Source organism: Duganella violaceipulchra (genome assembly GCF_019166075.1).
GTDB lineage: Bacteria > Pseudomonadota > Gammaproteobacteria > Burkholderiales > Burkholderiaceae_D > Rugamonas > Rugamonas violaceipulchra.
In genome coordinates this window covers 1-57,671 of the sequence record NZ_JAHTGR010000002.1, presented here as the reverse complement: position 1 = coordinate 57,671, position 57,671 = coordinate 1, and the positions used below count along the sequence as shown (strand labels likewise).

The following is a 57,671-nucleotide window of genomic DNA, read 5'->3' as shown; positions in this document are numbered from 1 at the left end:
GAATATAAGCGTATGGCAACCAAGCATGACACCGAAACCCTCTTGGAGCGGCAAACGCTGAAGCCGCCACCTCTGTACCAGGTGGCGCTGCTCAATGATGACTACACACCGATGGAGTTTGTGGTCGCCATCATCCAGGAGTATTTCAACAAAGACCGTGAAACGGCCACGCAGATAATGCTCAGTGTTCATCGCTACGGCAAAGGAGTGTGCGGCGTGTTCTCAAAAGATATAGCCTGTACCAAAGTGGAGTTCGTTTTAACGCATGCACGCAAGGCGGGGCATCCCCTGCAATGCGTGATGGAGGAAGTATGATTGCGCAGGAATTAGAAGTAAGTTTGCACATGGCGTTTGTCGAAGCTCGGCAGGCACGGCACGAATTCATCACGGTGGAGCACTTGCTGCTGGCCTTGCTTGACAATCCTTCGGCAGCCGAAGTGTTGCGTGCTTGCGCCGTCAACATTGAAGACCTGCGTAAAACGCTGACCAACTTCATCGGCGACAACACGCCGACCGTGCCCGGCACGGGCGAAGTCGACACCCAGCCGACGCTCGGTTTCCAGCGCGTGATCCAGCGCGCCATCATGCACGTGCAGTCCGCTTCTAACGGCAAGAAGGAAGTCACCGGCGCCAACGTGCTGGTGGCCATCTTCGGCGAGAAGGATTCGCACGCGGTCTACTACCTGCACCAGCAGGGCGTGACCCGCCTGGACGTGGTCAACTTCATTTCGCACGGCGTGCGCAAGGACCAGCAGACCGATGCCGCCAAGGCCTCGGAAGGCGTGGAAGAGGGCGCACCGGGCGGCGAAGGCCAGACCAAGGAGAGCCCGCTCGACCAGTTCACGCAAAACCTGAACAAGGCCGCCGCCGAAGGCAAGATCGATCCGCTGATCGGCCGCGAGGACGAAGTTGATCGCGTGATCCAGATCCTGTGCCGCCGCCGCAAGAACAATCCGCTGCTGGTGGGCGAGGCCGGCGTCGGCAAGACCGCCATCGCCGAAGGCCTGGCCTACCGCATCACCCAGAACGACGTGCCGGAAATCCTGTCGAGTGCCGTCGTGTATTCGCTGGACATGGGCGCGCTGCTGGCCGGCACCAAGTACCGCGGCGATTTCGAGCAGCGCCTCAAGGCCGTCCTCAAGCAGTTGAAGGACAACCCGAACGGCATCCTGTTCATCGACGAGATCCACACCATCATCGGCGCCGGTTCGGCCTCGGGCGGCACGCTGGACGCGTCCAACCTGTTGAAACCAGCCCTGGCCAACGGCCAGCTGAAGTGCATCGGCGCGACCACCTACACCGAGTTCCGCGGCGTGTTTGAAAAAGACCACGCGCTGAGCCGCCGCTTCCAGAAAGTGGACGTCAACGAGCCTACCGTCGAGCAGACCGTGCAGATCCTGCGCGGCCTGAAGTCGCGCTTCGAAGAGCACCACGGCGTCAAGTATTCGGCGTCGGCGCTGTCGACCGCGGCGGAACTGGCGGCCCGCTTCATCAATGACCGCCACCTGCCGGACAAGGCCATCGACGTCATCGACGAAGCCGGTGCAGCCCAGCGCATCCTGCCGAAATCGAAGCAGAAGAAAACCATCGGCAAGACCGAGATCGAGGACATCATCGCCAAGATCGCGCGCATCCCGCCGCAGACCGTCAACCAGGACGACCGCAGCAAGCTGCAGACCATCGACCGCGACCTGCGCAACGTGGTGTTCGGCCAGGACCCGGCGATCGAAGCGCTGGCCTCGGCGATCAAGATGGCGCGCGCCGGCCTGGGCAAGACCGACAAGCCCATCGGCTCCTTCCTGTTCTCCGGTCCGACCGGCGTCGGCAAGACCGAGGTGGCGAAGCAGCTGGCCTTCATCCTGGGCATCGAGCTGATTCGTTTCGACATGTCCGAGTACATGGAGCGTCACGCCGTGTCGCGCCTGATCGGCGCGCCGCCGGGCTACGTTGGTTTCGACCAGGGCGGCCTGCTGACCGAAGCCATCACCAAGAAGCCGCACGCGGTGCTGCTGCTGGACGAGATTGAAAAAGCCCATCCGGACATTTTCAACATCCTGCTGCAGGTGATGGACCACGGCACGCTGACCGACAACAACGGACGCAAGGCCGACTTCCGCAACGTGATCATCATCATGACCACCAACGCGGGCGCCGAGAGCTTACAGAAGACCTCGATCGGCTTCACGAATTCCAAGCAGGCAGGCGACGAGATGGCCGACATCAAGCGCATGTTCACGCCGGAGTTCCGCAACCGTATCGACGCCACCATCAGCTTCCGCGCGCTGGACGAGGACATCATCCTGCGTGTGGTCGACAAGTTCCTGATGCAGCTGGAAGAGCAGCTGCACGAGAAGAAGGTCGAATCGATCTTCAGCGAGAGACTGCGCAAGTTCCTGGCGAAGAAAGGTTTCGATCCGCTGATGGGCGCACGTCCGATGGCGCGCCTGATCCAGGACATGATCCGCAAGGCGCTGGCCGACGAGCTGCTGTTCGGCCGCCTGGTCACCGGTGGCCGCGTGACGGTCGACTTGGACGAGAAAGACCAGGTCAAGCTGGAGTTCCCGGAACCGCCGGACGCCGCGCCGACCACGCCACCGGAAACCGTCGAAGTCGAATAAGCTGTTTTAGCCTTCAAAGAAGCCCGCCCACGCAAGTGGAGCGGGTTTTTTTTCTTTTAAGCCTAAAGCTGTGCCAGAATTGTCGTTCCATTTGACAAACATTGAAACTGTCCCATGACCCTGCCACGTCCTCTCGTCCTGATGTTCCTGTCCGCCGGCCTGCTGTCCGGCACCGCCTCCGCCGCCGACGCCTACTACCGATATCCCGCCATCCGTGGCGACGCCGTGGTCTTCACCGCCGAGGGCGACCTGTGGAAGACCGGCGTCCACGGCGGCGCAGCGCAGCGCCTGACCACCCACCCTGGCGCCGAAACCAACGCCGCCATTTCGCGCGACGGCAAATGGATCGCCTTCTCGGCCTCCTACGAAGGCGGGCAGGAAGCCTACGTGATGCCGGTGGCCGGCGGCCTGCCCAAGCGCATCACCTTTGAAAACAGCGCGGTCAATGTGCTGGGCTGGACCGCGCAGGGCGAGGTGCTGGTCACCACGCTCGACACCAAAGGCCCGTCGCGCAACAACGTCATCGCGGCGGTCAAGCCGGGCGACCTGCAACGCCGCGTGTTCGCCGTGGCCGATGCCAACGACGCCGTCCTCGACGACGCCGGCAAGACGCTGTACTTCACCCGCAACGGCCTGGCCCTGACCAACGACAACGTCAAGCGCTATCGCGGCGGCGCGCACGCGCAGCTGTGGCGCTATGACCTGAGCGGCGCCTCGGAGGCCGCGCCGTTGCTGGCCTCCGACGCCGGCAACAACAAGCGGCCCATGTGGTGGCAGGGCCGCCTGTTCTTCATCAGCGACCGTGGCGGCTCCGACAACCTGTGGTCGATGGCGGCCGACGGCAGCGATCCGCGCCAGCTGACCAAGCACACCGACTGGGACGTGCGCAACGCCGCGCTGGGCGACGGCCGCATCGTCTACCAGCTGGGCGCCGACCTGCATGTGCTGGACCTGGCCGCGGCCAGGGATGAACAGCTGGCCATCGGCCTGGTCTCCGACTTCGACCAGCAGCGCGCGCGCCAGATCCGTTCGCCGCTGGAGAACCTGACCAATGTGCAAATCTCCGGCAAGGACGAACGCCTGGTGCTGACCGCGCGCGGCCGCGTCAGCGTGGCCGGCACCGGCTCGCAGCGCCGGGTCGAGATCGCCGTGCCGGAAGGCGCCCGCGCCCGCGAGGCGGTGTTCAGCCACGACGACAAATGGGTCTACGCCATCGTCGACAGCACCGGCGAAAACGAAATCTGGAAGTTCGCCGCCGACGGTTCCGGCAAGGGCGAGCAGCTGACCAAGGATGGCAACAACCACCGCTGGCAGCTGTACCCGTCGCCGGACGGCCGCTGGCTGGCCCACACCGACAAGAAGGGCCGCCTGTGGATGCTGGACCTGGCCACCAGGGCCAACACCGTCATCGACGACGGCAGCAAGGTCGGCTCGGACCGGCATGACGAAATCCTGTGGTCCGGCGACAGCAAGAACCTGGTGCTGGTACGCGCCGCCAGCACCGAGCAGCGCAACCAGATCGGCCTGTACAACCTCGATTCGAAGCAGCTGGGTTTCGTCACCGGCGACCGCTACAACTCGCGCTCGCCGGCGTTTTCGCCGGACGGAAAATGGCTGTACTTCCTTTCGGCCCGCAACTTCCAGCTGGCCAATGGCTCGCCTTGGGGCGATCGCAATATGGGGCCGGTGTTCGACAAGCGCACCGGCGTGTATGCGCTGGCGCTCCAGCCGGGCAACCGCTTCCCCTTCAAGCCGGACGATGAGCTGAACAAGCCGGGCGACAAGCCGGCCGAAGGCGCGGCCGAAAAAGCCGTCGAGCAGGCCGCCGAGAGGGCGGTGGAAAAAGCCGTGGCCAAGGCGGTGCCGGAGAAAAAATCCGGCAAGGCGCTGCCGGCCATCGTCTACGCCGGCCTGGCGGAGCGCCTGTTCGAAGTGCCGCTGGCGGCCGGTAACTACCGCAACCTGCAAATCGACGACAAGCGCCTGTACTTCCTCGACGCCGACGGCAGCGACGGCAAGGCCAACCTGAAAACGCTGGCGATCGCCGCCAACGGCCCGCAGCCGGAAGTCTTCGCCAGCGGCGTGCGCGAATACGACCTGGCGTTCGACAAGAAGCACCTGTACTACCGCAGCTTCGCCGCCAGCGGTCCTGGCGACATGCTGGTGGTGGAGGCGGGCGCCAAGGCGCCGACCGACGTCTCCAAGGCCAAGGTCAAGGTGGACGACTGGACCTTCACCTCCAATCCGCGCCTTGAATGGACGCAGATGTTCAACGACGCCTGGCGCATGCACCGCGACTTCCTGTATGACGCCAAGATGCGCGGCGTGAACTGGACCGGCGTGCGCGCCAAGTACGCGCCGCTGGTCGAGCGCGTGACCGACCGCGCGGAGCTGAACGACGTGCTGGGCATGATGATCAGCGAAGTGGGCGCGCTGCACTCGCAGATCGCACCGGGCGAGTTGCGCCGTCCCGCGCCGGAAGGTTCGCCGGCCGGCCTGGGCGCGCTGCTCACGCGCGCCGCCGACGGCTATCGCGTCGACCACATCTACCGCAGCGAACCGGAGCTGCCGTCCGAACGCGGCCCGCTGCTGCAACCGGACGTGGACGTGAAGGAGGGCGATGTCATCACCGCCGTCAACGGCAAGCCGGTGCTGGAGGCGCGCGACATCGCGGACCTGCTGCTGAACCAGGCCGACAAGCAGATGCTGCTGCAGGTGAAGCGCAAAGAGGGGGGCGTGCGCTCGGTGATCGTCACGCCGGTCAACATGGCCAAGCAGGCCGGCCTGCGCTACAGCGACTGGGAACAGAGCCGCGCGCGCCAGGTGGAGGACGCATCCAAGGGCCGCATCGGCTACCTGCACCTGCGCGCCATGGGCCCGCGCGACATCGCCTCGTTCGCGCGCGACTTCTACGCCAACGTCAACCGCGAAGGCCTGATCATCGACGTGCGCCGCAACAACGGCGGCAACATCGACAGCTGGGTGATCGAGAAGCTGCTGCGCAAGGCCTGGGCGTTCTGGTCGTCGCCGGGCGCGCTGCCTGCGCCGAACATGCAGAACACCTTCCGCGGCCATCTGGTGGTGCTGGTGGACGAATACACCTACTCGGACGGCGAGACCTTCGCGGCCGGCGTCAAGGCGCTGGGACTGGCGCCGCTGGTCGGCAAGCGCACGGCGGGCGCCGGCGTCTGGCTCAGCGATAACAACCGCCTGAGCGACAACGGCATGGCGCGCGTGGCGGAGAACGGCCAGTTCAACACGGCCGACGGCCAGTGGCTGATCGAAGGCGTGGGCGTGTCGCCGGATGTGGAAGTGGACAATCCGCCGCATGCCACGTATCAAGTGCAGGACCGTCAGCTGGAAGTGGCGCTGGACCTGCTGGACAAAAAGCTGAAGGCGCAGCCGATCAAGGCCTATCAGCCGCAAGCCATCCCCTCGCTCAAATAAGGATAGACGATGAAACAGATGTTTTCCGCGGCCGTTGCTGCCGCCTTGCTGACGATGAGCCACGGCGCGCTGGCGCTGCCGAGCACCAGCGACACGCGCATGCTGACCGAGCCGGCATTGTCGGCGCAGCACCTGGCCTTTATCTACGCCGGCGACGTCTGGCTGGCGAACCGCGACGGCTCGTCGCCGCGCCGCCTCACTTCCGATCCGGGCGAGAAATCGAACCCGGTGTTTTCGCCGGACGGCAAATCGATCGCCTACAGCGCCCAGGTCGACGGCAATACCGATGTCTACCTGCTGCCGGTTGAAGGCGGCGTGCCGAAGCGGCTGACCTACCATCCCGGCGCGGACGTGGCGCAAGGCTTCACGCCCGACGGCAAGGCGGTGATGTTCACGTCGCCGCGCGCGGCGTTCAACAACCGTTATCGCAAGTTGTTCACGGTGCCGGTGACCGGCGGCGTGGAGACCGAGCTGGAAGTGCCCAACGCCGCGCGCGCGAGCTGGTCGCCGGACGGCAAGCAGATCGCCTACAACCCGTTCTCGCCGGCCTTCATGCAGTGGAAGCACTATCGTGGCGGCACCCACTCCATCCTGTGGCTGTTCAACCGCGCGGACAAATCCGTGCAGCAGATCCCGCAGCCGGCCACGCACTCGAACGACGTCGATCCAGTGTGGATAGGCGACACCGTCTACTTCCGCTCCGACCGCGACGGCGAATTCAATCTGTACGCCTACGACGTCAAGACCAGGGCGGTGCGCGCATTGACCCGGCATGCCGACTTCCCGGTGCTGAACATCGCGGCCAATGGCGGCGGCATCGTCTACGAGCAGGCCGGCTACCTGCATGCGCTGGACCTGGCCAGTGGACAGTCGCGCAAGCTGACCATTGGCGTCAACAGCGACCTGGGTGCGTCGCGCCCGCGCTGGGTCAGCGGCGCCAAGTACATCCGCAATGCGTCGATCTCGCCGTCCGGCGCGCGCGTGGCGTATGAGTTCCGCGGCGAGATCGTCACCATCCCGGCCGACAAGGGCGACGTGCGCAACCTGACGCAAACGCCTGCCGCGCATGAACGCTCGCCGGCGTGGTCGCCGGACGGCCGCTCCGTCGCCTACTTCTCGGACGAATCGGGCGAGTACGCGCTGCACATCCGCGCGCAGGACGGCAAGGGCGAGCCGCGTAAATTCAAACTCACCGGTGCCGGCTTCTACGACAACCCGGTCTGGTCGCCCGACAGCAAAAAGATCGCCTACACCGACAACGCGTGGACGCTGTATGTGCTGGATATTGCCTCGGGCACGACCAGGAAAATCGCCAGCGAACCTCTGTACGGCGTGAACAAGACGTTGCGCGCCGCGTGGGCGCCCGATTCGCGCTGGATCGCCTACGCGCTCAATTCGATGACCTACACCCGCAGCGCCTACATCTATTCGCTGGAGCAGAACAAATCGTGGCCGGTGACGGATGGCTTGTCCGACGTCGTCGATCCGGTGTTCGACAAGAGCGGCAAGTATCTGTACTTCTTCGCCTCGACCAACGCCGGGCCTAGCAACAACTGGTTCTCGCAGCAGAACGAAGACAACCGCGTGACCCGCACGGTCTGGATGGCCGTGCTGCGGCGCGACCTGCCGTCGCCGTTGATCAAGGAGAGCGACGAGGAAAAGAGCGCGGCGGCCTCCGCGCCGGCCACCGCCAAGGAAGCGGCCAAGCCGGAACCGGCCAAGGTCGATCCGAAGACGGGCCGCGACGATCCGAAAGTGACGGTCGCGCCGGTGACGCCGATCTCGATCGACTTCGACGGCATCGAAACCCGCATCGTCGACCTGCCCATTCCTGCTGCCGCCTTGTCCGATCTGGGAACCGGCGAAGCAGGGCAGATCTTCTTCCTGCGCGAGAACGACGGCAAGAAAGCCATCCAGCGCTTCGACCTGAAGGACCGCAAGGCCGAAACCCTGCTGGCCGAAGCCGACGATTTCGAAGTCTCCGCCGACGGCAAGAAGATCTTGTACCGCGCCAAGGAAGCCTGGGCCATGGGCAGCGCCACCGCCAAGACGCTGACGCCGGGCGAGGGCAAGGTCAAGGTCGAAGCGATCGAGGTGCACGCCGAACCGCGTGCCGAGTGGACGCAGATCTTCAACGAAGCCTGGCGCATCAACCGCGACTTCTTCTACGACCCCGGCATGCACGGCGCCGACTGGAACAAGATGCGCGCCAAGTACGCGCAGTTCCTGCCCGAGCTGTCGAGCCGCGGCGACCTGAATCGCCTGATCCAGTGGTTGTGCAGCGAGATAGGCGTGGGCCACCATCGCGGTGGAGGAGGCGACTTCTTCACCGACGCCAAGGCGGTGCCGGGCGGCCTGCTGGGCGCGGACTACGAGGTCAGCGACGGCCACTATCGCTTCAAGAAAGTGTACGGCGGCTTGAACTGGAACCCGGCGCTGCGCGCGCCGTTGACCGAGCCTGGCCTGAACGTCAAGGCCGGCGAGTACCTGCTGGCGGTGGAAGGCCGTCCGCTGCTGGCGCCGACGAACCTGTACAGCGCCTTCGAGAATACCGCCAACAAGGCCATCGACATCACCGTCGGCCCGAACGCGGACGGCAGCAAATCGCGCACCATCACCGTGGTGCCGGTAGCGACCGAGGACGCACTGCGCAACCGCGACTGGATCGAAGGGAACATCCGCAAGGTGAACGCGGCCACCGGCGGCAAGGTCGCCTATGTGTACGTGCCGAACACCGCGACCCTGGGCCACACCTACTTCAAGCGCTACTTCTTCCCGCAGGCCGACAAGGACGCCGTCATCATCGACGAACGCTTCAACGGCGGCGGCAGCGTGGCCGACTACTACCTGGAGATTTTGCAGAAGAAGGAAATCGCCTGGTGGACCATGCGCTACGGCGCCGACATGAAAACCCCGTCGGCCTCGATCCAGGGGCCGCGCGCGATGCTGATCGACGAAACCGCCGGTTCGGGCGGCGACCTGCTGCCGTGGATGTTCCGCAAAAACCAAATGGGACCGTTGATCGGCAAGCGCACCTGGGGCGGCCTGGTGGGCATCCTCGGCTTCCCGGTGCTGATGGACGGCGGCGGCATCACCGCGCCCAACCTGGCCTTCTGGACCCGCGACGGCGGCTGGGGCGTGGAGAACGAAGGCGTCGCGCCGGATATCGAGATCGACCAGAATCCGGCCGACGTCATCGCCGGCCGCGATCCCCAGCTGGAAAAGGCGATTGAGGTCATCAAGGCCGAACTGGCGAAGAACCCGCCGGTGCGGCCGGTGCACCCGGCCTTCCCGATCAAGGCCAAGTAAGGCAAAGTGTTCGGAAGTGAACAGCCATAACGTTCACTTCCGAACATCGGCCGCTGGAATGCGGCCGCGGAAGCGCCTGAACTACCGTGGCATGGATGTTGCAAACGTTATGGGCTTTCCCACCACGGATTTTCAATCACATGAAGCTAAGAGACTTTCGCATCGGCTGGCGCGCGCTGGTTCAGGAGCCGGCCTACACGCTGGCGGTGGTGCTGGGCCTGGGCGTTGGCCTGGCCGCGTGCCTGCTGCTGCTTGGCTTTGTGCGCTACTCGATGGAGTACGACGCCCATTTCCCCGATGTGGACAGGGTCTACGTCGTCAAGCAGCACTTCAACGTCGATCCGGCGTCGCCCCTGCAAGAGGTGGTGCCGATGTTCCTGCGCGAGCCTGCGCTGAAGACGCCGGGCGTGGCAGGCGCCGTGGTCTACATCCCAGCGCGGCCGGAGATCACGCCGCTGACGGTACGGATCAATCGCAATATCTTCGCGGTGCGCGGCCTGACCGTCATGCCAGGTTTTGCCGAGATGCTGGGGCTGCGCGCGCTGCGGGGCAACCTGGCCGATGCGCTGGATAAACCTGACCGCTTTGTCGTCACCGAGGCCGGCGCGTTGCGTTTGTTCGGCACGATCAACGCGGTGGGCCGCACCATGCTGGCGGAAGGGAACACCGTGCAGGTGGGCGCCGTGGTGCCGACGCCGCCGGCCAATACGACGATCCCGTTCGAGCTGCTTTTCGGCGTCAACTCGTTGGTGGCCGGGCCGGATATCCGGCATGAGATGCTGACCGGCGAGCATGGCTGGATGGGCAAGATGCTGCTGCGCCTGCGGCCCGGCGCCTCGCTGCCGGCGATCATCGACCGTTTGCAGCAAGTGGTCGACAGCGCGCCGAGCATGCAGAATTTTTCGCCGGAGACGCGCGCACGCCTCGGCAAGCGCAAGGCGATTGAGCTCACCATGTCGCCGCTGCGCGATGCCTATTTTGACTACAAGATGGAGAACAGCTTTGTATCGGCGCCCGGCGACAGGGCCAACCCTGTGCTGGTCGTCGGCCTGGCTGCGCTGGCGGTGGTGATCCTGACCATGGCGGCGATCAATTACGTCAACCTGAGCATGGTCCGCGTGCTGCGGCGCCAGCGCGAAGTGGCGATGCGCAAGGTGCTCGGCGCCGGCGTGGCTCAGCTGATGATGCTGTTCCTGCTCGAATCATTGGTGGTGGCGCTGACGGCCACCGCGCTCGGATTGATGCTGGCCTGGCTGGCGTTGCCAGTCTTTTCGCAATTGGTCAACCGCCAGCTCGATGGCCTGCTGTCGTTGCAGAACGTGGTCGCCGCGTTCGGCCTTGGCAGTTTGCTGGGCGTGCTGACGGCGATCTATCCGGCCTGGGTGGCGCTGCGGGTGCATCCGACCCAGGTGCTGGCCGGCCGTCCCGACACGGAATCGCGCGCGAGCATGCAATGCCGGCGCGCCTTGACGGTGCTGCAGGTGTCGGTCGCGATGGGTCTTGCCAGCGTAACGATCGCCGTCGCGTGGCAAACCCATTATGCGATGCACGCCTCGCCCGGTTTTGATCCGACGCCGTTCGTGATTGTCGATATGCCGGAACGGGTCAAGGACAGCGAGAAGGCGCGGCGCTTTTACTCGGCACTGGCGGCGCAGCCTGGCGTTGCCGGCGTGGCGATATCGGAAGATCCGGTGGGCCGGCTCGATTGGGCCTGGACCCATGACATGACGCGTCCCGGCGGGCAGAGTGCTGGCATGGAAATGAAATCGGTCAGCGCGAACTTCTTCGAGCTTTACGGCGTCGCGCCGCTGGCCGGACGCTTGTTCCAGGCGTCTATGGACCAGGAGGATGACCGGGTGCCGGTGGTGCTGAACGCGGTCGCTGCGCGCGAGCTGGGTTTCGCCAGCGCCGAGGAGGCAATTGGCCAGACCTTGCTGTTCAAGGGTTTCGAAAACAGGGTGATCTCCAAGCGCATCGTCGGCATCGCTCCGGAGTTGAGATTCCATTCGCTGCGCGACAAGCCGACCGCGACCGCCTATGAACTGTGGACGGCGGGGACGGTGTTGAGCGTGCGTGCAGCGGCTGATCCGGCGGCCGTCGAGCGCAGCGCGCGGGCGTTGTGGCCCAGCTTTTTCCCGGATGCGATCCCCAAGATCATCCGCGCCGGCGATGTACTGGCCGCCAATTATGCGGATGACGCGCGCCTGGCCAAGTTGATGTCGGTCGCCACCGGCATCGCGCTGGCGATCGCCGCTTTTGGCACGTATGTGCTGTCGGCGAACACGGTGCAGCGGCGCGCCAGGGAGATCGTCATGCGCAAGCTGCACGGCGCGCGCGGTGCCGACATCGGCCTGCTGGTGGTACGGGAAATTGGCATGCTGGTGCTGGCGGCGGCGGTGATCGCGTTGCCGATCGCGGTGACTGCGATTCGCCGCTACCTGTCGCGCTATGTCGAACACGCGCCGATCGGTTATTGGACCTTGCTGTTCGCGCTGTCGCTGACGCTGGTCATCGCCCTGATCGCCATCGCCCGCCACACCTGGATCGCCATGCGCATGGTACCGGCCGAGGCGTTGCGAACGTAGTCACAACGGGGTCAAGTCTGACATTCGGACACGAACTCAACTCACAACAGTCACAACGGGGTCAAGTCTGACATTCGGACACGAACTCAACTCACAACGGGAAATAATAAATAATTACGTGGTCATATTTTTTTACAGTACTCTTCAATAATATTTATTATTTTTCGTAAGTGATTGATTTATATGGAATAAAATACTGGATCGATTCCTGCTTATTCTCTTTTTGAAGGAAGGGTTTCTGTTTGCCTTGTTCTTCATTATAAATTTTTACTTCGGAAATTTTAAATAAGAGAGACCATCATGAATGCGAAAATACTGAAGAAAAAAACGCTAGCAGCCGCCATCTGTTTGACGGTTGCGGGATTCGGGGCTGCCGGCAGTGCGCAAGCGACCGCCATAGCGTTTGCTGAAAACAGGCTGACCAATTTTGCGATAACGTCGAGCCCGGGTTCCAACATTAGCGTGACAGGTACGCCGCAACGCAATACCAGCAACTTTGCGACGTTCACCGGATTCCCCGGGGCGGTCTTTCAAGACCCTGTGCCGCTGGGGAACGCTTCGGATGCGCTGGAAGCTTTTTCGGGTACGGGGCCCGTGCCCGGCCAGAACAACTACGTTTTTTTGGCGGGTTCCAGTGGCGGTATGGTTGGCTCCCGCGGCGATAGCGATACAGCGGCCGGCAACCCGTTCGCTCCCGGCGGAGTTCCCCAAGTAAATAATGTCGCCGAGGCGCGGGTCACCACCGGCGCCGGTAAAGCGGGATCGTCGGGAGGGATGAATACCGCGAACGCCGCCATCGCGTTTTCTTTTGTGCTGGCGGGCCCGGGCACCATCACCTTCAATTTCAGTGATGTATACCGGTATTACGCGTCCACCACCACCAACGGCGAAGGCGCGCAGGGCACTATTGCGAACATCTTCACGATTAACGATGCTGCCGGCAATACGGTCTTCAACGACAGCCAGGCAGTGCTCAACGTGAATTGCGCATCCAACAGCGGTGTGCCCAGCGTTTGCGACTCGGGTCTGCTCAGCGGAACGTTCTCGGATACGTCGGGACTGCTGAGCGCCGGGAATTACACCGTCAGCCTGCTGACCAGCAGCGCGGCAACTGTCACATCGCTGGCAGCCGTGCCGGAACCGGCCACCCTGCTCTTGCTCGGCGGCGGCTTGGGCGCGATGGCGTTTGTGCGGCGCCGTAGCGCGGCTCATTGCTAGCCGCATTGCTTGTCTTACTACTGGCATATCCGGCAAATAATCCAGGATTTCCCGGATTTTTTTGCCGGTGTGGAATGTCGCGGCGTTTCCGCGCTTACCGTATCTGTCGTTCGTCCTGCCCGAGGGCGAACTTCATCGCTCGCAGCTTGAGTTCTGTTTCCGCGAATTCGCTTTCCGGTTCCGAATCGCCAACGATGCCGCAGCCAGCGAATAAGGATGCTTCATTATTTTTCACCAGCACGGAACGTAGCGCCACAGCAAATTCTCCTTGTCCTTGCGCGTCCATCCATCCGACCGGCGCCGCAAACCAGCCGCGATCGAGCTGCTCGTGGCTGCGCAAATACGCCAGCGCCGTCGCGCGTGGAAGTCCGCCGACGGCAGGAGTGGGATGCAGCGCCGCGACCAGGTCGAGCACATGGGCGTCGCTACGCAAGCGCCCGGCGATCGGCGTATACAAATGCTGTACGTTTTGGAGTTTAAGCAGGACCGGTTGCGAGGGGATGTCCAGATTCTCGCAGTAGGCATCCAGCGCGTTGCGCAGCATTTCCACCACCAGCGCGTGCTCGTGCCTGTCCTTGTTACTGTTCAGAAGTTGCTCGCCCAGCAGTTGATCTTCCGGGACAGAACGGCCCCGGCGGCAAGTACCGGCGAGCGCGGTGACGTCCACCGTTTTCGCATGCAGCCGCACCAGCCTTTCTGGCGTGGCGCCCAGGAAGCAGCTGTCTCCCCGCGAAATAGCGAACAGGTAGGCCTGAGGGTAAATGTCTTGCAGCCTTTGCAAGGCGTGCCGGACGGCGAATGGCCGCGTGCCGACCGCTTGTACTTCCCGCGCCAGTACCACTTTCTGGATGGCGCCGCCGCGTATGGTGGCCGCCGCATCCCGCACCAGCTGTTTCCATTGCGTGGCCGGCAGGATGTTGCGGTAATGTAGCTGATCCGGTGTGCTTGTCACTTCCGCATCCGGTTCAGTGCGGCCAAGTAGTTGCAGCCAGAGCTGCTCCAACCGCGCGGCTTCCGGCGCCGGCTGTTGGTCCGCCTCGACGATGATATTCACCGTCAGATAGCTGGCGTCCATCGCTTTCGTTAATTGCAATTTCGGAAGTATCAACGAGGCATCCGCGAACCCGTGCCAACGAGGCGTCCTGGTCTGTTCTGGATCGAAAGAAAATCCGCCGCAGAGCATGGGGCCGGCGTTCAGCTCGCCTGCCGGCTTGTCGATCAAGGCTCCGTCCAGCAAGGTGCGCCAGGCGGCAAGGACTTGCGCAAACCTGTCCTGGCCCTGGCCTTCGAGCACCCGGGCGGCATCGACACCGATCAGCGCGAAGTTGGCTGTTCCCTGCGTCCATAAAAACGTCGGGCTTGTTGAAGTGTGGGCGGCGTCGAACACCTTGATCGGATCGAAAGCGTCGATGCGCTGGGTTACGCTGACCAACACGGGGCGGCCTGCCGCTTTTGCCCGCTCATGCCCCGCGTCCAGCGCCTGTCTTAAGTTGCCGCGATCAAGGGACAAGCCGCGCGCTGTCGATCGATAATAGAGTATCTGTTCATTGATAAACCAGGTTATCAGTTCGCGAAATATTCTTTCGATAAAGTCCGGCTCAAGTCCGGCTTTCACGGCCCACATGCGTCTTGGCGGTATCATCGCCGCCACCCGCTCAGGCGCAGGTATACTTTTTTCATCGGCCTTGAATGCCGATGCGGCTTTGACGTAATCGAGGCGGCTGCCAAGCGCGGCAATAATCTGCGCATCGAGCCGGTCAATCTCCGTGCGTACATCGTCCAAACTCAGACATTCTTTTGGAAGTTTCATGTTGACTATTCCAAATCAAGATGAGTTGACATACTCAGTACCGCATGCACTGTTCCCGAGAGGTTAGACGGGCCCGATCGTAGAAAGTTCCGATCGAAAGTCCTGATTTTTTAGTTGTCAGTGTGTACTCAGTGTTGCCCTACAAGCTGGCCAGATTTTTGAATTGCGCGGCGCGGCGGCGCGAGACTTCCACCATCAAGGCGTCGCGCAGGGTCAGGTCCAGGCCGCCGGCCTCGTTGGGGGCGGCGCGTTCTACGTAGTCCAGGTTGACGATATGGCGCCGGCTGGCGCGGAAGAAGCGTTGCGGGTCCAGCCGCTCCTCCAGGTGGTTCAGTGAGCGCAGCATCAGCGGCTTGTGGTGGTCAAAGTAGACGCGCGTGTAATTGCCGTCCGATTCGAACAACCGCACATCCTGCAGACCGACAAACCAGCATCGCTCGCCGTCCTTGATGAACAGCTTCTTGGCCGCCGTCGGCGCCACGGCCGATACGCCAGCCGCCGCATAGGCCAGCGCGCGGCTGTGGCGCAATGAACAGCGTTGCAAGGCCGCCGCCATGCGCGTCGCCTGGATCGGCTTTTGCAGATAGTCCAGCGCATTGACTTCGAAGGCCTGCAACGCATACTGGTCGAACGCCGTGGTGAAGATCACCTCCGGCGCCTCCTCCAGCGCGGCCAGCATATCGAAGCCGCTACCGCCTGGCATCTGCACGTCGAGGAACACCAGGTCCGGCTTGAGCGCGGTGATCTGCTGGATGCCATCGGCCGCGTTGACGGCCTCGCCGACGATTTCCACTTCAGGGTGCGCCGCCAGCAAACGGCGCAGTTCCGCGCGCGCCAGGCGTTCGTCGTCGATCAGCAATGCGCGCATCAAGCGGCCTCCGGCAAGGTCATCGTGGCGCGTACCCAGCCACTGTTTTCAGTCAGATCCAGGCTGGCGTTGGCGCCCAGTGCCAGCGCCAGGCGCTTGCGGGTGTTGACCAGGCCAACCTTGGTGGAATTCGCGAACGGCAGGATCGCGCCCAGATTGGCGATCTCGATATGGATCTTGCCGTCGTCCATGCGCTGCGCGCGGATGCGGATCTCGCTGCCGGTGGGGCTGGTCTCGACGCCGTACTTGACGGCGTTTTCCACCAGCGTCTGCAAGGCCATCGGCGGAATGCGCACCTGGTCCAGCCCCAGTCCGATGTCCACGCTGACCCGCATGCGTTCTTCGAAGCGGATTTTTTCAATCGCCAGATAGGCCTGCACGGCTTCGATTTCAGCCGCCAGCGGCACCGTGTCGTGCTGGCCCGATTGCAGCGCGTAGCGCATCACGCTGGCCAACTGGTCGATCATCTGCGCGGCGGCGTTCTGGTCTTCGTAAATCAGCGCACGTACGCTATTCATGCTGTTGAAGAAAAAATGCGGATTGACCTGCGCCTGCAAGGCGCGCAGCTCGGCATCCTTGGCGCTGATCTCCAGCCGCAGCGCCTCCTGTTCGAAGCGGTTGGCGCGGCGCAGCGATAGCACCGCCATGTAGAAGGTGTTCCACACCAGATAAACGCCCCACCAGAACATCAACACGCCCGGCACCCAGGCCAGGCCGTGCACTTCGCCCATCGGTTTGATGACCAGGTAGCCTATCGTCTGCACGCCAGCGTGAAGGGCGCCCAGTATCAGGATGGCGACCGCCATCATCTTCCAGCTGATTCGCACGCCATGGCGGATCTGGCGCTTGAGCAGCCGGTGCCAGAGATCGGAAATCAGCAGCCCGGCCACCACGCCCCAAGCAGCTATGGCATATAGGCGGGGTGTGTGGTTGGCGCCCGGACTCATGGTCAGCATCAGCAGCGGCAGAAAGTTCCAGCCGGCCAGCTGGAACAGCCAGTACCAGTTCAGGCGCGCGAGCAGTGGGCGGTCGTTGGTCATGATGGGTTTATTTCAAAAAGTTATCGATGCGATCATACATCCAAGCCGGATCGTCGTACATGATGAAGTGGCGGGCGTTGTCGGCCAGCTCCACCTTCACGTTGGGCAGCTGCTGGTACTGGGTTTTGTACAACTGCTCGAACATCGGCTTGGTGCCGTAGTCCTTGTAGGCGATCCAGGAGCCCAGCACCAGCGTCGGCGCCTTGATGCGGCTGACTTCAGGGCGCAGGTCTTCGCTCATCATCTCGACCATGGCGTTGGTGACGGTGGCCGGGTCGGACTGCTTGCCCCAGCCGGCGGCGCGGTCGATATCTTCCTGCTTGGTGATCATGGCGTGCAGGGTTTTCATCTGGTTGCTGCGTTTTGCTTCGGCGTCCATGGATTCCATGCGAGCCCGCATGCCTGCCGCCATTTCCTTCATCTGCGCGCCGGTAATGCTGGGCATCTGGATGGCCGCCAGTGCCGGCAGCGTATCGACGATGACCAGGCGGCCTACTTGGTCGGGATGGTCCACGGCCAGCTTCATGCCCAGGAAGCCGCCCAGGCTATGGCCGATGACGATGGGATGGTCGAATTTATTGGCGGCGATGTAGTCGCTCAGTTGCTGCTCCACGGCCGGCAGCAGCGGGCCTTCGATGGCGGGCACGCCGGCGAATCCGGCCAGCGTGACGACGTGGCACTGGCGGCTGCCGCAGTAGTGGGCGACCGTGCCGTTCCACACTTCGCCGGACGAGGCCAGGCCGGGGATCAGGATCACGGGTTCGCCCTTGCCGGTCACTTCGACCTTGAAGGCTGGATGGGCTGTGGCTGCGGCAGTGCCGGCTGCGACGGCCGGTGCTGCGGCGTAGGCCAGCGCCAGGCTGGCGGCGATGGTGGCGATACGTTGGATGAGCGGGCGTTGCATGGTGACCTCCTTGGTTGTGACGTTGTGTCAAATAAGTGAGGTCATGCTATCGAACCGGCATCGCGCCGGCGACGGCTACTGGATGAGCGGTTTTTTTGAAAGGATGAGCGGTAGTTGGACAGTACCGCTGGTCCTAGTCTGCTTCGGCGCGAAGTTTGCGCCACAGCGTGGTGCGGCTGATGCCGAGGTAATCGGCGGCGGCGTCGCGGCGGCCGCCAAAGCGGGCGAGGACGGCGGTCGCGCTTTCGGCGGATGCGCGGGGCGCAGGAAGTGGTGGTGGCGCGCCGGTAGTGTCGGGCAGGGAGGCTGTGCGCGTCGCCAGTTCCGGCGCCACGCTGAGGACGAAGGCCGGCGTCAACGCCTGCAGTGGTTCTGCGGCCAGGAACAGCGCCAGGCGCTCGGTCAGGTTGCGCAGCTCGCGCACGTTGCCGGGCCAGTCGTAGCGTTGCAGCAGCGGCGCGCAGGTCGCCATCTCGGCGTGCAGGTTGGGATGCGGACGCGCGCCCAGCGAGGCCAGCGCGTTCTTCAGCGACCATTCGGCCAGCGTCATCACGTCTTCCTGCCGCGCGCGCAATGGCGGCAGCGACAGGCGCAGCACCGCCAGCCGATAGAACAGGTCGGCGCGGAAGCGGCCTTCGCGGACGCGCTGCTCCAGGTCGCAGTGGGTGGCGCTGATGATGCGCACGGTGACGGCGATTGGCCGCGTGCCGCCCACCCGCACCACCTCGCGTTCCTCCAGCACGCGCAGCAAGCGGGTTTGCAGCGTCAACGGCATTTCGCCTATCTCGTCGAGGAACAGCGTGCCGCGATTGGCCGCTTCGAACAGGCCCGCGTGGCCGCCGCGCCGCGCGCCGGTGAAGGCGCCTTCCTCGTGGCCGAACAGCTCGGACTCCAGCAGCGATTCCGCAATCGCGCCGCAATTGACGGCGACGAAGGGCCGGTTCTGGCCCAGCGTGCGCGGGCTCTCGCGGTGGATGGCCTGCGCCACCAGTTCCTTGCCGCAGCCGGTTTCGCCTTGTATCAGCACGGTCGCCGGCGATTTCGCATACAGCACCACGGACTGGCGCAGCGCCTCCATCGCCTCGGAGTCGCCGCGCAGGTCGTTGATGCCGTGCTTGGCGCGCAGCGTGTCGGCCACCACGGCGCCGCGCGTGCGGCTGCGGTTCGATTCGAGCTGCGTCAGCCGCGCCATCTCCAGCGCATCGTCGAAGGCGTGGCGGATCGAGGCGGCCGAGTAGACGAATACGCCGGTCAGTCCCGCTTCCTCGGCCAGGTCGGTAATCAGGCCGGCGCCGACGATGGCCTTGATGCCGGCCGCTTTCAGGTCGTTGATCTGGGCGCGCGCGTCTTCCTCCGTGGCGTAGGTGCGCTGTTCGACATCGAAGCCGAAGGTGTTGGCGAATTCGGCCAGTTCCGGCAGGCGCTCCTGGTAGGTGACGATGCCGATGCGGTCCGATATGCGGCGCGCCCGCGCCAGCGCCTGCATCACGTCGAAGCCACTGAACTTGGCGATCACCACCGGCACCGACAGCCGGCCTTTCAAGTAGGCCGCGTTGGAACCGGCGGCGATGACGGCGTCGCAACGCTCGGTGGCCATGCGTTCGCGGATATGGCGCGCGGCTTCGTCGAAGCCGAGGTTGATCGGTTCGATGGTGGCCAGGTCGTCGTATTCCAGCGTGATATCGCGGAACAGGTCGTACAGGCGCGAGACGGACACCGTCCAGATCACCGGTTTGTCGTTGACGTCGAAGGGCAGGGGAGTGGAATGGCGCATGTTTCAATTGTAGTTCATCTGTTTCGTTGTTTCAAATTGAAACGGTAATGAAACGTGAGAAATACGTAAGTTGTTGATTTATATGGGGGGGGAGGTCTGGCACGCCCCTTGCACTAGATACCCCAACTTCACTGCAACATTGAAAGGTCATAACATGAGTCAATACTCCGCAGGCGCCGCGTTCCGCAAAGCCGTCCAAGAAGAATCCCCATTGCAGGTGGTCGGCGCGATCAACGCCAATCACGCCCTGCTGGCCAAGCGCGCCGGCTTCAAGGCGATCTACCTGTCGGGTGGCGGTGTGGCGGCGGGTTCGCTTGGCCTGCCGGACTTGGGCATCTCCAGCCTGGACGACGTGCTGACCGACGTGCGCCGCATCACCGACGTGTGCGACCTGCCGCTGCTGGTCGACGTCGATACCGGCTTCGGCGCCTCCGCCTTCAACGTGGCGCGCACCGTCAAGTCGATGATCAAGTTCGGCGCCGCCGCGATGCACATCGAAGACCAGGTCGGCGCCAAGCGCTGCGGCCATCGTCCGGGCAAGGAGATCGTCTCCAAGCAGGAAATGGTCGACCGCATCGCCGCCGCCGTCGATGCGCGCACCGATGAGAACTTCGTCATCATGGCCCGCACCGATGCGCTGGCCGTCGAAGGCCTGGACGCCGCGATCGAACGCGCCGTGGCCTGCGTGGAAGCCGGCGCCGACATGATCTTCCCGGAGGCGATGATCAGCCTCGATATGTACAAAAAATTCGCCGCCGCCGTCAAAGTGCCGGTGCTGGCCAACATCACCGAATTCGGCGCGACGCCGCTGTTCACCGTGGACGAACTGCGCAGCGCCGATGTGGGCCTGGTGTTGTATCCACTGTCCGCCTTCCGCGCGATGAACAAGGCGGCGGAAAACGTCTACGGCGCGATCCGCCGCGACGGCACGCAGCAGAACGTGGTCGACACCATGCAAACCCGCGCCGAACTGTATGAACGCATCAACTACCACAGCTTCGAGCAGAAGCTCGACGCACTGTTCGCCGCGCAGAAAAAATAATCAGGAGACTTATAAAATGACCGAAGCTACTTTCAAACCAAAAAAATCCGTCGCCCTGTCCGGCGTCACCGCTGGTAATACCGCACTGTGCTCCGTCGGCAAAACCGGCAACGACCTGCACTACCGCGGCTACGACATCCTGGACGTGGCCAGCACCTGCGAGTTCGAAGAAATCGCCTACCTGCTGGTACACGGCAAGCTGCCGACCGCCGCCGAGTTGAAAGGCTACAAAACCAAACTGCGCTCGCTGCGCGGCCTGCCGCAAGCGCTGAAGTCCGCGCTGGAAGCACTGCCTGCATCGGCGCATCCGATGGACGTGATGCGCACCGGCGTCTCGGTCCTCGGCTGCACGCTGCCGGAAAAGGACGACCACAACGTGCCAGGCGCGCGCGATATCGCCGACCGCCTGATGGCTTCCTTCGGTTCGATGCTGCTGTACTGGTACCACTTCAGCCACAATGGCAAACGCATCGACGTGGAAACCGACGACGACTCCATCGGCGGCCACTTCCTGCACCTGCTGCACGGCGAGAAGCCATCCGAGAGCTGGGTCCAGGCGATGCACACCTCGCTGATCCTGTACGCGGAACACGAGTTCAACGCCTCCACCTTCACCAGCCGCGTCATCGCCGGCACGGGATCGGACATCCACTCCGCCATCACCGGCGCGATCGGCGCGCTGCGCGGCCCTAAACACGGCGGCGCCAACGAATTCGCCTTCGAGATCCAGAAGCGCTACGAAAACGCCGACGAAGCCGAAGCGGACATCCGCAACCGCGTCGCCAACAAGGAAGTCGTGATCGGCTTCGGCCATCCGGTGTACACCATCTCCGATCCACGCAACGTCGTCATCAAGGAAGTGGCGCGCAAGCTGTCGCAGGAAGCCGGCTCGATGAAGATGTTCGACATCGCCGAACGCCTGGAAACTGTGATGTGGGACATCAAGAAGATGTTCCCGAACCTGGACTGGTTCTCGGCGGTGTCGTACCACATGATGGGCGTGCCGACCGCGATGTTCACGCCGCTGTTCGTCATCTCGCGCACGTCCGGCTGGGCCGCGCACATCATCGAGCAGCGCATCGACAACAAGATCATTCGTCCAAGCGCGAACTACGTCGGTCCTGAAGACCTGAAGTTCGTCCCGATCAAGGACCGCAAATAATGAACCCCCAATTCCGCAAACCACTGCCGGGCACCAAGCTCGATTACTTCGACGCGCGCGCCGCTGTCGACGCGATCCAGGCTGGCGCCTGGGCCAAGCTGCCGTACACCTCGCGCGTACTGGCTGAAAACCTGGTGCGCCGTTGCGATCCGGCGACGCTCAACGCCTCGCTGTCGCAGCTGATCGAGCGCAAGCGCGACCTGGACTTCCCATGGTTCCCTGCGCGCGTGGTGTGCCACGACATTCTCGGCCAGACCGCGCTGGTCGACCTGGCCGGCCTGCGCGACGCGATCGCGCTGCAAGGCGGCGATCCTGCGCTGGTCAACCCGGTGGTGCCGACCCAGCTGGTGGTCGACCACTCACTGGCGGTCGAATGCGGCGGCTTCGATCCCGACGCCTTCGACAAGAACCGCGCCATCGAAGACCGTCGCAACGAAGACCGCTTCGACTTCATCAACTGGACCAAGAAGGCGTTCAAGAACGTCGACGTGATCCCGCCGGGTAACGGCATCCTGCACCAGATCAATCTGGAACGCATGTCGCCGGTGATCCAGGCGGTGGATGGCGTGGCCTTCCCGGATACGCTGGTCGGCACCGACTCGCATACCCCGATGGTCGATGCGCTGGGCGTGATCGCCATCGGCGTCGGCGGCCTGGAAGCGGAGAGCGTGATGCTGGGCCGCGCATCGTGGATGCGCCTGCCGGACATCATCGGCGTCGAGCTGACCGGCAAGCCGCAAGCCGGCATCACCGCCACCGACACCGTGCTGGCGCTGACCGAATTCCTGCGCAAGCAGAAGGTCGTATCGTCCTACCTGGAGTTCTTCGGCGAAGGCGCATCGCACCTGACGCTGGGCGACCGCGCGACCATCTCCAACATGGCGCCGGAATACGGCTCCACCGCAGCGATGTTCTACATCGATGAGCAAACCATCAAGTATCTCAAGTTGACCGGCCGCGATGATGAACTGGTCAAGCTGGTGGAGACCTACGCGAAGGAAACCGGCCTGTGGGGCGAAGCCCTGAAGACCGCCGAATACGAGCGCGTGTTGAAGTTCGACCTTTCTTCGGTGGTCCGCACCATCGCCGGTCCGTCGAACCCGCACAACCGCGTTCCGACCTCCGAGCTGGCCGCGCGTGGTATCAGCGGCGTGGTGGAAAACGAACCTGGCGTGATGCCTGACGGCGCGGTCATCATCGCCGCCATCACCAGCTGCACCAACACCAACAACCCCCGCAACATGATCGCCGCCGGCCTGCTGGCCCGCAACGCCAACGCGCGCGGCCTGACCCGCAAGCCATGGGTGAAAAGCTCGCTGGCGCCCGGCTCCAAGACCGTGACGCTGTACCTGGAAGAAGCTGGCCTGATGCCTGAGCTGGAGCAGTTGGGCTTTGGCGTGGTCGCTTACGCCTGCACCACCTGCAACGGCATGTCCGGCGCGCTCGATCCGGTGATCCAGAAGGAAGTCATCGACCGTGACCTGTATGCCACCGCCGTATTGTCGGGTAACCGCAACTTCGATGGCCGCATTCACCCATACGCCAAGCAGGCCTTCCTGGCCTCGCCGCCGCTGGTGGTGGCCTACGCCATCGCCGGCACGATCCGCTTCGATATCGAAAAAGATGTGCTGGGCATCGACAGCAAAGGCCAGCCGGTCACGCTGAAGGACATCTGGCCGACCGACGAAGAGATCGACGCGCTGGTCGCTTCCAGCGTCAAGCCGGCTCAGTTCAACAAGGTCTACATCCCGATGTTCGCCAAGCAGGAAGACGACGGCATCAAAGTGAAGCCGCTGTACGACTGGCGTCCGCAGACCACCTACATCCGCCGTCCGCCGTATTGGGAAGGCGCGCTGGCTGGCGCTCGTCCGCTGAAAGGCATGCTGCCGCTGGCGGTCCTGGGCGATAACATCACCACCGACCACCTGTCGCCGTCGAACGCCATCATGCTCAATAGCGCAGCCGGCGAGTACCTGGCGAAAATGGGCCTGCCGGAAGAAGACTTCAACTCCTACGCCACCCACCGCGGCGACCACCTGACCGCGCAACGCGCCACCTTCGCCAATCCAACGCTGAAGAACGAAATGGTGCGCGATGCCGACGGCAAGGTCAAAGCCGGTTCGCTGGCGCGCGTGGAGCCGGAAGGCAAAGTCACCCGCATGTGGGAAGCCATCGAGACCTACATGGAGCGCAAGCAGTCGCTGATCGTTATCGCCGGCGCCGACTACGGCCAGGGCTCGTCGCGTGACTGGGCGGCCAAGGGCGTGCGCCTGGCGGGCGTGGAGGCGATCGTGGCCGAAGGCTTCGAGCGCATCCACCGCACCAACCTGGTGGGCATGGGCGTGCTGCCGCTGGAGTTCCTGCCGGGCGTGAACCGCCTGACGCTGGCGCTGGACGGCACCGAGAGCTACGACGTGATCGGCGAGCGCACCCCGCGTTCGACGTTGACGCTGGTGGTCAACCGTCGCAACGGCGAGCGTCTCGAAGTGCCGGTGATCTGCCGCCTCGATACGGCGGAAGAAGTGTCGATCTACGAGGCTGGCGGCGTGCTGCAGCGCTTCGCCCAGGACTTCCTTGAATCCGTGAAGGCTGCCTGATCATGGCTCATACACCGCAAATCAAGATCCCCGCCACGTATATGCGTGGCGGCACCAGCAAGGGCGTGTTCTTCCGCTTGCAGGATCTGCCGGCAGCCGCGCAACAGCCGGGCGCCGCGCGCGACGCCTTGCTGCTGCGCGTGATCGGCAGTCCGGACCCATACGGCAAGCAGATCGACGGCATGGGCGGCGCCACCTCCAGCACCAGCAAGTCGGTGATCCTGTCCAAGAGCAGCAAGCCGGATCACGATGTCGACTACCTGTTCGGCCAGGTTTCCATCGACAAGGCCTTCGTCGACTGGAGCGGCAACTGCGGCAACCTGTCCGCTGCGGTTGGCGCCTTCGCCATCAGCGGCGGCCTGGTGGACGCGGACCGCATTCCACGCGACGGCATGGCCGTGGTGCGCGTATGGCAGGCCAATATCGGCAAGACCATCATTGCCCACGTGCCGATCACCAACGGCGAAGTGCAGGAGACCGGCGACTTTGAACTCGACGGCGTCACCTTCCCCGCAGCCGAAGTCCAATTGGAATTCATGGACCCGGCGGCGGAAGAAGAGGGGGACGGTGGCTCCATGTTCCCGACCGGCCAACTGGTCGACGAGCTGGAAGTGCCCGGCGTCGGCACCATGAAGGCGACCATGATCAACGCCGGCATCCCGACCATCTTCGTCAACGCGGAGGATATCGGCTACCTCGGCACCGAGCTCCAGGACGCGATCAACAGCGATCCGAAAGCGCTGGCGCGCTTCGAACTGATACGCGCCCACGGTGCGCTGCGCATGGGCCTCATCAAGCATATCGACGACGCGGCCACGCGCCAGCATACGCCCAAGGTGGCCTTCGTCGCCAAGCCGGCACCGTACACCTCGTCCAGCGGGAAGCAGGTCGCCGCCACCGACGTCGATCTGCTGGTACGCGCCATGTCGATGGGTAAGCTGCACCACGCGATGATGGGCACGGCGGCCGTGGCCATCGGCACCGCTGCGGCGATACCGGGCACGCTGGTGAACCTGGCGGCGGGCGGCGGCGTGCGCGATGCGGTGCGCTTCGGCCACCCATCCGGCACGCTGCGGGTCGGCGCGGAAGCGACGCAGCAGAACGGCGAGTGGAGCGTGACCAAGGCGGTCATGAGCCGCAGCGCCCGCGTGTTGATGGAAGGTTGGGTACGCATCCCCGGCGACACGTTCTAAGCTGAACACACCATAAAGGAGGAGACATGAATTACGCTGATTTTTATCAGCGCTCTATCGTCACGCCTGAACAATTCTGGCAGGACGAATCAGCGCTCATCGACTGGAACGCCCCATGCACGAAAGTGCTGGATTACTCCCACCCTCCGTTCGCCAAGTGGTTCGTCGGCGGACAGACCAACCTGTGTCACAACGCCGTGGACCGATGGTGCGTCAGGCAGGGCGACCAGCCAGCGCTGATCGCCATCTCCACCGAAACCAATACGGAGCGCAGCTACTCGTTCAACGAACTGCGCACCGAAGTCGAACGCTGCGCCGCGATGATGCTGGCGCTGGGCGTCGGCCGTGGCGACCGCGTGTTGATCTACATGCCGATGATCGCCGAAGCGGCGTTCGCGATGCTGGCCTGCGCCCGCATCGGCGCGATTCACTCAGTGGTGTTCGGCGGCTTTGCCGCCAACAGCCTGGCCAGCCGCATCGACGATGCGCGGCCGGTGCTGATCATCTCCGCCGATGCCGGTTCGCGCAACGGCAAGGCCATCCCCTACAAGCATTTGCTGGACGAGGCGATCGAACTGTCATCCGCCAAGCCGGCCAAGGTGCTGCTGGTGGACCGCAACCTGGCGGCTATGGAACTGGTGGCAGGCCGCGACGAGGACTGGGCCACTCTGCGCGCCGCACACATGGATGCGCACGTGCCGGTGACCTGGCTGGAGTCGAACGAGCCTTCCTACATCCTCTACACCTCCGGCACCACCGGCAAGCCGAAAGGCGTGCAGCGTGACGTCGGTGGCTACGCGGTGGCGCTGGCGTCGTCGATGAGGTACAACTTCTGCGGCAAGGCCGGCGAGACCTTCTTCGCGACCTCCGACATCGGCTGGGTGGTCGGCCACTCCTACATCGTCTACGGCCCGCTGATCGCCGGCATGGCGACCATCATGTACGAAGGCTTGCCGGTCTGTCCGGACGCCGGCATCTGGTGGAGCATCGTCGAGAAGTACAAGGTCACGCGCATGTTCTCGGCGCCGACGGCGATCCGCGTGCTGCGCAAACAGCCGCCGGAGTTCATGCGCAAGTACGACCTGTCGTCGCTGTGCGCGCTGTACCTGGCCGGCGAACCGCTGGACGAAACCACCTCGCAATGGATACACGATGAACTGGGCGTGCCCATCATCGACAATTACTGGCAGACTGAAACCGGCTGGCCCATCCTGTCGATCGCCAAGGGCGTCGAGGACAAGCCGACGCGCCTGGGCAGCCCCGGCGTGGCGATGTACGGCTACAAGGTCAAACTGCTCAACGAATCGACCGGCGAGGAATGCGCCGCCAACGAGAAGGGCGTGGTGGTGATCGACGGCCCGCTGCCGCCGGGCTGCATGCAGACCGTGTACGGCGACGACCAGCGATTTGTCGATACCTACTGGTCCACCTTCGATGGCCAGCAGGTGTATTCGACCTTCGACTGGGGTGTGCGCGACGAAGACGGCTACTACTTCATCCTCGGCCGCACCGACGATGTGATCAACGTCACCGGTCATCGCCTGGGCACGCGCGAGATCGAGGAATCCATCTCCAGTCACGCCAACGTTTCCGAGGTGGCGGTGGTGGGCGTGGAGGACAAGCTCAAAGGCCAGGTGGCGGTTGCCTTCGTCATCGTCAAGGATGCAACGCGTGTCGCCAGTGATGAGGGGCGCGCGGCGCAGGAGCGGGAAATTCTCGGCGTGGTCGATCATCAGCTGGGCGCCGTCGCGCGGCCGTCGCGCGTGTACTTCGTACCGCAGTTGCCCAAGACCCGCTCCGGAAAACTGCTGCGTCGTTCGATCCAGGCCATCTGCGAAGGCCGCAACCCCGGCGACCTGACGGCGATCGAAGATCCTGCTTCGCTCCAGCAGATACAACGTGTTCTGCAAGCGGGTGTGGTGAAATAGCCTGCGCGTAAGGGGGCGGTAAGTCTCGCGGTTTATTGTGGTCACAAGCTCGAAAAGAAAAGAGTACTGGCCACATATCAAATCACAGGAGACGCGCCATGCATGACGATCTGGTTCAAAAAATAAAGCGGGACCCCAACTACCATCAGCTGGTCAGGGTCCGCTCCCGTTTCGGCTGGGGGCTGACGGCGGTAATGATGTTCGTTTATTACGGCTACATCCTGCTGATCGCCTTCGACAAGGAACTGCTGGCGTCGAAAACCGGCGCCGGCGTGATGACCTGGGGCATGCCGCTTGGCCTGTTCGTGATCGCGTTCACGGTGCTCGTCACCGGCGTGTATGTCCGCCGCGCCAACAAGCAATTCGACGACCTGACCCACGCCATTCAAGAACGGGTGCGGGCATGAGCGCCGCCAAACGCATGCTGCGCGGGCTCGCCGCGTTGACGCTGCTGGGCGTCTGCGGTGCGGCGCTGGCGGCCGGAGTAGATCTGGGCCAGGCGGTCAAGCAGCCAACCAACTGGACGGCGATCTCCATGTTCGGCGCCTTTGTCATCTTCACGCTGTTCATCACCAAGTGGGCGGCTGCCAAGACTAAATCGGCATCCGACTTCTACACCGCCGGCGGCGGCATCACCGGCTTCCAGAACGGCCTGGCCATCGCCGGCGACTACATGTCGGCGGCGTCCTTCCTAGGCATCTCCGCCGCGGTCTTCCTGAACGGTTACGATGGCCTGATCTACGCCATCGGCTTCCTGGTCGGCTGGCCGGTGATCACCTTCCTGATGGCGGAGCGCCTGCGCAACCTGGGCCGCTTTACCTTTGCCGACGTCGCCGCCTACCGCTTCAAGCAGGCGCCGATCCGCATCTTCTCCGCCTCCGGCACGCTGGTGGTGGTGGCCTTCTACCTGATCGCGCAGATGGTCGGCGCGGGGCAGCTGATCAAACTGCTGTTCGGTCTTGAATACTGGATCGCGGTGGTGCTGGTCGGTTCGCTGATGATGATCTACGTGCTGTTCGGCGGCATGACCGCCACCACCTGGGTGCAGATCATCAAGGCGGTGATGCTGCTCGGCGGCGCCACCTTCATGGCCTTCGTGGTGATGGCGCAGTTTAACTTCAGCCCTGAGGCGCTGTTCGCCAAATCGGTCGAGATCCACGCCAAGAAGGACGCCATCATGGGCCCCGGCACCTTCATCAAGGACCCTGTGTCGGCGATCTCGTTCGGCATGGCGCTGATGTTCGGCACCGCCGGCCTGCCACACATCCTGATGCGCTTCTTCACCGTGCCTAGCGCGAAGGAAGCACGCAAGTCGGTGTTCTGGGCCACCAGCTGGATCGCTTACTTCTACGTGCTGACCTTCATCATCGGCTTCGGCGCCATCGTTTTGGTGAGCACCAATCCGGAGTTCAAGGACGCCGCCGGCAAACTGCTGGGCGGGAACAACATGGCGGCGATCCACCTGGCCAAGGCGGTGGGCGGCAATGTCTTCCTCGGCTTTATCTCGGCCGTGGCTTTCGCCACCATCCTGGCGGTGGTGGCCGGCCTGACGCTGTCCGGCGCCTCGGCGGTGTCGCACGACTTGTACGCCACCGTGATCATGAAGGGCAAGGCCAGCAGCGCCAAGGAGCTGCATGTGTCGCGCCTGACCACCGTTGCGCTGGGCGTGGTCGCCGTCGTGCTGGGCATCGTGTTCGAGAAGCAGAACATCGCGTTCATGGTGTCGCTGGCCTTCGCCATCGCCGCTTCGGCCAACTTCCCGGTGCTGTTCATGTCGGTGTTGTGGAAGAACTGCACCACTCGCGGCGCCACCGTGGGCGGCTTCATCGGCCTGACCACTGCCGTGGTGCTGACTGTGGTGTCGAAATCGGTGTGGGTCGATGTGCTGGGACATACCGACGCGCTGTTCCCTTATGCCTCGCCGGCTATCTTCTCGATACCTGCGGCCTTCGCCAGCATCTGGCTGTTCTCGGTGCTCGACAAGAGCCCGCGTGCACGCATCGACCGCGCCGGCTACGAGGCGCAGGAAATGCGTTCCGAGACCGGCATCGGCGCCGCCGGAGCCGCCGCCCACTGATGTAATTGACAAGTGATCGGATGACGACAATGCCCGGCTCTCCGGGCATTGTCGTTTTTAGGGGCGCCGCTCGGTGCGCGCGATGGCTAATGCGCCCAATGTGGTTTATGATCTGCCAACTATGCTGCCGGAAAGTAACGGGCGAGGCGGCATTTTTTTTGGGTGCCATTGGTGTACATGAATCGAGTTTCGACCAATCCTGATTTTGTAGCAGACGCGCTGGCGCTGATCGGCGTTCCCGCGTGCGCCTACGGCACTGATGGCGTGGTGCTGGCTGCCAATCCGGAGCTGGTGGATTTGCTGGGTTTCGATCCCGCCGGGCGGCCGATGGTCGACCTGTTCGCGCGCCACGTGCGCGGCGCCGGCGTCAAGGCGCTCGACGCGGCACTCGATCCGTCCAATGCCGGCCAGCGCTGGGATAGCTGCCTGACCTGCGCCAACGGCCAATACCTGTCGGTGCAAGCCTGGAGCAAGCCGCTGCCGGCCAGTTCGGCGGTGCAGGGCGCCACCATCGTCTTCCACGACATCAGCGCGGTGGAGCGCGACCAGCGCGCCTTGCGCAAGACGCTGCTGGAGCAGCAGGCCATCCTGGAGAATGCCGCCGTCGGCATCCTGTTCACCAGGGACAGGGTTATCCAGGAGTGCAATATCCGCTGCGCCGAAATGCTGGGCTACAGCCGCCAGGAGCTGGAGGGCATGGCCAGCGTGACCGTTTATCCGAGCGAAGCGGACTTTGTCGACTTGGGGCGCAAGGCCGCGCCGCCGCTGTCGCAGGGCTTGTCCTTCATGCAGGAGGCGCAGTTGCGCCGCAAGGACGGCTCGCTGTTCTGGGCCCGCCTGTTCGGTCGCGCCATCGATCCTATCCATACCGCCGAAGGCACGGTGTGGATCATGGAAGACATCAACGAGCACCGCATCGACGAAGAGAAGCTGCGCCGCGCGCTGCTGGAGATGCAGGCCATCATGGACAGCGCGCCGCTGGCGATTGGCTTCCAGCGCGATAACCGCATCCTGCGCTACAACCACCGCTTCGCCGAATTCTTCGGCTTCAACGACGATGGCGGCGTCGGCCAGCTGACGTCGACGCTGTATCCGTCGCAGGAAGCGTACGACGCGGTGGTGCGCAAGGCGCGCCCGCTGCTGGCGCGCGGCAAACCGTACCAGGCCGAGATGGAGATGCGGCGCCAGGACGGCTCGACCTTCTGGGCGCACGCCTTCGGCTACGTGATCAATCCGGGCCGCACGCAGCAGGACACCATCTGGATCTTCGACGACCGCAGCGCGCAAAAGCGGCATGAAGAGGCGACCCGCCAGCTGCTGCTGGAGCAGAAGGCGATCCTGGACAACGCCTCGGTCGGCATCCTGTTCAGCAAGGCGCAGGTCATGTTGAGCTGTAATCCGCGCATGGCGGAGATGTTCGGCTACGACATCGACGAAATGGTGGGACATCCATCGGCGATGGTATTCCCGTCGCAGGAACGCTACGAGGAATTCGGTCGCGAAGCCGCGCCCTTGCTGGGTACCGGCCAGCCGTTCGAGAAAAGAGAATACGAGTTCAAACGCAAGGACGGCAGCGTGTTCTGGTGCCGCGTGCGCGCCAAGGCGGTGGACGACGCGCACAGCGAAGGCGGCACCATCTGGATACTGGAGGACGTGACCAGCACGCGCCAGACGCAGATGGAGGTCGAGGCCATCATGACCAATGCCTCGATGAGCATCCTGTTCACCAAGAACCGCGTCATCACGCGCTACAACCGCGGCTTCGCCGAGATGTTCCGCTACGAGGGCGACGCCGGCTTGGGCCTGCCCGGCCGCGCACTGTATCCGTCGCAGGAGTCCTACGACAAGCTGGGCGCGCAAGCCTATCCCTTCTTGTCGATCGGCAAGCCGTTCCAGATCGAGATGGAGATGCGCCGCTCCGACGATACCTTGATGTGGGCGCAGCTGATCGGCTACGTGGTCAATCCCGACGATCCGACCCAAGGCACGATCTGGGTGATCGAGGACCGCACCGAGCAAAAGAACGCCGAGGAATCGCTGCGCAACGCGCTGCTGGAAAACCAGGCCATCCTGGACAGCGCGGTGCTGGGTATCTCGGTGGTGGAGCAGGGCCGCAACCTGCGCTGCAACACCAAGATGGAAGAGCTGTTCGGCTATGCGCCAGGCGAGATGAACCAGCTGAGCGTGCAGGCCTTCTACGCCGACAAGGATGCGTGGGAAGCGGCGCGCGCCGCCACCGCCGACGACTTCCACGCCGGCCGCGTGCACGCCTCCGAATACCAGCTGGTGCGCAAGGACGGCAGCACATTCTGGGGCCGCTTGTCCGGCCGTCCGTTCGATCTGGCGCAGGCCACCGGGCGTTCGGTGTGGCTGGTGGACGACATCACCGAGCGGCGCGAGGCGGCCGAAGCGGTCAGCCGCGCACGCGACGACCTGGAAGTGCGGGTGCTGGAGCGCACCGCCGAACTGGCCGGCGCCAACGCGCTGCTGCAAGGCGAGATCGTCGAACGCCGCCAGGCCGAGGCGCGCGTGCACCACATGGCCTACCACGACAGCCTGACCGGCCTGCCGAACCGCGCGCTGCTGTCGGACCGGCTGGACCGCGCCATGCTGGCGGCGCAGCGTTCCGAGCGCCGGCTGGCGGTGATGTTCATCGACCTGGATCGCTTCAAGACCATCAACGATTCGCTGGGCCACATGACCGGCGACCAGCTGCTGAAGGAGGTGGCGAGCCGGCTGTGCCGCGCGGTGCGCGCCAGCGACACCGTGGCCCGCCTGGGCGGCGACGAGTTCGTGGTGCTGGTGCCGGGCATCCGTTCGTCCGAGGAGGCCAGCCATGTGGCGGAGAAAATCATCGAGGCGCTGTCGGACAGCTTCCCGCTCGAAGGCCGCAACCTGCACATCACGCCGTCGATCGGCATCTGCGTCTATCCGGACGACGGCGGCGACGTCGAGACCCTGATGCGCCACGCCGACGCCGCCATGTACCACGCCAAGGCCAGCGGCAGGAACAATTACCAGTACTTCAAGGAGGCGATGAACCAGACGGCGGCGGCGCACTTCGAGCTGGAGTCCAGCCTGCGTGGCGCGCTGGCGCAGGACGAGTTCGAGCTGTACTTCCAGCCCATCATGGACATTGGCACGCGCCGCCTGCATACGATGGAGGTGCTGCTGCGCTGGCGTCGCGGGGACGGCGAACTGGTGCTGCCGGACCACTTCATCCCCATCATCGAGGAGAACGGCCTGATTGTGCCGATCGGCGAGTGGGTGATACGCCAGGCCTGCAGGCAGAGCATGGCGTGGCAGCGCGCCGGCCTGGCGCCGGTGCCGCTGGCGGTGAACCTGTCGCCGCGCCAGTTCATGCATCGTGGGCTGATCGAGTCGATCCGCGCCATCCTCGACGAAACCGGCATCGATCCGTCGCTGATCGAATTCGAGATCACCGAGACGGCGCTGATGCAGCACGGCGAGCAGACGCTGGACATCCTGGGCCAGATCAACGCCATGGGCATCCGCTTGTCGATCGACGATTTCGGCACCGGCTATTCGAGCCTGGCCTACCTGAAGCGCTTCCCGGTCAAGAAGATCAAGATCGACCGCGCCTTCATCAAGGAACTGGAAGAGAGCGCGGAAGACCGCGCGATCGTGGCGGCGATCATCGCGCTGTCGGACAGCCTGCAGCTGTCGGTGGTGGCGGAGGGTGTGGAGACCGAGGGCCAGTACGCGCTGTTGCAGCGCAACGGCTGCCAGTATGCGCAGGGCTATCTGTTCTCGCAGCCGGTGCCGCACGCGACGGCCCAGCTGCTGCTGCCAAGGCTTTAGTTAGTCCAGCGTGGCGATCACCGGCGCGTGGTCGGACGGCTGTTCCCACTTGCGCGGCGCGCGGTCGATCACGCAGGCGCTGCAGCGGGCCACCAGCGCCGGTGATAGCAGGATGTGGTCGATGCGCAGGCCTTTGTTGAGACGGAAGCCCAGCGCGCGGTAGTCCCACCAGCTGAACGATTTTTCCGGCTGTTCGAACAGGCGATAGGAATCGGTCAGGCCGATGTCGAGCAAGCGGGTGAGGGCGGCGCGCTCCTTGTCGGACACCAGCACCTGGCCGGCCCACGCGGCCGGGTCGTGGACGTCGCGGTCTTCCGGCGCGATGTTGTAGTCGCCCAGCACCGCCAGTTGCGGATGCAGCGCCGCCTCTTCCTTGATCCAGTCGTGGAAAGACGATAGCCAGCCCAGTTTGTACTCGTACTTGTCGGAATCGACGCTCTGGCCGTTGGGCACATAGGCGCACACCACGCGCACGCCGTCGATGGTGGCGGCCAGGATGCGCTGCTGCGGGTCTTCGTAGCGCGGATTGTTCTTGACGACGTCGGCGATCGGCAGTTTGGACAGGATGGCCACACCGTTGTAGGTCTTCTGGCCGCTATAGGCGACCTGGTAGCCGGCGGCCTCGATGGCGGCCACCGGAAACTTGTCATCCGTTAATTTTGTTTCTTGGATGCAGAGGACATCGATGGGGTTCTCCTCTAGCCATTTCAAGACGTGCGTCAGGCGAACGTTGAGTGAGTTAACATTCCATGTGGCTATTTTCATCTGAGTCAGTGTCCTTGCGGGTTTTGGGGGAGGCGTTAGCCTATATGACCGAATCTTACAGCATCTTGATTTAACACATAGGATTGTTAATTTGACGATTTTTATAAAAAAACATGAAAAAGTCTTTCGTGCGGGCACTGTCAGCGCCTAAAATGTTGCAAAATGTGTGAAATTAAAAAAAAATTGCTAGGAATGTCTCCTTGTTGTCAAAATAGAACGGTAAATAAAGACAAAGTAAGCAAAAGAGAAATATACTGATACAAATTGGGTGGAAAACTTGTGTTTCTGTCGAGCAATCAAAAATAGTAGTGTCCAGGGTTCATTTTTGTGTTGTAACTTAACAAGAAATGGTACTATAGGGAAATTACTTGTGGTTTTAACAGTGAATTGCGCGTAGCGCATTTACAAAGGAATTAAAATGCGAGCTGCATTCGAGACGTGGGCGCAGAAAGACGGTCACATCGTCCGACGCCGGGAAGACAAACCAGAAGAGTATCTGGTTTTTGAAACGCAACGCCGCTGGGTCATCTGGCAGGCTGCGTTGGAGCACGGCAAAACGCCGGGCGGCCGCAAGACGGCTGCACAAAAGGAAGCCGCCGCGCTGGAAAAGGCCAAGGCTGCCGTTCAACGTCCGCCGGCCATCAATTCCGACGAGGCTGCGGTGCGCAACCAGGTATTGAACGAAGTGCTGGATGCGTTCTCCACCCTGGGCGGCGAACGCGGCATGGACGATATCCTGAAAGTGGTACAGGGTCTGAAGAAGAAGCAGCAGGAGCAGGCGGAAGAACGCGTTGCCGCGGCTGAGCCGGTACGGCATAACGCCTGACCGGGATGCGCTTCAGGCACTACAAAGGGGGCCTCTACGAGTTGGTATGCGAGGCCACCCTGGAATCCGATCTCAGTACCATGATCGTCTATCGCGCCGCGAACGGATCCATCTGGACCCGGCCGAAAGACGTGTTTTTTGAAATTGTCGAAGTCGATGGCGTAAAAGTGCAACGCTTTACGCCGCTTGATTGAGCATATAGAACCGCTCGCGGGCTGCTACACTGGGCTGACCCACTAACCCTGAGGCAGACCATGTATTTCCGCCCCGTTGCAGCGGCACTTGTACTGCCGGCCCTGATAGCCGGCTGTGCTTCCCTGACTGAATCCACCCAACAAAACGTGCTGGTGCAAACCGTGCTCGATCATCGCGAGATCGCCGGCGTCGGCTGCGTGCTGTACAACGATGTCGGCAAATGGTTTGTGACCACGCCGGCGCGCATCACGCTGCGCAAGAGCGCGGGCGCGCTGCGCATCGACTGCCAGAAAGAGGGCACGGGCTGGGCCTACGAGAAGGTCGACTCCAAGGTGGACGGGAATCTGTGGGGGAATCTGGCACTGACCGCTGGCGTGGGCTACTTCATCGACAAGAACACCGGCGCCGGCTACGACTATCCCGCCACGCTGACGGTGGTGATGCATGCGGACGCCCAGCGCGACGGCCTGCCGCCACCCGCCCCCGGCGTGACCTTGTACTGATCCGTGTTGCCTTTCAGGTAGGAATATTCCTACCGGGAAAATCCGATTCCTATAGCGGAATAGGATATTTCCTATGTTTGCCTTGCGGCAATATTTGTTACTATTGGTAATGTTGAAAATGTAAATATTATTAATTGTTACAGATATAAGGCGGTGTATGCGTAATTCGGAAATGAGGGTGGTAACGCGGTTGGGCATGGGGTTTGGTTTGGTGGCGGTGTTGCTGGCCACCGTGACGATGTTCGGCATCCAGCGCATGGGGCGCATGCAGGAGCGGGTGGACGAAATCGTCGACGTCAACAGCGTGGAGTCCAAGCTGGTGGCGAAAATGGATTTGACTGTGACCGAGCGCGCGCTGGCGCTGCGCAACCTGATCCTGCTGCCCGAAGACCGGCAGGAAGAAATCCAGATCGAGCTCAAGCGGATTGCGGCGCAGAGCGACAAATACGACGAGGCACAGAACAAGCTGGGCGAAATGTTCTCGACCGACAGCGTCACCTCGCCCGAGGAGACTGCGCTGTATGGCCAGATCAGGCAGCAGGCCTTGTTGGCCGCGCCCTTCCTCGCCAAGGCGAAGGAGCTGATCCAGGAAAAGAAAAACAGCGAAGCCTACCAGTTGCTGCGCTTTGAGTTCCGGCCGGTGCAGAAAAAGTGGTGGGAATTGCTGCGCGAATTGGCCGTCATCGAGGAAAAACAGAATGCGGAAGGGGCGGCCGCCATCCAGCAGGCCTATCAGGAAACCCGCTCGCTGATGCTGGTGCTCGGCGCGCTGGCGCTGCTGTGCAGCGTGGTCGCGGCGGTGATGATCACGCGCAGCCTGCTGCGGCAACTGGGCGGCGAGCCTGCCTACGCCGCCAACATCGCCGCGCGCATCGCGGCCGGCGACCTGAGTGTCGTCATCGACACCGCGCCGCAGGACCGTTCCAGCCTGGTGTTCGCGATGAAGACCATGCGCGACAGCCTGGCCGGCATCGTCGGCCAGGTGCTCGACCGCTCGGGCGCCATCGAATCGGCCTCGGTGCAGATCGCGGCCGGCAACCTGGACCTGTCCTCCCGCACCGAGCAGCAGGCCGCCTCGCTGGAGGAGACCGCGTCGTCGATGGATGAACTGGCGTCGACCGTCAAGCAGAACGCCGACAGCGCGCGCCTGGCCAACGAACTGGCCGTGTCGGCGTCGGCCATCGCGCTCAAGGGCGGCAGCGTGGTGGCGGAGGTGGTCGGCACCATGGGCTCGATCAACGAATCGGCCGGCAAGATCGGCAACATCATCGGCGTCATCGACGGCATCGCCTTCCAGACCAACATCCTGGCGCTCAACGCGGCCGTGGAGGCGGCGCGCGCCGGCGAGCAGGGGCGTGGCTTCGCCGTCGTCGCCACCGAGGTGCGCAACCTGGCGCAGCGCAGCGCGGCCGCCGCGCAGGAGATCAAAGTGCTGATCGGCGATTCGATGGAGAAGGTGGAGATGGGATCGAAGCTGGTCGACCAGGCCGGCGCCACGATGGGCGAAATCGTCGGCAGCATCCAGCGGGTGACCGATATCATGGGCGGCATCACCACGGCCACGCAGGAGCAGAGCGCCGGCATCGACCAGGTCAGCCAGGCCATTACGCAGATGGATCAGGTGACGCAGCAAAACGCCGCGCTGGTGGAGGAGGCCAGTGCCGCGGCAGCGTCCTTGCAGGATCAGGCGGCGGGGCTGGTGCGGATGGTCGGCGTGTTCAAGCTGGCGGACGGACACGCCGGCCGGGCTGCACCGGCGGCGGTGGTGCTGCCGCTGGTGCGCAAGGCGCCGCCCAGGCCGATGGCCAAACTGACGGCGCCGGCCCGTCCGGCGCGCGGCCGAGCAGCCGCCGGCGCCGAAGAGTGGGAAGAGTTTTAACCGTGCTTACGCGCGGTTGATCAGGAAGTTCGACAGCAGCGGTACCGGACGGCCGGTCGCGCCTTTTGCGCCGCCCGATTTCCATGCGGTGCCGGCGATGTCCAGGTGGGCCCATGTGTACTTGCGGGTGAAGTTCTCCAGGAAGGCCGCGGCGGTGCACGAGGCGCCGCCCGGCGTGCCGATGTTGGCCAGGTCGGCGAAGTTGGACTTGAGCTGCTCGTTGTACTCCTCGCCGATCGGCAGGCGCCAGGCGGTGTCGCCGGCGGCTTTACCCGCAGCCATGATCTCGTCGGCCAGCTTGTTGTGGACCTCGTCGTCGCGCGTGAACAAGCCGCTCTTGTGGTGGCCCAGGGCGACGATGCAGGCGCCGGTCAGCGTGGCGATGTCGATCACGGCGGCCGGGTTGAAGCGCTCGGCGTAGGCCAGCGCATCGCACAGCACCAGGCGGCCTTCGGCGTCGGTGTTCAGGATCTCGATGGTCAGGCCGTTCATCGAGGTGACGATGTCGCCCGGCTTGGTGGCGCGGCCGGAAGGCATGTTCTCGCAGGCGGCGATCACGCCGATCACGTTCAGCTTCAGGTTCATCTCGCCGATGGCGCGGAAGGTGCCCAGCACCGAAGCGGCGCCGCCCATGTCGTACTTCATCTCGTCCATGCCTGGACCGGCTTTCAGCGAGATGCCGCCGGTGTCGAAGGTGATGCCTTTACCGACCAGCACCACCGGCGCATCCTTAGGCTTGCCGCCCATGTGCTTGAGGATGATGAACTTCGGCGGCTGCTCGCTGCCGTTGGTCACGGACAGGAAGCTGTTCATCTTCAGCGCTTCCAGCTGTTTGCGGTCCAGCACTTCAACGTCGAACTTGTAGTCCTTGCCCAGTTTTTTGGCGGTGTTGGCCAGGTAGGTCGGGGTGCAGATGTTGGCCGACAGGTTGCCCAGTTCCTTGGTCAGGTCCATGCCGTTGGCGATCGCCTCGGCCTGGGCCAGCGCCAGCTTGGTGGCGGCGGTGCTTGGCACGGCCAGCGCGATTTTCTTCACGCCGGTCGGCGCCGGGTCCTTCTTGCTCTTCTGGCCGTCGGTGCGGAACACGCTTTCGTGCGCGCTTTGCACCACGCAGCGGATCGCCCAATTGACGTCGCGCTCTTTCACTTCGGTCATCGGCAGTGCGATAATAGCGTCGCTCGCGCCCAGGGCGGAGAAAGCCTTCAGCACCGCGGACACGCCGCTGGCGAAATTCTTCTCGCTGACGCCATCGTCGCTACCCAGGCCGACCAGCAGCACGCGTTCGGCGCTCGCGCCTTTCACGCCGCGCAGCAGCAGGGTGGTGCCGGCTTTGCCGGAGATGTCGCCGGACTTCAGCGCAGCCGTGATTTCACCGGAGCCGTCCAGCGCCTTGGCGGCCTGCGACAGCTTCTTGTTCTCAAAGACCGCGACGGCGACAACGCCGGCTTTGGCCGAAGCGATGGTGTTTTTTGTGTCGAATGCTTTTATGCTAAAGTCCATTTGATTCTCCGTGTCGTGTACGAATTGCCAGCCTGTTTGACAGGCTGTTATTTAACTTGTGGCCCTGTGAGGCCCTTAACTACCGAATTATAACTTTCGAATGATCTTTCAACGCGCCCTACGACGTGAAATGGCAAGTGCCGCCGGCGCCACCTTCACCGTGCTGTTCAGCATATGCGTTACCTGGACCCTGATCGCCGTGTTGGGCCGGGCCGCAGGCGGCAAGGTGGCCTCCAGTGACGTCATCGCGCTGATCGCATTCGCAACGCTGAATTATCTGCCAACTATCCTCATCCTCACCAGCTTTATTTCAGTGCTGATGGTGGTCACACGCAGCTACCGCGATTCCGAGATGGTGGTGTGGTTCGCTTCGGGCCTGAGCCTGACCAAGTGGATAGCGCCGGTGCTGAGCTTCGGCCTGCCGATGGTGCTGCTGACGGGCGCCCTGAGTTTCGTCGCCACGCCGTGGGCCAAGCAGAAAAGCTCGGAATACGTGGAGCGCTTCGAAAAACGCGAAGACCTGCAGAAGGTCTCGCCGGGCCAGTTCAAGGAATCGGCGTCGGCCAACCGCATCTTCTTCGTCGAAGGCGTGGCCGGCAAGACGGCGGTGGTGCAGAACGTGTTCGTCAACACGGTCGACGAACATGGCACCGCCGTCATCGTCGCGCGCGAGGGCGTGATCAACACCGGCGCCAAGGGCGAGCGCTATCTGGTGCTGAAGAACGGCCGCCGCTACCAGGGCACGCCGGGCCAGTCGGACTTCCAGACCATGGAGTTCGAGAGCTACAGCATGCGCGTGACCAGCCAGACCCAGGACCTCGAGTCCGAACGCAACACCGACGCCGAGCCTATCATGGCGCTGCTGTCCGACACCACGGCCTTCGGCCGCGCGGAACTGTTGTGGCGCATCTCGTCGCCGGCCACCTGTTTGATCCTGATCCTGCTGGCGGTGCCGCTGGGCTTTGTCAATCCGCGCGCCGGCAGTTCGGCCAACCTGATCATCGCGCTGCTGATCTTCTTCAGCTACAGCAACGTGGTCAAGCTGGTCGAGGCCAGCGTCAAGCAGGGCAAGTCGTCGTTCGCGCTGTCCTGGTGGCCGCTGCACGTGGTCGCGGCGCTGCTGGTGTTCGCGCTGTTTGCCTGGCGCCTGAACCTCAACCATCGCTACCATCCGCTGGCATTGCTGGCGGCGCTGAAGCGCTCGCGCGCGGCCGGCAAGAAAGCTGTCACGCCATGAAAATCCTGCAACGCTATTTCGCCGTCTCGATCTTGCAGGCGGTGGCCTTTGTGCTGGTCGCCTTCCTTGGACTGCAAGCCTTCATGGACCTGACGGGCGAGCTGCCGTCGGTCGGCAAGAACGGCTACGCCATCCAGTATGCCTTCCTGTATGTGCTGGTGCAGTTGCCGGCCCACGTGTATGAAGTGATGCCGCTGGCGGCGCTGATCGGCACCATCTACACGATGGCGCAGTTCGCGGCGACGTCCGAATTCACCATCATGCGCGCCTCCAGCATGTCGACCGGGATGGTGGCGTGGATGTTGGCCAAGATCGGCTTTGTGCTGGTGATCGTCACCTTCATCTTCGGCGAGCTGATTGCGCCGCGCACCGCGCCGCTGGCCGAGAAGATCAAGCTGAGCGCGCGCGGCGCCGCGATCTCGTCGGAGTTCCGCTCCGGCCTGTGGACCAAGGATATCGTCAAGTCGGACGGCATGAGCGGCACCGTGACCGGTTCGCGTTTCTTCAACGTGCGCCAGGTGAGGCCGGACGGCACGCTGGTCGACGTCAAGCTGTACGAGTTCGACACCAGCTTCCGTCTGCGTTCGATCACCCTGGCCAAGCTCGGCACCTTCAAGGGCAACAACAACTGGCAGCTGTCGGATGTGACGGAAAATATCTTCACCAATCCGGCGCTGCTCAAGCCGGGCAGCGAGGCCAACCTGGCCAACAACTTCGCCCAGGACACCAGTCTGATCGAAACCCGCCACAGCGCCACCAAGGACTTGTTGTCCGAGGTGACGCCGAAGATCCTGTCGGTGGCCGGCTCCGATCCGGAGCGCATGTCGGCCAACGAACTGGCGGTGTACACCCGCCACCTGCAGGAGAACAAGCAGGAGACCGAGCGCTTCAAGATCGCGTTCTGGAAGAAGCTGTTCGACCCGCTGGCGATCTTCGTGCTCATGGCGCTGGCGCTGCCGTTCGGCTACCTGCATACGCGCAGCGGCGGCGTGAGTCTGAAGATTTTTGTCGGTATCATGATCGGTGTCAGCTTCCAGTTGGTGAACACGCTGTTCTCGCATCTGGGGCTGCTGAGCACCTGGCCGGCGGTGGTCACGGCGATCGCCCCGAGTCTTTTATTCCTGCTGCTGGCGTTAGGCGCTTTGTGGTGGGTGGAGCGACATTAGATGAACAAACAATCCCTGGTTCTGTTTGCGCACGGCGCCCGCGCCGCATCGTGGGCCACGCCGTTCGAGCGGCTGCGCGAGCTGACGCAGGCGCGCATGCCTGAAGTGCGCGTGGCGCTGGCCTTCCTGGAGCTGATGACGCCGTCCCTGCCTGAGCTGGTGGCCGAACTGAGCGCCGACGACGTCACGCAGATCACCGTGGTGCCGGTATTCCTGGGGCAGGGAGGCCATGTGCTGCGCGACCTGCCGCTGATGGTCGAGCAATTGCGCATCGACTATCCGCAGGCGACGATCAACGTGGTCGAAGCGGCCGGCGAGAACGCGGCCGTGCTGAATGCCTTGTCCGACTATTGCGTGGCCTCGCTGCCGGCATAAGCGGCGGCAGCGCTGTCTACTTTCTGGGTACGATCTTGATCTCGTACAGCTTGGGCCACAGCTTGCCGGTGACGAACAGGCGCTTCTTCTCCGCGTCATAAGCAATACCGTTCATGACGTTTTCGCCATTGAGGCCTTTGCCGGCGCCGGGAAACAGCGTGCCCAGGTCGATCCAGCCGGTGATCTTGCCGTTGGCCGGGTCGATGCGGGCGATGGTGTTGGTGTGCCACAGGTTGGCGAAGATCTCGTCGCCCACCACTTCCAGTTCGTTGACCTGGTCGACCGGGATGCCGTCCGCCGTCACCTTCACGCGGCGCACTTCGAGGAAGGTCCTGGGATCGAGGAAGCGCAGCGTGGCGGTGCCGTCGCTCATGATCAACTCCTTGCCGTTCTGTGTCAGGCCCCAGCCTTCGCCGGGATAGGCGAACTGGCTGCGCATCTCGAAGGTGGCCAGGTCGAACACGAAGCCGGTCTGCGTTTGCCAGGTCAGGCCGACCAGCGTGTCCTTCCATACCGTCAGGCCCTCGCCAAAATACTGCGGCGGGATGTCCTTGCTCTGCAGGACCTTGCCGGTTTCCAGGTTCACCTTGCGGATCGACGATTTGCCATTCAGCCCGGTGCTCTCGTACAGGAAGCCGTCGCGGTACAGCAGGCCTTCGGTGAAGGCTTGCGGGTCGTGCGGGTAGGCGTGGACGACCTTGAAATCGTAGGTCGGGATGGCGGCGGGAGCGCTGGCGGCGGCGGGCAGCAGGGCAAGCAGGAGCAGGGTCTGGGCGTAGTTCGGTTTCACTATTCGTTCGCTGAGAAGTTTTCGAGTTCGATCATGGCGTCGAGCGTCGTGCCGGGGGCGTCGAGTTCCGCCTGGACGCAGGCGCGCGCTTCCGGCGACTGCACCAGCGCCACCGCCTGGGCGCGCGCCGCATCCGCCGCAGCAGTATCGCCGCAGCCGGTCAGCAAGTCCAGCACCAGCGCCAGTTCGTTGATATAGTTGTACACCTCGGCCAGCAGGGCGGACATGCCGGCGGTGGTCAGCACATTGAAGCCGGTGCGCCGCTCGTTGAGCTGGGCCGCCGCCTGTGTCAAGTGCTGCATCGGCTGCGGCAGGTGGCGGCTGGCCAGCGCGTAGTCGCCGCAGGCCATCATCGACGGCATTGCGGAGCGGGCGCATTGCTGCGCCAACGCTGGTGGCAGTTGCTGGAACAGGTGGTAGGTGTTTTGCAGGTCGCCCAGCTTGTCGTTGATGGCGCGGATGTCGTTGAACAGGACCTCGGCGGTGTCGCCGTCGGCCTGGGCCAGCAGGCGCTGGCTGTCGCGGTCACGCAGCTTGACCAGGGCGTGGCGCGCCGGCAGGTGTTCTTCGGCCAGCTTGGCCCACGCGCTCAGCACATAGGACAGGCGCAGCGGCGCGTTTTCCGCGTCGGCGGCGCTGGCGTCGAACAGCCAGATGTAGTCATTGAGCGCGCTATCGAAGGCGCCTTCGGAGTGGGCCTTCCATGCGCGTTCCAGCACTTCGTGAACAGTGTCCATTGCTACCTCGTTTGGTATGAATGGACATTCTATTACGGATCAGGCGCTCAGTTGCTGTACTGCTGAAGGGAGTTGTGCTTCGTCGTTGTGCTGGTGGGCGCGGGTTTTCATCGCGTCGCCCAGCATCACCAGCACCGGGCCGTGGGCCGCGCCCAGGCCCTGCGCCAGCGAGGCGATGGTCAGGCGGCGGATATGCTGGTCCGGACGGCTGCAATTTTCGATGACGACCACCGGCGTATCGGCATGGCGGCCCTGCGCCAGCAGGCGTTCCGCTGTGGCGATGGCTTCACGGCCGCCCATGTACTGCACCAGGGTGTCGGTGTCGGGGATTGCGTCGTGCTCGGCGTGCTCCGGCGCGGTGGAGGAGGTGAAGAAGGCGACGCTGCGCGCCACGCCGCGCTTGGTCAGTGGCTGCTTGCTGGCGGCCGCCGCGGCCAGCGCGGTGGTGATGCCGGGGACGACTTCGACCTCGATGCCCGCTTCTTCCAGCGCGCGCAGCTCCTCGTCGGCGCGGCCGAACAGCATCGGGTCGCCGCCCTTGAGGCGCACCACCAGCGGGAACTTGAGCGCGTTGTCTATCATCTGCTTGTTGATGAACTGCTGCGCGGTCGACAGCTGGCCGCAGCGCTTGCCGACCAGGATTTTCTCGGCCCGAGGGCACAGCTCCAGCATCTCGTCGGTCACCAGGGCGTCGTGCAGCACCACGTCGGCTTGCGCCAGCAGGCGCGCGCCGCGCAGGGTGATCAAGTCCTGGGCGCCGGGGCCGGCGCCTATCAGGTAGACTTTTCCGCGAGCTGCCATTGCCGTTTCCTCTTAGTCGCCGAGGCGGATCATGCCCGCCGCGACGGTCTGGTGCGTGACTTCGTCGATGAGGATGAAGGCGCCGGTGGCGCGGATGTCGGCGTAGGCGTCGGCCGCCAGCGGCTGCTGCACGGTCAGGCCGATGCGGGCGATATCGTTCAGTTTCAAGCCGTCGGCGCTGTGGCGCTGCTGGGTGTTGATGTCCAACAGCGAGTCGATGCCGGTGATCTTGGCCGAGGTCTGCTTGGTGCCGTGCTTGATCCAGTACTTGCGGCGCTGGTCCAGCGGCTCGTCGGACATCCAGCAGACGTCCGCCTTCAGTTGCTTGAGCAGGGTCGCAGGCTGGCTGGCGCCGGCCAGCAGGTCGCCGCGCGAGATGTCCAGGTATTCGTTCAGCAGCAGCGTGATCGATTGACCGACCACCGCCGATTGATGCGAACCTTCCAGCGTGACGATGTCCTTGACGGTCGCGGTCTGGCCGGATGGCTGCACCACCAGCGTGTCGCCGACCGAGACCTTGCCGGCTTCGATGCGGCCCATGTAGCCGCGGAAGTCGTTGGCTTCGTGGCCGTTGTGGCGCGCCACCAGCTGCACCGGGAAGCGGAACGGCGCGTTGTGCGATTCGTCGTACACCGACAGCGATTCCAGCAGCTCGATCAGCGTCGGGCCCTTGTACCAGCTCAGTTTTTCGCTGGCGCTGACGACGTTGTCGCCGGTCAGGGCGGACAGCGGGATCGGCGTGATGTCCTTCAGGCCCAGCGTTTCGGCGAACTCGCGGTAGGCCTTGACGATGCGGTCGTAGATCGCCTGGTCGTAGTTCACCAGGTCCATCTTGTTGACGGCGACCACCACGTGCTCGATCTGCAGCAGGTGGGCGATGGTCGAGTGGCGCTTGGTCTGGATCAGCAAGTCCACGCCGCCGTCTTCATGCAGCTTCACCTTCGAGACGTCGATCAGGATGATGACGGCATCGGCGGTCGAAGCGCCGGTCACCATGTTGCGGGTGTACTGCTCGTGGCCCGGGGTGTCGGCGATGATGAACTTGCGTTTCGGCGTGGCGAAGTAGCGGTAGGCCACGTCGATGGTGATGCCTTGTTCGCGTTCGGCTTCCAGGCCGTCGGTCAGCAGCGACAGGTCGACGGCGTCGCCGACGGTGCGCTTGTGCTTGGAGCGCGACATGGCGTCCAGCTGGTCGGCGAAGATGCCTTTGCTGTCGAACAGCAGGCGGCCGATCAGGGTGGACTTGCCGTCGTCGACGGAGCCGGCGGTGATGAAGCGCAGCAGGCCCGATACGGCGCCCCGGCGTTCAGTTTTTTGTTCGTGGTTGTCAGTGAGTGCGTTCATCAGAAGTATCCTGCTTTTTTACGTTTTTCCATCGAAGCCTCGGAGGTCTGGTCGTCCATCCGGGTGGCGCCGCGTTCGGTGATTTGCGTGACTGCGGTTTCGGCGATGATCTGGTCCACCGTGGCCGCATCCGACGACACCGGGCAGGTGCAGGAGATGTCGCCGACGGTGCGGAAGCGCACCACCTGCGTTTCGACGGTCTCGCCTTCGCGCGCCGGGGTCAGGTCGGTCAGCGGCACCAGCAGGCCGTTGCGCGGAATGACCTGGCGTTCGTGGGCGAAGTAGATCGGCGGCAGTTCCAGCTTTTCGCGGGCGATGTACATCCATACATCAAGCTCGGTCCAGTTCGAGATCGGGAACACGCGCATGTTCTCGCCTGGGTGGACGCGGGTGTTATACAGGTCCCACAGTTCTGGGCGCTGCGACTTCGGATCCCACTGGCCGAATTCGTCGCGGAAGGAGAAGATGCGCTCCTTGGCGCGGGCCTTTTCTTCGTCGCGGCGGGCGCCGCCGATGCAGGCGTCGAAGCCGTGTTCGGCGATGGTTTCCAGCAGCGTGACCGCCTGCGCGGCGTTGCGCGAATCGGTCAGCGGATTACGCAGGCGCACCGTGCCTTTTTTGATCGACTCTTCGACCGAGCCGACGATCAGGCGCTCGCCCAGTTCGGCCACGCGCTTGTCGCGGAAGGTGATCACCTCGGCGAAGTTGTGACCGGTGTCGACGTGCACCAGCGGGAACGGGAATTTGCCGGGACGGAAAGCCTTCTCCGCGATGCGCAGCAAGACCACCGAGTCTTTACCGCCCGAGAACAGCAGCGCGGGGTTGCTGCATTCGGCCGCGACTTCGCGCATGATGTGGATCGCTTCCGATTCCAAAGCGTCGAGGTGGCGCGAATTCACGTGCGCGGCGTGGTTTTCAACTAAAGCGTTCATGGACTATGCCTATTCTTTTGTGTGGGGCGCTTACGCTGCCACGGATTTAATGCGTATCAGTTTACCGTCGACCATGTGCAGGCCGCACTCTTTTGAATCGGGATTCTCCCACCACCAGCGGCCGGCGCGGACGTCTTCACCCGGTTCGATGGCGCGCGTGCAGGGTGCGCAGCCGATCGATGGATAGCCCTGGTCGTGCAGCGCGTTGTACGGCACGCCGTGGTCGCGGATGTAGTTCCAGATGTCCGCCTCCGACCAGTCGGCCAGTGGATTGAACTTGGTCATGAGGTGGGCCGGATCGTCTTCTTCCACCATCAGCGAGGTGCGGGTGGCCGACTGCGCGCGGCGCTGGCCGGTGACCCAGGCCTTGTTGCCGGACAGGGCGCGGCCCAGCGGCTCGACCTTGCGGATGCGGCAGCACTCGCGGCGCATCTCGACGCTGTCGTAAAAGGCGTTCAGGCCGTTCTGCGCGACGTAGGCGTCGACCGCTTCGGTCTGCGGCTTGTACAGTGCGATCTCATAGCCGTCGTAGTGCTCCTTGACGCGGTCCAGCATGGCCAGCGTTTCAGGATGCAGGCGTCCGGTTTCGAGCGAGAAGATGCCGATATCCAGTTTGCCCTTCAGAATCAAGTCGGTCAGCACCATGTCTTCGGCCGCCAGGCTGGAGGCGAAGACCGCCGGGCTGTGGTCCTTGACGATGCGCGCCAGCGTGGCGTTGGTGTCGGCAATCAGCTTGTTCAGTTCACTCATGGCTGCTCCGATCAGATGCCGTAGCCGGCGTCGCCGGGGTTGACGCCGACGTTGCGGGCGTGGCGACGGAACAGCGGCGCCTTCTGGTCCACCGATGCCTGGTAGGTCTCCGAGAAATCGGACAGGCCTTTCAGCGCGTCGTGGATGTTGCGGTCCGGGCGCGTGGCGTAGGCGTCGAAGCCGACGCGCTGCATCGAGAACAGCTGGTCGCGCAGCACATCGCCGATGGCGCGCAGTTCGCCGGTCCAGCCCAGGCGGGTGCGCAGGTTGTAGGCGATCGAGTAGCCGCGGCCATCGGTGAATTTAGGGAAGTCGACGGCGACCAGCGCGACTTTGGACAGGTCGTCCTTCAGCGTTTCCGGGCGTTCGTCGCTGGCGATCCAGACGCCGATCTCGCCGGCGGCGGCGCGCGCCGACAGCAGTTCGCGCTGCACCAGCCAGAGGCTCAGCGGCACGATGAATTTACCCGCCGGGACGGCGACGGTGGCCGGGTCGTGCTTGGGCGCGCCGTCGACCGGCTCGGCCAGGCGCAGCACCTGCCAGTCGTCCTCGACGACTTCACGGCCCTTGATGATCAGGTTTTTCACGGCTTCAGACATATTCATCCTCTCCAACCAGGCGACCGGCTTCGGCGATCGGCGTGGCGTACACAAATTCCTTGAACGGCGCGACGCCCAGGCGCTGCGCGCAGTCGGCGAACGATTCGTCTTCGTAGCGGTCGCGCACATACACTTGCAGCAGGCGGCCTATCACTTCCGGCATTTGCAGCGCGGAGAACGACGGTCCGATGATCTTGCCGATGGCGGCGTTGTTGCCCTGCGAGCCGCCGATCGACACCTGGTACCATTCGCTGCCGTCCTTGTCGACGCCCAGCACGCCGATGCTGCCGACGTGGTGGTGGCCGCAGGCGTTGATGCAGCCGGAGATATTCAGTTCGATCTCGCCGATGTCGTGCTGGAAGTCGATATTGTCGAAGCGCTCCGCGATGGCGGCGGCGATCGGCAGCGACTTGGCGTTGGCCAGCGAGCAGAAGTCGCCGCCAGGGCAGCAGATCATGTCGGTCAGCAGGCCGATGTTAGGCGTCGCCAGGCCCTTGGCCTTGACCTGTTCCCACAGCGTGAACAACTGCGATTGCTCGACGTCGGCCAGCACGATGTTCTGCTCGTGCGTGACGCGCAGTTCGCCGAAGCTGTAGCGGTCCGACAGGTCGGCCATGAAGTCGATCTGCTCGGCGGTGGCGTCGCCCGGCGGCACGCCGGTCTTCTTCAGCGACAGCACCACGGCGGCGTAACCGGGCTGCTTGTGCGGCTTGACGTTGCGGTTGACCCAGTTGGCGAAGGCCTTGTTGCCTGCGTGGGCGGCCACCACGTCGCTGTCGTCGAGCTGCTTGTAGGCCGGCGGCTGGAAGTAGTCGATCACGCGCTGCATCTCTTCGACGGTCAGCGTTTCCGGGCCGTCTTTCAGGTCGGTCCACTCGGCTTCGACCTGGCGGGTGAACTCTTCGACGCCGATGGCCTTCAGCAGGATCTTGATGCGGGCCTTGTACTTGTTGTCGCGGCGGCCGTACTGGTTATACACGCGCATCACGGCTTCGGTGTAGGTCAGCAGGTGCTGCCACGGCAGGAAGTCGCGGATCACGCTGCCCAGGATGGGGGTGCGGCCCATGCCGCCGCCGGCCATGAACTTGAAGCCGATCTCGCCGGCGTCGTTGCGCACCACGGTCAGGCCGATGTCGTGCACCGCGATGGCGGCGCGGTCTTCGACGGCGCCGTTGATGGCGACCTTGAACTTGCGCGGGAGGGCGATGAATTCAGGGTGGAAGGTCGACCACTGGCGCAGCACCTCGGCGTATGGACGCGGATCGATGATCTCGTCGGCGGCGACGCCGGCGTAGGGATCGGAGGTGGTGTTGCGGATGCAGTTGCCCGAGGTCTGGATGGCGTGCATCTCCACCGAGGCCAGGTCGGCCAGGATGTCCGGGGTCTGTTCCAGCTCGATCCAGTTGAACTGGATGTTCTGGCGGGTGGTGAAGTGGCCATAGCCGCGGTCGTACTTGCGGGCGATGTGCGCGAACATGCGCATTTGCTTCGATGCCAGCAAGCCGTACGGGACGGCGATGCGCAGCATGTAGGCGTGACGCTGCATATACAGGCCATTTTGCAGGCGCAGCGGCAGGAATTCGGCTTCGGTCAGCTCATCGGACAGGCGACGGCGCACTTGATCCCGGTATTGGGCGATGCGTTCGCGGACGATGAGATGGTCATATTGGTCGTATTGATACATATTCTTCCTAGATAGTCGCTTGCTAGAACCCCCAAACTAGCGCTAATAGTAATAAACTTCGTCTTTATTCCATACGACTTAGTCTTTATTTGCTTATATACGTATCGGGTATAAGCAAGCTTAATAATTTTTGATGGGCCTGGACCTGCAATGAACCTTCACCAACTGCGCTTCGTGCGCGAAGCTGTACGCCAGAACTACAACCTGACCGATGCCGCCAAGGCGCTGTTTACGTCGCAGCCGGGCGTGTCCAAGGCGATCATCGAGCTGGAGGAGGAGCTGGGCGTCGATATCTTCACCCGGCACGGCAAGCGTATCCGTGGCCTGACCGAGCCCGGGCGGCTGGTGCTGGAATCGGTGGAGTTAATTATGCAGGAAATTGACAGCCTCAAGCGCATCGGCAAGGAATATGCGGCCCAGGACAGTGGCAGTTTTACCATCGCCACCACACACACGCAGGCCCGCTACACGCTGCCGAAAGTGGTGCAGGCCTTCATGCTGAAGTTTCCCAAGGTGCGATTGTCTTTGTTGCAAGGCAATCCGCAGCAGATCGCCGAAATGGTCCAGCGCGACCAGGCCGACCTGGCCATCGCCACCGAATCGATCGCCGGCGTGACCGGTTTGATAACTTTGCCATGTTACCAATGGGAACACGTGGTGGTGGTGGCGCCGGACCATCCATTGCTGAAATCTAAGCAGATTACGCTGGAAGAAATTGCCGCTTTCCCGATTATCACTTACGATGGCGCCTTTGCCGGCCGCAGCAAGATCGACCATGCCTTCTCCCTGCGCGGGCTGAAGCTGGACGTGTTGCTGGAAGCCATAGACGCCGACGTGATCAAGACTTATGTGGAGTTGGGCATGGGGATTGGTATCATAGCGGGCATGGCCTTTGACGCCGAGCGCGACAAATCGCTGCGCGCCATTCCTGCGGGCCACCTGTTCGGCATGAATGTGTCGCGGGTGGCGGTCAAGCAGGGGGCCTATCTGCGCAGCTATATCTACACCTTTATCGAACTGCTGGCGCCTACGCTCAACCGTAAATTGATCGAGCAGGCCATGAGCGGTGCAAAAGAACACTACGAACTGTAAATTAGAAAGTAAGACATGATTACCAACCAGTTGGCACAATTTTATGCCGTCAACGCCGATAACTACGACCAGATCTACGCGCGGGAAGAGCGCTTCGACGATCTGGATGACCTGCAGGAAATGGTCGCCGAGCTGTTCCAGGGCCACAAGGTGCTGGAACTGGCCTGCGGCACCGCCTACTGGACCGACCTGATCGCCGAAGTGGCGGAATCGGTGCACGCCACCGACCTGGTGCCGGAAATGATCGCGCTGGCCGAAACCCGCGGCCTCGACGAGGATGTGGTGACCTTCGGCGTGATGGACGCCTTCAACCTGCCGGATGGGCTGGAAGGCAAGTACACAGCGGTGTTCGCGGCCGGCCTGTGGACCCACGTCAAGCGCGAAGACCAGGAGAAATACCTGAAGACCCTGCGCGCCAAGCTGGGCAAGGACGTGCTGCTGGTGCTGCTGGACGAGACCTATGTCGATGGCGACAGCATGGTGTTCGCCCGTACCGATCTGGAAGGCAATACTTTCCAGATCCTGACCGCAGACGACGAGCAGCGCTACGAAGTGATGAAGAACTACCTGACCGACAGCACGCTGCGCAAGCGTTTCGCGACGTCGGCGCGGCAGATCCGCATCGAGCGCTTGGAGTACTACTACCTGCTCAACTGTCGCTTGAAATAAAAGCAACCTCCCCAAAAGCCGCGTTTCGCGGCTTTTTTTATATTGATGCCGATTTACAACAGATGGTTGATGTCACATTGTTGAAGTAATTGATAGGCATGATACGCCCCGTAGATTGATTACATGCAGTTACTTCTTCCAACCTTAAGTAGAGAACATCAAGTGAAAAAACTTACTCTGGTAGCAATGATCATCGGCGGTTTCGCAGCGCAAGCCCAAGCTCAATCGAATGTCACGATCTATGGCCTGGTTGATGCCGGCCTGGTCAGCGAGCGCGGCGGCGCGGCAGGCAGCGTGACCAAAGTCACCAGCGGTATCGGTGGCCAGTCGCGTCTGGGCTTCCGCGGTACCGAAGACCTGGGCAACGGCCTGTCGGCCATCTTCACCCTGGAAACCGGCGTGAAAGTGGATGACGGCGCACTGGACAACGCCAACAGCGCCCTGTTCAACCGCCAGTCCTTCATCGGCCTGAAAAGCAAGGAAGCCGGCACCCTGACCATCGGTCGCCAATACACCATGCTGTACAACGCCATGAGCCAGGTTGCCGACCCATTCGGCGCCGGTTACGCTGGCAGCATCAAGAACTTGTTCCCGGCAGCCGGCGCGAACACCCGCACCAGCAACGCCCTGGTCTACTCGACCCCGGTGATGGAAGGCTTCAGCGCCGATGGCCTGTACTCGCTGGGCGAGCAGGCTGGCAGCTCGACCGCCGGCCGTCAGTTCGGTTTCGGCCTGAACTTCGCCAACGGCCCGCTGAACGCGCGCCTGGTGTACAACAACCGCAACAACGACACCGCCGCCGTCGGCGCCACCCCGGCCAAGCTGCAAGACAGCGGCCGCAACACCCTGTTCGCGATCAACTACGATTTCGTGGTTGCCAAAGCCTTCTTCGCCTACGGCGCGGACAAGGGCGTGAACAGCGCGGCCCTGCCATCGGCCAACGCCTACGGCTACACCGTGGCGCCTAAGGCCAGCCTGGACAGCAACGACCTGCTGATCGGCGTGCAAGTGCCAGTCGCTCCTAGCGGCACCATCATGGCGTCGTACATCCGCAAGAACGACAAGACCGTCAACAACCAGGACGCCGACCAGTGGGCGCTGGGTTACCTGCACTCGCTGTCGAAGCGTACCGGCGTGTATGTCGCCTACGCCAAGATCAAGAACAAGAACGGCGCCGGCTACACCGTTGGCAACAACAACGAAGCTGGTAGCGGCGACAAGGCCTTCAACGTCGGCATGCGCCACGCGTTCTAAGCAGGATCAGGCGGCGTTTTCCTGAGGCGGCGGCAGCGGCAGCCGGATCATGATCCGGGTGCCGCCGTCGCTGACGATGGCGATGTCGCCATGCAGTGCCCAGACGCGTTCGCGCATCCCGATCAGGCCGAAGGACGACGCTTTGTCCATGTCCTTTTCGGCAATGCCGCGGCCGTCGTCATGGATGGTGATTTGCAGCAGACCGTCGGTGCGGTACAGCGACAGCAAGACCTTGCGCGCTTCGGCGTGGCGGGTGATGTTGGTCAGCGCTTCCTGCGCAATGCGGAAGATGGCGGTGCTGTAGGCGTCGTCCAGTATCAAATCCTCTTCATTCGCGTCCAGCGTGCAGGCGATGCCGTAGCGCGCGACGAATTCCTGGCGCAAGCTCTCCAGCGCAAAATACAAGCCTCCCTCATCGAGCGCGCGCGGACGCAGATTGCTGGCGATGCGCCGCAGCGAGGTGATCGCCGACATCAGCAGCTCATCCATGCCTGCCTGCAGCTTGCGGGCGGCCACATCGTTGCTGTGCTGTTGCTGCAGCAGCGCCAGGTCCACGCGCAGCGTCGCCAGCAGTTGGCCGAGGTCGTCGTGCAGCTCGCGCGCGATGTGCTTGCGTTCCTCCTCCCGTATCGTTTGCAGCGCGGCCGACAGTTCGCGCAATTGCGAATACGACTGTTCCAGTTGTTCCTGCACCTGCTTGCGTTCGGTAATGTCGCGCAGGATGATGGTGTAGATGCGGTGGCCGTTCTCCGCCAGCGACGAGATCGACCCTTCGAGCGGGAAGTACTGGCCGCTGGCTTTCAGGCCGGTTACGGCGTAGTCGCTGGCGCGCCGGCCCTTCATGCGCAGGCGGATGCCGGTGTTGCCGAAGTAGCGGGTGCCGGCCGGCTCGTTGCTCAGGCGTTGGTCGCGCGGGATGAATTGCTGCAAGGGCGAGCCCTCCATGGTCTGCACCGTGGTGCCGAACATGGTGGCGGCCGAGGGGTTGGCTTGCAGGATGGTCTGGTGTTCGTCGGTGGAAATGATGGCGTCGCTGGCATGCTGGATGATGCCGCGGCTGCGTTTGTGCGCGGCGGCCGAGCGCGCGCATTGCCAGCCCATGCGCCAGGACAGGCGGCTGGCCAGCGCGACGGCGCCGCTGAGCAATAGCAGTGATCGGATACGGGCCATGCGCTTCCCCATGCGGCGGGGGCCGCGTGGGTACACACTAAAGTATGCGCAGGGCAGGGGGTTGATATGCCTCAGACGCGCTCGGCGTCCGGGGCGGGATTACATCTGTTTGAACAGGTGCAGGAAGCTGCGGCTCACTTCCAGCTTGTCCGGCTTGCCCTTGATCATGACGAGGTGGCGGCCGCGGATGTCGCGCGTCACGCCTTCGATGGCGTTGACGTTGACCAGCGTGGCGCGGTGGATCTGCCAGAACAGCGCGGGATCGAGCTCCTCGGCCAAGTCGCGCACCGGCTTGCGGATCAGTGCTTCGTAGCGCTCGGTCTGCACGCAGGTGTATTTTTCGTCGGAGCGGAAGAACAGGATTTCCTCGACCGGGATCATGCGCAGGTCCTGGCCGATGCTGGCCTGTATCCATTGCAGGTAGGCGGGTTTCGGCGTTGCGATCTTTTCCGCCAGTTGCGACAGCATCGCCGTCACGCTGGCGTTGACGTCGGCCGCCGCGGTTGGTTTGCTCATGCGGGTCTTGAGGCGGTCGACCGTGATTTGCAGGCGTTCCTGCTCGGGCGGTTTGAGCACGTAGTCGACCGCGCCGCGCTCGAAGGCTTCCACCGCGTAGGCGTCGTAGGCGGTCACGAACACGATGTGGCTCTTGTTGCCGATCACTGAAGCGGCTTCCATGCCGGTCTTGCCGGGCATGCGGATATCGAGGAAGGTGAAGTCCGGCTTGAGCTGGTCGACCAGTTCGATCGCTTCGTCGCCATTCTTGGCTTCGCCAATAATTTCCAGCTCGGGCCAGACCTGGCCCAGGCGCATGCGCAGTTGGTCGCGCATCAAACGTTCGTCGTCGGCAATAATCGCAGTAGGCATCGTGGTAGGGTGTGGTGTGTTAATTATTTAGTTAGTTATTCAAGGGATTATTCAACGAATCGTCGTAATAATCAATCGTTCTTATTTGGATAGCTGGTACGGGACTTCGATCGTGGCGATCACGCCGCTTGGGCTGTTGGCGGCGATCAGCAGCTGGCCTTGGTCGCCATGCAGCAGTTTCAGGCGTTCGCGGATGGTCATCAGGCCCAGGCCGGTGCCGTCGCTGGGCACGGCGCCGAAGCCGAGGCCGTCGTCGGAGACGATCACGCGCAGCTTGTTGTGGGCCACGTCGGCGCGTACTTTGAGTGTGCCGCCTTCGGGTTTGGCTTCCAGGCCGTGCTTGATAGCGTTTTCCACCATCGATTGCAACATCATCGGCGGGAAGGCGGCGGTGCGCAGGCCGTCGGGGATGTCGAAGTCCACGGTCAGGCGTTCTTCCATGCGCATCTTCAGCAGGTTCAGGTAGGCCAGCACCATGTCGGCTTCACGGCCCAGGTTGGTGATCAGGGCGTTGTCTCGCATTTGCGGCAACACCGCGCGCAGGTATTTGATCAGGCTGCGCTGCATGGCGGAGGCGCGCGGCGGGTCGGTTTCGATCAGGTGCTCGACCGAGGCCAGGGTGTTGAACAGGAAGTGCGGTTCGACCTGGGCCTGCATCATCTGCATCTTCGCCTCGCTGAGCTGGCGCTGCATGGATTCGCGTTCGACGGCGGCATTGGCGGTCAGGGTCTCGGCTTCGGCGCGCTTTTTGCCGCCCATCAGGGCCTTGGTGCCGAACAGCGCGAGCACCAGCAGCGAGACGAAGCTCTTGAACCAGGTCGAGGCCTGGCGGTGGTAGCGGGTGACTTTTTGTTCGGCGGCGTCGTCGACGGCCTCTTCAATCGCGTTCGACAGTTCTTCGCCGATTTGCGGCGGCAGGTCGATATGGACTTCTTCGCCCGGCAGGGTGGGGAGGGCGGGGACGGATGCCGCTGACGGTTTGCCGTGCTTATCCGCTTTGCCAGCGGGCGCGGCTGGTTCGGCGGGCTGAGCCGGCTCTGCCGGTTGTGCCGGTTGCGCTGGCTCTGCCGGCGGCGCGACGGGAACTCCCTTGTTGTCGTCGCTGCTGGAATCGGATGAGTCGCTCTTATCGGTCTTGTCGGCATCCTTGTTGCGGATCTTGCCGCGCGGGTTGAAATGGATGCCGCTGTCGTCGATCAGGATATTGGTGTCGCCGTTTTTGCGCTTGGGATGCTTGTCGTTCTTGATCACGACTTCTTCGTCCGGGCTGGACGAGAACAGCTCGTCCTGCAGGATGGAGCCGGCGATCAGTGTCAACACCGCGAAGACCAGGAACTTCCACCACGACAGCTGAGTGACCCATGTGGCGGTCGAGTCAAAGCCGCGGTGCAGCCAGGCGCCGGCGGTTTTCAGGGTGTCTTGCGTTTTAGGCATCGGAAACATGTGAGGCTTTCGTTCTATGTATTGTCATGTACGCGGCAAGTGTAGCCTAACGGTCAACTGTCCAGCTCCCATATTGCTTTGTATGACAATGCTATTGGGACGATGCAACTGTAAGGGATAGCAGGCATGGGAGCCAACGGCATGCGACAGTCTGCAGAAAAACGGGGATGAGAGGCGAAGAGATGGGAAGAGGCGTGTGCCGGCACTTGCGGAATCTGTTCTTGTTTGCTATAGTTCGTCTCCCCGCAAAACGGTGCATGCAAATGCAAAGAACAGCGGGGAGTCGGGAAAAGTAGAGGGGCGATCTAAACGCTTCATACTCTTTCTTCTTCGCTGGCGGACACAACGCTCCGTAGCAAGCAGTACCGAATAAGTTCTTTAAAAATTTACAGTCGATAAGTGTGGGCGTTTGATGAAGGTGCACAGCAGGCTAGTCCTGCTGATACTTAAAATATCAAATGTTCACAAGAAGTAATGAAATAGGCGCTACGCAAGTAGTGGCCTGTCAGTATTTTGAGTGAGCGACCCGTCAGCAATGACGGTGGCAGAAATGCCAAATAAACAGAGATTAAACTGAAGAGTTTGATCCTGGCTCAGATTGAACGCTGGCGGCATGCCTTACACATGCAAGTCGAACGGCAGCGCGGGGCAACCTGGCGGCGAGTGGCGAACGGGTGAGTAATATATCGGAACGTACCCTGGAGTGGGGGATAACGTAGCGAAAGTTACGCTAATACCGCATACGATCTAAGGATGAAAGTGGGGGATCGCAAGACCTCATGCTCCTGGAGCGGCCGATATCTGATTAGCTAGTTGGTAGGGTAAAAGCCTACCAAGGCATCGATCAGTAGCTGGTCTGAGAGGACGACCAGCCACACTGGAACTGAGACACGGTCCAGACTCCTACGGGAGGCAGCAGTGGGGAATTTTGGACAATGGGCGCAAGCCTGATCCAGCAATGCCGCGTGAGTGAAGAAGGCCTTCGGGTTGTAAAGCTCTTTTGTCAGGGAAGAAACGGCCTGTTCTAATACAGTGGGCTAATGACGGTACCTGAAGAATAAGCACCGGCTAACTACGTGCCAGCAGCCGCGGTAATACGTAGGGTGCAAGCGTTAATCGGAATTACTGGGCGTAAAGCGTGCGCAGGCGGTTTTGTAAGTTTGTCGTGAAATCCCCGGGCTCAACCTGGGAATGGCGATGAAGACTGCAAGGCTAGAGTTTGGCAGAGGGGGGTAGAATTCCACGTGTAGCAGTGAAATGCGTAGATATGTGGAGGAACACCGATGGCGAAGGCAGCCCCCTGGGTCAAAACTGACGCTCATGCACGAAAGCGTGGGGAGCAAACAGGATTAGATACCCTGGTAGTCCACGCCCTAAACGATGTCTACTAGTTGTCGGGTCTTAATTGACTTGGTAACGCAGCTAACGCGTGAAGTAGACCGCCTGGGGAGTACGGTCGCAAGATTAAAACTCAAAGGAATTGACGGGGACCCGCACAAGCGGTGGATGATGTGGATTAATTCGATGCAACGCGAAAAACCTTACCTACCCTTGACATGGCTGGAATCCCTGAGAGATTGGGGAGTGCTCGAAAGAGAACCAGTACACAGGTGCTGCATGGCTGTCGTCAGCTCGTGTCGTGAGATGTTGGGTTAAGTCCCGCAACGAGCGCAACCCTTGTCATTAGTTGCTACGAAAG

General features: G+C 62.9%; 42 protein-coding genes and 1 rRNA gene. 25 read left to right on the top strand and 18 right to left on the bottom strand.

Annotation, left to right across the window (positions count from 1 at the left end; translation table 11 throughout):
- Positions 1 to 12: 12 nt before the first annotated feature.
- From clpS to KVP70_RS03080, 6 genes are all read left to right on the top strand, one after another.
- A complete protein-coding gene (gene clpS / locus KVP70_RS03105; RefSeq protein WP_008446470.1) occupies positions 13 to 315 on the top strand; it encodes an ATP-dependent Clp protease adapter ClpS in 303 nt (100 codons plus the stop codon).
- Positions 312 to 2,618: an ATP-dependent Clp protease ATP-binding subunit ClpA gene (gene clpA / locus KVP70_RS03100; RefSeq protein ID WP_217940582.1), complete on the top strand. Its 2,307-nt coding sequence runs from the start codon at positions 312 to 314 to the stop codon at positions 2,616 to 2,618. The genes clpS and clpA overlap by 4 nt, the downstream gene beginning before the upstream one ends.
- A gap of 114 nt (positions 2,619 to 2,732) precedes the next feature.
- Positions 2,733 to 6,065 (top strand): S41 family peptidase, encoded by a 3,333-nt coding sequence (locus tag KVP70_RS03095; RefSeq protein WP_229224571.1) that lies wholly within the window; start codon positions 2,733 to 2,735, stop codon positions 6,063 to 6,065.
- 9 nt (positions 6,066 to 6,074) lie between these two features.
- The gene (locus tag KVP70_RS03090) at positions 6,075 to 9,374 is read left to right on the top strand and encodes a S41 family peptidase (RefSeq protein WP_217940581.1); all 3,300 of its coding nucleotides are present in this window, start codon (positions 6,075 to 6,077) and stop codon (positions 9,372 to 9,374) included.
- Positions 9,375 to 9,514: 140 nt separating this feature from the next.
- On the top strand, positions 9,515 to 11,959 hold the full coding sequence (locus tag KVP70_RS03085) for an FtsX-like permease family protein (RefSeq protein WP_217940579.1): 2,445 nt from the start codon (positions 9,515 to 9,517) through the stop codon (positions 11,957 to 11,959).
- Positions 11,960 to 12,259: 300 nt separating this feature from the next.
- The gene (locus KVP70_RS03080; RefSeq protein ID WP_217940577.1) at positions 12,260 to 13,177 is read left to right on the top strand and encodes an EDSAP-1 family PEP-CTERM protein; all 918 of its coding nucleotides are present in this window, start codon (positions 12,260 to 12,262) and stop codon (positions 13,175 to 13,177) included.
- A gap of 94 nt (positions 13,178 to 13,271) precedes the next feature.
- Here the strand turns inward: KVP70_RS03080 and KVP70_RS03075 are convergent, their stop codons facing one another.
- The 5 genes from KVP70_RS03075 to prpR form a co-directional block, all read right to left on the bottom strand.
- Positions 13,272 to 14,987, bottom strand: a complete 1,716-nt coding sequence (locus KVP70_RS03075) for an isochorismate synthase (RefSeq protein WP_217940575.1) — start codon at positions 14,985 to 14,987, stop codon at positions 13,272 to 13,274.
- Between the two features lie 139 nt (positions 14,988 to 15,126).
- Positions 15,127 to 15,855 carry a LytR/AlgR family response regulator transcription factor gene (locus KVP70_RS03070; RefSeq protein WP_217940573.1) on the bottom strand — a complete coding sequence of 243 codons (729 nt, stop codon included), beginning with the start codon at positions 15,853 to 15,855 and terminating at the stop codon, positions 15,127 to 15,129.
- On the bottom strand, positions 15,855 to 16,895 hold the full coding sequence (locus KVP70_RS03065; RefSeq protein WP_217940571.1) for a sensor histidine kinase: 1,041 nt from the start codon (positions 16,893 to 16,895) through the stop codon (positions 15,855 to 15,857). Before KVP70_RS03065 ends, KVP70_RS03070 begins: the two co-directional genes overlap by 1 nt.
- A 7-nt stretch (positions 16,896 to 16,902) precedes the next feature.
- Positions 16,903 to 17,799, bottom strand: a complete 897-nt coding sequence (locus KVP70_RS03060; protein WP_217940562.1) for an alpha/beta fold hydrolase — start codon at positions 17,797 to 17,799, stop codon at positions 16,903 to 16,905.
- A 133-nt stretch (positions 17,800 to 17,932) separates the two neighbouring features.
- Positions 17,933 to 19,573, bottom strand: a complete 1,641-nt coding sequence (gene prpR / locus KVP70_RS03055) for a propionate catabolism operon regulatory protein PrpR (RefSeq protein WP_217940560.1) — start codon at positions 19,571 to 19,573, stop codon at positions 17,933 to 17,935.
- Positions 19,574 to 19,727: 154 nt separating this feature from the next.
- Here prpR and prpB point away from each other — a divergent pair, with 154 nt between their 5' ends.
- From prpB to KVP70_RS03015, 8 genes are all read left to right on the top strand, one after another.
- Positions 19,728 to 20,615, top strand: a complete 888-nt coding sequence (gene prpB / locus KVP70_RS03050; protein WP_217940558.1) for a methylisocitrate lyase — start codon at positions 19,728 to 19,730, stop codon at positions 20,613 to 20,615.
- A 16-nt stretch (positions 20,616 to 20,631) separates the two neighbouring features.
- Entirely contained in the window at positions 20,632 to 21,777 is a 1,146-nt protein-coding gene (gene prpC / locus KVP70_RS03045) for a bifunctional 2-methylcitrate synthase/citrate synthase (protein ID WP_217940557.1), read from the top strand.
- The gene (gene acnD / locus KVP70_RS03040; RefSeq protein ID WP_217940555.1) at positions 21,777 to 24,374 is read left to right on the top strand and encodes a Fe/S-dependent 2-methylisocitrate dehydratase AcnD; all 2,598 of its coding nucleotides are present in this window, start codon (positions 21,777 to 21,779) and stop codon (positions 24,372 to 24,374) included. The genes prpC and acnD overlap by 1 nt, the downstream gene beginning before the upstream one ends.
- A 2-nt stretch (positions 24,375 to 24,376) precedes the next feature.
- Positions 24,377 to 25,567, top strand: coding sequence for a 2-methylaconitate cis-trans isomerase PrpF (gene prpF / locus KVP70_RS03035; protein WP_217940554.1), 1,191 nt, complete (start codon positions 24,377 to 24,379; stop codon positions 25,565 to 25,567).
- Between the two features lie 26 nt (positions 25,568 to 25,593).
- Positions 25,594 to 27,495, top strand: coding sequence for a propionate--CoA ligase (locus tag KVP70_RS03030; protein WP_217940553.1), 1,902 nt, complete (start codon positions 25,594 to 25,596; stop codon positions 27,493 to 27,495).
- Positions 27,496 to 27,593: 98 nt separating this feature from the next.
- Entirely contained in the window at positions 27,594 to 27,902 is a 309-nt protein-coding gene (locus tag KVP70_RS03025) for a DUF485 domain-containing protein (RefSeq protein ID WP_217940552.1), read from the top strand.
- Positions 27,899 to 29,572 (top strand): cation acetate symporter, encoded by a 1,674-nt coding sequence (locus KVP70_RS03020; protein ID WP_217940551.1) that lies wholly within the window; start codon positions 27,899 to 27,901, stop codon positions 29,570 to 29,572. Before KVP70_RS03025 ends, KVP70_RS03020 begins: the two co-directional genes overlap by 4 nt.
- 177 nt (positions 29,573 to 29,749) lie before the next feature.
- Positions 29,750 to 33,394, top strand: a complete 3,645-nt coding sequence (locus KVP70_RS03015; RefSeq protein WP_217940550.1) for a sensor domain-containing protein — start codon at positions 29,750 to 29,752, stop codon at positions 33,392 to 33,394.
- Here the strand turns inward: KVP70_RS03015 and xth are convergent, their stop codons facing one another.
- The gene (gene xth / locus KVP70_RS03010) at positions 33,395 to 34,159 is read right to left on the bottom strand and encodes an exodeoxyribonuclease III (RefSeq protein WP_217940548.1); all 765 of its coding nucleotides are present in this window, start codon (positions 34,157 to 34,159) and stop codon (positions 33,395 to 33,397) included.
- A 418-nt stretch (positions 34,160 to 34,577) separates the two neighbouring features.
- Here xth and KVP70_RS03005 point away from each other — a divergent pair, with 418 nt between their 5' ends.
- The 4 genes from KVP70_RS03005 to KVP70_RS02990 all read left to right on the top strand — a co-directional run bounded on the left by KVP70_RS03005 (position 34,578) and on the right by KVP70_RS02990 (position 37,562).
- Positions 34,578 to 34,985 (top strand): phiTE_015 family protein, encoded by a 408-nt coding sequence (locus tag KVP70_RS03005; protein WP_020705646.1) that lies wholly within the window; start codon positions 34,578 to 34,580, stop codon positions 34,983 to 34,985.
- A 5-nt stretch (positions 34,986 to 34,990) separates the two neighbouring features.
- Positions 34,991 to 35,179: a DUF1653 domain-containing protein gene (locus tag KVP70_RS03000; protein WP_020705647.1), complete on the top strand. Its 189-nt coding sequence runs from the start codon at positions 34,991 to 34,993 to the stop codon at positions 35,177 to 35,179.
- Between the two features lie 147 nt (positions 35,180 to 35,326).
- Positions 35,327 to 35,683 (top strand): hypothetical protein, encoded by a 357-nt coding sequence (locus KVP70_RS02995; protein ID WP_332844197.1) that lies wholly within the window; start codon positions 35,327 to 35,329, stop codon positions 35,681 to 35,683.
- A gap of 172 nt (positions 35,684 to 35,855) precedes the next feature.
- Entirely contained in the window at positions 35,856 to 37,562 is a 1,707-nt protein-coding gene (locus tag KVP70_RS02990; protein ID WP_416053863.1) for a methyl-accepting chemotaxis protein, read from the top strand.
- A gap of 6 nt (positions 37,563 to 37,568) precedes the next feature.
- On the opposite strand, the gene KVP70_RS02985 is transcribed toward KVP70_RS02990, so the two are convergent.
- Positions 37,569 to 39,062, bottom strand: coding sequence for a leucyl aminopeptidase (locus KVP70_RS02985; protein ID WP_217940544.1), 1,494 nt, complete (start codon positions 39,060 to 39,062; stop codon positions 37,569 to 37,571).
- Positions 39,063 to 39,162: 100 nt separating this feature from the next.
- On the opposite strand from KVP70_RS02985, the gene lptF reads away from it, so the two are divergent.
- From lptF to KVP70_RS02970, 3 genes are read left to right on the top strand one after another with little or no spacing between them, the layout of a single operon-like run.
- Complete coding sequence (gene lptF, locus KVP70_RS02980; RefSeq protein WP_217940543.1) at positions 39,163 to 40,299, top strand: LPS export ABC transporter permease LptF; 1,137 nt, start codon at positions 39,163 to 39,165, stop codon at positions 40,297 to 40,299.
- Complete coding sequence (gene lptG / locus KVP70_RS02975) at positions 40,296 to 41,465, top strand: LPS export ABC transporter permease LptG (RefSeq protein ID WP_217940542.1); 1,170 nt, start codon at positions 40,296 to 40,298, stop codon at positions 41,463 to 41,465. Before lptF ends, lptG begins: the two co-directional genes overlap by 4 nt.
- Positions 41,466 to 41,840, top strand: a complete 375-nt coding sequence (locus KVP70_RS02970) for a sirohydrochlorin chelatase (RefSeq protein WP_217940541.1) — start codon at positions 41,466 to 41,468, stop codon at positions 41,838 to 41,840. It abuts the gene before it with no gap.
- Positions 41,841 to 41,856: 16 nt separating this feature from the next.
- Here the strand turns inward: KVP70_RS02970 and KVP70_RS02965 are convergent, their stop codons facing one another.
- Genes KVP70_RS02965 through KVP70_RS02930 form a run of 8 tightly spaced genes read right to left on the bottom strand, consistent with a single transcriptional unit; the run spans position 41,857 to position 49,477 of the window.
- Positions 41,857 to 42,630, bottom strand: a complete 774-nt coding sequence (locus KVP70_RS02965) for a glutaminyl-peptide cyclotransferase (protein ID WP_217940540.1) — start codon at positions 42,628 to 42,630, stop codon at positions 41,857 to 41,859.
- Positions 42,630 to 43,367, bottom strand: a complete 738-nt coding sequence (locus KVP70_RS02960) for a hypothetical protein (RefSeq protein WP_217940539.1) — start codon at positions 43,365 to 43,367, stop codon at positions 42,630 to 42,632. Before KVP70_RS02960 ends, KVP70_RS02965 begins: the two co-directional genes overlap by 1 nt.
- Before the next feature lie 39 nt (positions 43,368 to 43,406).
- Positions 43,407 to 44,168 carry a uroporphyrinogen-III C-methyltransferase gene (gene cobA, locus KVP70_RS02955; RefSeq protein WP_217940538.1) on the bottom strand — a complete coding sequence of 254 codons (762 nt, stop codon included), beginning with the start codon at positions 44,166 to 44,168 and terminating at the stop codon, positions 43,407 to 43,409.
- A gap of 12 nt (positions 44,169 to 44,180) precedes the next feature.
- Positions 44,181 to 45,512 (bottom strand): sulfate adenylyltransferase subunit 1, encoded by a 1,332-nt coding sequence (locus tag KVP70_RS02950; protein ID WP_217940537.1) that lies wholly within the window; start codon positions 45,510 to 45,512, stop codon positions 44,181 to 44,183.
- Positions 45,512 to 46,444, bottom strand: coding sequence for a sulfate adenylyltransferase subunit CysD (gene cysD, locus KVP70_RS02945; RefSeq protein WP_026335191.1), 933 nt, complete (start codon positions 46,442 to 46,444; stop codon positions 45,512 to 45,514). The genes KVP70_RS02950 and cysD overlap by 1 nt, the downstream gene beginning before the upstream one ends.
- 30 nt (positions 46,445 to 46,474) lie before the next feature.
- Positions 46,475 to 47,194: a phosphoadenylyl-sulfate reductase gene (locus KVP70_RS02940; protein ID WP_217940536.1), complete on the bottom strand. Its 720-nt coding sequence runs from the start codon at positions 47,192 to 47,194 to the stop codon at positions 46,475 to 46,477.
- Between the two features lie 11 nt (positions 47,195 to 47,205).
- A complete protein-coding gene (locus KVP70_RS02935) occupies positions 47,206 to 47,793 on the bottom strand; it encodes a DUF934 domain-containing protein (RefSeq protein WP_217940535.1) in 588 nt (195 codons plus the stop codon).
- Positions 47,786 to 49,477: a nitrite/sulfite reductase gene (locus KVP70_RS02930; protein WP_217940534.1), complete on the bottom strand. Its 1,692-nt coding sequence runs from the start codon at positions 49,475 to 49,477 to the stop codon at positions 47,786 to 47,788. The genes KVP70_RS02935 and KVP70_RS02930 overlap by 8 nt, the downstream gene beginning before the upstream one ends.
- A 150-nt stretch (positions 49,478 to 49,627) precedes the next feature.
- Between KVP70_RS02930 and KVP70_RS02925 the strand changes: the two genes are divergently transcribed.
- The 3 genes from KVP70_RS02925 (at position 49,628) to KVP70_RS02915 (ending at position 52,492) form a co-directional block, all read left to right on the top strand.
- A complete protein-coding gene (locus tag KVP70_RS02925; protein ID WP_217940533.1) occupies positions 49,628 to 50,569 on the top strand; it encodes a CysB family HTH-type transcriptional regulator in 942 nt (313 codons plus the stop codon).
- Positions 50,570 to 50,584: 15 nt separating this feature from the next.
- On the top strand, positions 50,585 to 51,238 hold the full coding sequence (locus tag KVP70_RS02920; protein WP_217940532.1) for a class I SAM-dependent methyltransferase: 654 nt from the start codon (positions 50,585 to 50,587) through the stop codon (positions 51,236 to 51,238).
- Between the two features lie 162 nt (positions 51,239 to 51,400).
- On the top strand, positions 51,401 to 52,492 hold the full coding sequence (locus tag KVP70_RS02915; protein ID WP_501039835.1) for a porin: 1,092 nt from the start codon (positions 51,401 to 51,403) through the stop codon (positions 52,490 to 52,492).
- Between the two features lie 6 nt (positions 52,493 to 52,498).
- Here the strand turns inward: KVP70_RS02915 and KVP70_RS02910 are convergent, their stop codons facing one another.
- The 3 genes from KVP70_RS02910 to KVP70_RS02900 form a co-directional block, all read right to left on the bottom strand.
- On the bottom strand, positions 52,499 to 53,662 hold the full coding sequence (locus KVP70_RS02910; RefSeq protein WP_217940531.1) for a sensor histidine kinase: 1,164 nt from the start codon (positions 53,660 to 53,662) through the stop codon (positions 52,499 to 52,501).
- A 99-nt stretch (positions 53,663 to 53,761) separates the two neighbouring features.
- A complete protein-coding gene (locus KVP70_RS02905; protein ID WP_217940530.1) occupies positions 53,762 to 54,529 on the bottom strand; it encodes a LytR/AlgR family response regulator transcription factor in 768 nt (255 codons plus the stop codon).
- 81 nt (positions 54,530 to 54,610) lie between these two features.
- Complete coding sequence (locus tag KVP70_RS02900) at positions 54,611 to 55,972, bottom strand: sensor histidine kinase (RefSeq protein WP_217940529.1); 1,362 nt, start codon at positions 55,970 to 55,972, stop codon at positions 54,611 to 54,613.
- 570 nt (positions 55,973 to 56,542) lie between these two features.
- Here KVP70_RS02900 and KVP70_RS02895 point away from each other — a divergent pair.
- Positions 56,543 to 57,671: ribosomal RNA gene (locus KVP70_RS02895) — 16S ribosomal RNA — on the top strand; the annotation flags it as partial.

Excerpts from the sequence above, each read along its gene's own strand:
- KVP70_RS02930 (WP_217940534.1), bottom strand. The coding sequence starts at position 49,477 with ATGTATCAATACGACCAATATGACCATCTCATCGTCCGCGAACGCATC.
- KVP70_RS03000 (WP_020705647.1), top strand. The coding sequence starts at position 34,991 with ATGCGCTTCAGGCACTACAAAGGGGGCCTCTACGAGTTGGTATGCGAG.
- KVP70_RS03090 (WP_217940581.1), top strand. The coding sequence starts at position 6,075 with ATGAAACAGATGTTTTCCGCGGCCGTTGCTGCCGCCTTGCTGACGATG.
- KVP70_RS03075 (WP_217940575.1), bottom strand. The coding sequence starts at position 14,987 with ATGAAACTTCCAAAAGAATGTCTGAGTTTGGACGATGTACGCACGGAG.
- lptF (WP_217940543.1), top strand. The coding sequence starts at position 39,163 with ATGATCTTTCAACGCGCCCTACGACGTGAAATGGCAAGTGCCGCCGGC.
- acnD (WP_217940555.1), top strand. The coding sequence starts at position 21,777 with ATGAACCCCCAATTCCGCAAACCACTGCCGGGCACCAAGCTCGATTAC.
- KVP70_RS03095 (WP_229224571.1), top strand. The coding sequence starts at position 2,733 with ATGACCCTGCCACGTCCTCTCGTCCTGATGTTCCTGTCCGCCGGCCTG.
- clpA (WP_217940582.1), top strand. The coding sequence starts at position 312 with ATGATTGCGCAGGAATTAGAAGTAAGTTTGCACATGGCGTTTGTCGAA.
- KVP70_RS02985 (WP_217940544.1), bottom strand. The coding sequence starts at position 39,062 with ATGGACTTTAGCATAAAAGCATTCGACACAAAAAACACCATCGCTTCG.
- KVP70_RS03020 (WP_217940551.1), top strand. The coding sequence starts at position 27,899 with ATGAGCGCCGCCAAACGCATGCTGCGCGGGCTCGCCGCGTTGACGCTG.
- KVP70_RS03080 (WP_217940577.1), top strand. The coding sequence starts at position 12,260 with ATGAATGCGAAAATACTGAAGAAAAAAACGCTAGCAGCCGCCATCTGT.
- KVP70_RS02950 (WP_217940537.1), bottom strand. The coding sequence starts at position 45,512 with ATGAACGCACTCACTGACAACCACGAACAAAAAACTGAACGCCGGGGC.
- KVP70_RS03005 (WP_020705646.1), top strand. The coding sequence starts at position 34,578 with ATGCGAGCTGCATTCGAGACGTGGGCGCAGAAAGACGGTCACATCGTC.
- clpS (WP_008446470.1), top strand. The coding sequence starts at position 13 with ATGGCAACCAAGCATGACACCGAAACCCTCTTGGAGCGGCAAACGCTG.
- KVP70_RS02990 (WP_416053863.1), top strand. The coding sequence starts at position 35,856 with ATGAGGGTGGTAACGCGGTTGGGCATGGGGTTTGGTTTGGTGGCGGTG.
- KVP70_RS03025 (WP_217940552.1), top strand. The coding sequence starts at position 27,594 with ATGCATGACGATCTGGTTCAAAAAATAAAGCGGGACCCCAACTACCAT.
- lptG (WP_217940542.1), top strand. The coding sequence starts at position 40,296 with ATGAAAATCCTGCAACGCTATTTCGCCGTCTCGATCTTGCAGGCGGTG.
- prpC (WP_217940557.1), top strand. The coding sequence starts at position 20,632 with ATGACCGAAGCTACTTTCAAACCAAAAAAATCCGTCGCCCTGTCCGGC.
- KVP70_RS02935 (WP_217940535.1), bottom strand. The coding sequence starts at position 47,793 with ATGTCTGAAGCCGTGAAAAACCTGATCATCAAGGGCCGTGAAGTCGTC.
- prpB (WP_217940558.1), top strand. The coding sequence starts at position 19,728 with ATGAGTCAATACTCCGCAGGCGCCGCGTTCCGCAAAGCCGTCCAAGAA.
- prpF (WP_217940554.1), top strand. The coding sequence starts at position 24,377 with ATGGCTCATACACCGCAAATCAAGATCCCCGCCACGTATATGCGTGGC.
- KVP70_RS02900 (WP_217940529.1), bottom strand. The coding sequence starts at position 55,972 with ATGTTTCCGATGCCTAAAACGCAAGACACCCTGAAAACCGCCGGCGCC.
- KVP70_RS03085 (WP_217940579.1), top strand. The coding sequence starts at position 9,515 with ATGAAGCTAAGAGACTTTCGCATCGGCTGGCGCGCGCTGGTTCAGGAG.
- KVP70_RS02940 (WP_217940536.1), bottom strand. The coding sequence starts at position 47,194 with ATGAGTGAACTGAACAAGCTGATTGCCGACACCAACGCCACGCTGGCG.
- KVP70_RS03070 (WP_217940573.1), bottom strand. The coding sequence starts at position 15,855 with ATGCGCGCATTGCTGATCGACGACGAACGCCTGGCGCGCGCGGAACTG.
- KVP70_RS02960 (WP_217940539.1), bottom strand. The coding sequence starts at position 43,367 with ATGGACACTGTTCACGAAGTGCTGGAACGCGCATGGAAGGCCCACTCC.
- cobA (WP_217940538.1), bottom strand. The coding sequence starts at position 44,168 with ATGGCAGCTCGCGGAAAAGTCTACCTGATAGGCGCCGGCCCCGGCGCC.
- KVP70_RS02910 (WP_217940531.1), bottom strand. The coding sequence starts at position 53,662 with ATGGCCCGTATCCGATCACTGCTATTGCTCAGCGGCGCCGTCGCGCTG.
- KVP70_RS02920 (WP_217940532.1), top strand. The coding sequence starts at position 50,585 with ATGATTACCAACCAGTTGGCACAATTTTATGCCGTCAACGCCGATAAC.
- KVP70_RS03015 (WP_217940550.1), top strand. The coding sequence starts at position 29,750 with ATGAATCGAGTTTCGACCAATCCTGATTTTGTAGCAGACGCGCTGGCG.
- xth (WP_217940548.1), bottom strand. The coding sequence starts at position 34,159 with ATGAAAATAGCCACATGGAATGTTAACTCACTCAACGTTCGCCTGACG.
- KVP70_RS02925 (WP_217940533.1), top strand. The coding sequence starts at position 49,628 with ATGAACCTTCACCAACTGCGCTTCGTGCGCGAAGCTGTACGCCAGAAC.
- KVP70_RS02905 (WP_217940530.1), bottom strand. The coding sequence starts at position 54,529 with ATGCCTACTGCGATTATTGCCGACGACGAACGTTTGATGCGCGACCAA.
- cysD (WP_026335191.1), bottom strand. The coding sequence starts at position 46,444 with ATGAACGCTTTAGTTGAAAACCACGCCGCGCACGTGAATTCGCGCCAC.
- prpR (WP_217940560.1), bottom strand. The coding sequence starts at position 19,573 with ATGCGCCATTCCACTCCCCTGCCCTTCGACGTCAACGACAAACCGGTG.
- KVP70_RS03060 (WP_217940562.1), bottom strand. The coding sequence starts at position 17,799 with ATGCAACGCCCGCTCATCCAACGTATCGCCACCATCGCCGCCAGCCTG.
- KVP70_RS02970 (WP_217940541.1), top strand. The coding sequence starts at position 41,466 with ATGAACAAACAATCCCTGGTTCTGTTTGCGCACGGCGCCCGCGCCGCA.
- KVP70_RS03065 (WP_217940571.1), bottom strand. The coding sequence starts at position 16,895 with ATGACCAACGACCGCCCACTGCTCGCGCGCCTGAACTGGTACTGGCTG.
- KVP70_RS03030 (WP_217940553.1), top strand. The coding sequence starts at position 25,594 with ATGAATTACGCTGATTTTTATCAGCGCTCTATCGTCACGCCTGAACAA.